Source organism: uncultured Amphritea sp. (assembly GCF_937127095.1).
Lineage (GTDB): Bacteria > Pseudomonadota > Gammaproteobacteria > Pseudomonadales > Balneatricaceae > Amphritea.
Map to the genome: position 1 here is coordinate 1 of NZ_CAKZLP010000035.1, position 57,671 is coordinate 57,671.

General features: G+C 48.8%; 50 protein-coding genes (1 of these 50 running past the window's edge). 23 read left to right on the top strand and 27 right to left on the bottom strand.

The features are described from left to right. Positions 1-1,007 (bottom strand): hypothetical protein (locus tag Q0499_RS08325; protein WP_299198170.1); only part of this gene is annotated, 1,007 nt, incomplete at its 3' end. Between the two features lie 571 nt (positions 1,008-1,578). Here Q0499_RS08325 and Q0499_RS08330 point away from each other — a divergent pair. The 23 genes from Q0499_RS08330 to Q0499_RS08440 all read left to right on the top strand — a co-directional run bounded on the left by Q0499_RS08330 (position 1,579) and on the right by Q0499_RS08440 (position 36,810). Further along, on the top strand, positions 1,579-1,911 hold the full coding sequence (locus tag Q0499_RS08330) for a Gp49 family protein (protein WP_299198172.1): 333 nt from the start codon (positions 1,579-1,581) through the stop codon (positions 1,909-1,911). Continuing rightward, positions 1,908-2,132: a hypothetical protein gene (locus Q0499_RS08335; protein ID WP_299198174.1), complete on the top strand. Its 225-nt coding sequence runs from the start codon at positions 1,908-1,910 to the stop codon at positions 2,130-2,132. Before Q0499_RS08330 ends, Q0499_RS08335 begins: the two co-directional genes overlap by 4 nt. 56 nt (positions 2,133-2,188) lie before the next feature. Next, entirely contained in the window at positions 2,189-3,112 is a 924-nt protein-coding gene (locus Q0499_RS08340; protein ID WP_299198176.1) for a hypothetical protein, read from the top strand. Between the two features lie 121 nt (positions 3,113-3,233). Beyond that, entirely contained in the window at positions 3,234-4,022 is a 789-nt protein-coding gene (locus Q0499_RS08345; RefSeq protein ID WP_299198178.1) for a hypothetical protein, read from the top strand. Next, on the top strand, positions 4,022-6,691 hold the full coding sequence (locus Q0499_RS08350) for an LAGLIDADG family homing endonuclease (protein WP_299198181.1): 2,670 nt from the start codon (positions 4,022-4,024) through the stop codon (positions 6,689-6,691). Before Q0499_RS08345 ends, Q0499_RS08350 begins: the two co-directional genes overlap by 1 nt. A gap of 35 nt (positions 6,692-6,726) precedes the next feature. Beyond that, positions 6,727-7,455 carry a hypothetical protein gene (locus Q0499_RS08355; protein ID WP_299198183.1) on the top strand — a complete coding sequence of 243 codons (729 nt, stop codon included), beginning with the start codon at positions 6,727-6,729 and terminating at the stop codon, positions 7,453-7,455. A 53-nt stretch (positions 7,456-7,508) separates the two neighbouring features. Then, on the top strand, positions 7,509-9,257 hold the full coding sequence (locus tag Q0499_RS08360) for a hypothetical protein (RefSeq protein ID WP_299198185.1): 1,749 nt from the start codon (positions 7,509-7,511) through the stop codon (positions 9,255-9,257). Then, a complete protein-coding gene (locus Q0499_RS08365) occupies positions 9,257-10,036 on the top strand; it encodes a DUF4376 domain-containing protein (protein ID WP_299198187.1) in 780 nt (259 codons plus the stop codon). The genes Q0499_RS08360 and Q0499_RS08365 overlap by 1 nt, the downstream gene beginning before the upstream one ends. Positions 10,037-10,101: 65 nt before the next feature. Continuing rightward, complete coding sequence (locus Q0499_RS08370) at positions 10,102-10,383, top strand: hypothetical protein (protein WP_299198189.1); 282 nt, start codon at positions 10,102-10,104, stop codon at positions 10,381-10,383. Positions 10,384-10,406: 23 nt separating this feature from the next. Then, positions 10,407-10,832: a hypothetical protein gene (locus Q0499_RS08375; protein ID WP_299198191.1), complete on the top strand. Its 426-nt coding sequence runs from the start codon at positions 10,407-10,409 to the stop codon at positions 10,830-10,832. A 10-nt stretch (positions 10,833-10,842) separates the two neighbouring features. After that, positions 10,843-11,427, top strand: coding sequence for an N-acetylmuramoyl-L-alanine amidase (locus tag Q0499_RS08380; RefSeq protein ID WP_299198193.1), 585 nt, complete (start codon positions 10,843-10,845; stop codon positions 11,425-11,427). Between the two features lie 12 nt (positions 11,428-11,439). Continuing rightward, the gene (locus Q0499_RS08385; RefSeq protein WP_299198196.1) at positions 11,440-11,895 is read left to right on the top strand and encodes a hypothetical protein; all 456 of its coding nucleotides are present in this window, start codon (positions 11,440-11,442) and stop codon (positions 11,893-11,895) included. Between the two features lie 39 nt (positions 11,896-11,934). Continuing rightward, the gene (locus Q0499_RS08390; protein ID WP_299198198.1) at positions 11,935-12,246 is read left to right on the top strand and encodes a hypothetical protein; all 312 of its coding nucleotides are present in this window, start codon (positions 11,935-11,937) and stop codon (positions 12,244-12,246) included. Positions 12,247-12,515: 269 nt separating this feature from the next. Then, a complete protein-coding gene (locus tag Q0499_RS08395; protein WP_299198200.1) occupies positions 12,516-14,804 on the top strand; it encodes a hypothetical protein in 2,289 nt (762 codons plus the stop codon). Between the two features lie 62 nt (positions 14,805-14,866). After that, positions 14,867-15,214, top strand: coding sequence for a hypothetical protein (locus tag Q0499_RS08400; RefSeq protein WP_299198202.1), 348 nt, complete (start codon positions 14,867-14,869; stop codon positions 15,212-15,214). Further along, positions 15,214-16,506: a hypothetical protein gene (locus tag Q0499_RS08405; RefSeq protein WP_299198204.1), complete on the top strand. Its 1,293-nt coding sequence runs from the start codon at positions 15,214-15,216 to the stop codon at positions 16,504-16,506. Before Q0499_RS08400 ends, Q0499_RS08405 begins: the two co-directional genes overlap by 1 nt. Before the next feature lie 27 nt (positions 16,507-16,533). Further along, positions 16,534-17,973 carry a N4-gp56 family major capsid protein gene (locus tag Q0499_RS08410; RefSeq protein ID WP_299198206.1) on the top strand — a complete coding sequence of 480 codons (1,440 nt, stop codon included), beginning with the start codon at positions 16,534-16,536 and terminating at the stop codon, positions 17,971-17,973. A gap of 116 nt (positions 17,974-18,089) precedes the next feature. Next, positions 18,090-18,929: a hypothetical protein gene (locus Q0499_RS08415; RefSeq protein ID WP_299198207.1), complete on the top strand. Its 840-nt coding sequence runs from the start codon at positions 18,090-18,092 to the stop codon at positions 18,927-18,929. A 16-nt stretch (positions 18,930-18,945) separates the two neighbouring features. Continuing rightward, complete coding sequence (locus tag Q0499_RS08420) at positions 18,946-20,028, top strand: hypothetical protein (RefSeq protein WP_299198210.1); 1,083 nt, start codon at positions 18,946-18,948, stop codon at positions 20,026-20,028. Between the two features lie 9 nt (positions 20,029-20,037). Then, positions 20,038-22,365 carry a hypothetical protein gene (locus Q0499_RS08425; protein ID WP_299198212.1) on the top strand — a complete coding sequence of 776 codons (2,328 nt, stop codon included), beginning with the start codon at positions 20,038-20,040 and terminating at the stop codon, positions 22,363-22,365. Positions 22,366-22,465: 100 nt separating this feature from the next. Further along, complete coding sequence (locus tag Q0499_RS08430; protein WP_299198214.1) at positions 22,466-22,912, top strand: hypothetical protein; 447 nt, start codon at positions 22,466-22,468, stop codon at positions 22,910-22,912. Between the two features lie 102 nt (positions 22,913-23,014). Then, positions 23,015-24,505: a hypothetical protein gene (locus tag Q0499_RS08435; RefSeq protein ID WP_299198216.1), complete on the top strand. Its 1,491-nt coding sequence runs from the start codon at positions 23,015-23,017 to the stop codon at positions 24,503-24,505. Between the two features lie 17 nt (positions 24,506-24,522). Continuing rightward, positions 24,523-36,810, top strand: coding sequence for a hypothetical protein (locus Q0499_RS08440; RefSeq protein WP_299198218.1), 12,288 nt, complete (start codon positions 24,523-24,525; stop codon positions 36,808-36,810). Here Q0499_RS08440 and Q0499_RS08445 read toward each other — a convergent pair. The 26 genes from Q0499_RS08445 to Q0499_RS08570 form a co-directional block, all read right to left on the bottom strand. Then, on the bottom strand, positions 36,794-37,231 hold the full coding sequence (locus Q0499_RS08445) for a hypothetical protein (RefSeq protein ID WP_299198219.1): 438 nt from the start codon (positions 37,229-37,231) through the stop codon (positions 36,794-36,796). The two genes, Q0499_RS08440 and Q0499_RS08445, sit on opposite strands and share 17 nt — an antisense overlap. A gap of 144 nt (positions 37,232-37,375) precedes the next feature. After that, positions 37,376-38,095: a hypothetical protein gene (locus tag Q0499_RS08450; protein ID WP_299198221.1), complete on the bottom strand. Its 720-nt coding sequence runs from the start codon at positions 38,093-38,095 to the stop codon at positions 37,376-37,378. 82 nt (positions 38,096-38,177) lie between these two features. Next, positions 38,178-38,525, bottom strand: coding sequence for a hypothetical protein (locus Q0499_RS08455; protein ID WP_299198223.1), 348 nt, complete (start codon positions 38,523-38,525; stop codon positions 38,178-38,180). A gap of 292 nt (positions 38,526-38,817) precedes the next feature. Next, positions 38,818-39,204 (bottom strand): hypothetical protein, encoded by a 387-nt coding sequence (locus Q0499_RS08460; protein WP_299198226.1) that lies wholly within the window; start codon positions 39,202-39,204, stop codon positions 38,818-38,820. Further along, the gene (locus Q0499_RS08465) at positions 39,204-39,575 is read right to left on the bottom strand and encodes a hypothetical protein (RefSeq protein ID WP_299198228.1); all 372 of its coding nucleotides are present in this window, start codon (positions 39,573-39,575) and stop codon (positions 39,204-39,206) included. The genes Q0499_RS08460 and Q0499_RS08465 overlap by 1 nt, the downstream gene beginning before the upstream one ends. A 75-nt stretch (positions 39,576-39,650) precedes the next feature. Next, entirely contained in the window at positions 39,651-40,202 is a 552-nt protein-coding gene (locus tag Q0499_RS08470; RefSeq protein ID WP_299198230.1) for a DUF2829 domain-containing protein, read from the bottom strand. A 318-nt stretch (positions 40,203-40,520) separates the two neighbouring features. Next, positions 40,521-41,354 carry a hypothetical protein gene (locus Q0499_RS08475; protein WP_299198232.1) on the bottom strand — a complete coding sequence of 278 codons (834 nt, stop codon included), beginning with the start codon at positions 41,352-41,354 and terminating at the stop codon, positions 40,521-40,523. A gap of 21 nt (positions 41,355-41,375) precedes the next feature. After that, the gene (locus Q0499_RS08480; protein ID WP_299198234.1) at positions 41,376-41,816 is read right to left on the bottom strand and encodes a hypothetical protein; all 441 of its coding nucleotides are present in this window, start codon (positions 41,814-41,816) and stop codon (positions 41,376-41,378) included. Positions 41,817-41,869: 53 nt separating this feature from the next. Beyond that, positions 41,870-42,595: a hypothetical protein gene (locus tag Q0499_RS08485; protein ID WP_299198236.1), complete on the bottom strand. Its 726-nt coding sequence runs from the start codon at positions 42,593-42,595 to the stop codon at positions 41,870-41,872. A 57-nt stretch (positions 42,596-42,652) separates the two neighbouring features. Continuing rightward, positions 42,653-43,378, bottom strand: coding sequence for an AAA family ATPase (locus tag Q0499_RS08490; RefSeq protein ID WP_299198238.1), 726 nt, complete (start codon positions 43,376-43,378; stop codon positions 42,653-42,655). A gap of 12 nt (positions 43,379-43,390) precedes the next feature. Next, a complete protein-coding gene (locus tag Q0499_RS08495) occupies positions 43,391-45,547 on the bottom strand; it encodes a primase C-terminal domain-containing protein (protein WP_299198241.1) in 2,157 nt (718 codons plus the stop codon). Positions 45,548-45,573: 26 nt separating this feature from the next. Further along, positions 45,574-46,605, bottom strand: coding sequence for a hypothetical protein (locus tag Q0499_RS08500; RefSeq protein WP_299198243.1), 1,032 nt, complete (start codon positions 46,603-46,605; stop codon positions 45,574-45,576). Positions 46,606-46,614: 9 nt separating this feature from the next. Next, positions 46,615-46,935, bottom strand: coding sequence for a hypothetical protein (locus tag Q0499_RS08505; protein WP_299198245.1), 321 nt, complete (start codon positions 46,933-46,935; stop codon positions 46,615-46,617). Beyond that, complete coding sequence (locus tag Q0499_RS08510) at positions 46,928-49,585, bottom strand: DNA polymerase (protein ID WP_299198247.1); 2,658 nt, start codon at positions 49,583-49,585, stop codon at positions 46,928-46,930. The genes Q0499_RS08505 and Q0499_RS08510 overlap by 8 nt, the downstream gene beginning before the upstream one ends. Beyond that, on the bottom strand, positions 49,585-50,151 hold the full coding sequence (locus Q0499_RS08515; protein ID WP_299198249.1) for a hypothetical protein: 567 nt from the start codon (positions 50,149-50,151) through the stop codon (positions 49,585-49,587). Before Q0499_RS08515 ends, Q0499_RS08510 begins: the two co-directional genes overlap by 1 nt. Beyond that, a complete protein-coding gene (locus tag Q0499_RS08520; RefSeq protein WP_299198251.1) occupies positions 50,148-51,506 on the bottom strand; it encodes an AAA family ATPase in 1,359 nt (452 codons plus the stop codon). The genes Q0499_RS08515 and Q0499_RS08520 overlap by 4 nt, the downstream gene beginning before the upstream one ends. Next, positions 51,506-52,699, bottom strand: coding sequence for a VWA-like domain-containing protein (locus Q0499_RS08525; RefSeq protein ID WP_299198254.1), 1,194 nt, complete (start codon positions 52,697-52,699; stop codon positions 51,506-51,508). Before Q0499_RS08525 ends, Q0499_RS08520 begins: the two co-directional genes overlap by 1 nt. 7 nt (positions 52,700-52,706) lie before the next feature. After that, positions 52,707-53,750, bottom strand: coding sequence for a hypothetical protein (locus Q0499_RS08530; protein ID WP_299198256.1), 1,044 nt, complete (start codon positions 53,748-53,750; stop codon positions 52,707-52,709). Positions 53,751-53,770: 20 nt separating this feature from the next. Further along, positions 53,771-54,157, bottom strand: coding sequence for a hypothetical protein (locus Q0499_RS08535; RefSeq protein ID WP_299198258.1), 387 nt, complete (start codon positions 54,155-54,157; stop codon positions 53,771-53,773). An 11-nt stretch (positions 54,158-54,168) separates the two neighbouring features. After that, positions 54,169-55,062, bottom strand: coding sequence for a hypothetical protein (locus Q0499_RS08540; protein WP_299198260.1), 894 nt, complete (start codon positions 55,060-55,062; stop codon positions 54,169-54,171). A 253-nt stretch (positions 55,063-55,315) separates the two neighbouring features. Continuing rightward, positions 55,316-55,666, bottom strand: a complete 351-nt coding sequence (locus Q0499_RS08545) for a hypothetical protein (protein ID WP_299198262.1) — start codon at positions 55,664-55,666, stop codon at positions 55,316-55,318. After that, the gene (locus tag Q0499_RS08550; RefSeq protein ID WP_299198264.1) at positions 55,629-55,871 is read right to left on the bottom strand and encodes a hypothetical protein; all 243 of its coding nucleotides are present in this window, start codon (positions 55,869-55,871) and stop codon (positions 55,629-55,631) included. The genes Q0499_RS08545 and Q0499_RS08550 overlap by 38 nt, the downstream gene beginning before the upstream one ends. Positions 55,872-56,251: 380 nt before the next feature. Next, positions 56,252-56,545: a hypothetical protein gene (locus Q0499_RS08555; RefSeq protein WP_299198266.1), complete on the bottom strand. Its 294-nt coding sequence runs from the start codon at positions 56,543-56,545 to the stop codon at positions 56,252-56,254. 364 nt (positions 56,546-56,909) lie between these two features. Next, positions 56,910-57,161, bottom strand: a complete 252-nt coding sequence (locus Q0499_RS08560) for a hypothetical protein (RefSeq protein WP_299198269.1) — start codon at positions 57,159-57,161, stop codon at positions 56,910-56,912. Next, positions 57,154-57,342 carry a hypothetical protein gene (locus tag Q0499_RS08565; RefSeq protein WP_299198271.1) on the bottom strand — a complete coding sequence of 63 codons (189 nt, stop codon included), beginning with the start codon at positions 57,340-57,342 and terminating at the stop codon, positions 57,154-57,156. The genes Q0499_RS08560 and Q0499_RS08565 overlap by 8 nt, the downstream gene beginning before the upstream one ends. Before the next feature lie 13 nt (positions 57,343-57,355). After that, a protein-coding gene (locus tag Q0499_RS08570) for an NUMOD1 domain-containing DNA-binding protein (RefSeq protein ID WP_299198273.1) crosses the window boundary here: on the bottom strand, positions 57,356-57,671 show its 3' portion. Its footprint extends 203 nt past the window's final position; 316 of the gene's 519 nt are visible here — the last part of the coding sequence; its start codon lies beyond the right edge, outside the window; its stop codon occupies positions 57,356-57,358.

Consider the following 57,671-nt stretch of genomic DNA (forward strand, 5'->3'; position numbering starts at 1 on the left):
CCACCTGAAGCATGGTCGCCCCATCCAAAGGCAGTGTCCCAGTTCGCTTTGTTGGCTAGCTCAGTATCAATGTTTTGGACGGTAGTAGGTATACTAGTAAGATCGCCCCAGGCGATTCCTGAAACCCGAGCCCACCCAGAACCGTTAGAGCGGATGTAACCACCAGCAGCACCAAAGCCCAAAACATCAGAAAGAGTATGGTTATGGCTAGCAGCAGCAAAATCCCCGGGATCGGACTGGGCAGCTGTTCCAAGATTGAGAGCGGATATGGCAGAGTTGATTTGGGTGTTTGTCTCTGTTTGGGTGTACGCATTGGTAATTCCATATCCGGCCAGGGTTGAGGCGATATCTGCTTTGCCGGCCAAAGCGTTCGTCATTGTCGTTGCGAAGTCAGGGTCATCACCTAACGCCGCGGCGATCTCATCAAGAGTGTCTAAAAGACCGGGAGCCCCATTGATGAGTGTAGCAATTGCACTGTCGGTTTCTGCCTTTGTATAAACATCGGCAGCATTCGCTTTTCCAGCGAGAGCCGTATCAACTTGGCTTTGCGTATAAATGGTTGAAGCATCTGCTTTGAGAGCCAAAGCGGAATCAACTTGGGTGATCGTATAAGTCGTGGCTTGGTCTGCTTTGGCTCCAAGCGCAGCATCGATCGTTGCTTGATCATAGACATTGGCGCTCAATGCATAAGGCGTAAGAGCTGCCGGTTGAACCGCGGTATCTGCTTTGGTTCCCTGGGCTGCAGTGGCAAAAGCTGAAGCATCTTGAAGAGCGGTATCCGCCAAGGCGCCTTGAACGGCCGTAGCGAAATACTCAACATCTTGGACTGCAGCAGTTCCGTAAACCTGAAGGGCCGTTGCGAGCTCGGTATCCGTGATCATTTGAGAAGCAGCGATTGCTGTCAACATCTCAGACCATTTTACACTGTACGCAATACCTGTGCCGGCAGCACCTTGCGTCGCCCCTGCTACAAGTTTGAAGAGGTCATCAGCCTGGGGAAGTCCCATTTATATTCTCCACTAAGGTCGAGCTTGAAGCGCCGCAATATCCACACTGAGCACACCAGCCTGTATATCTGCAAGTGTTTGCTCGAGTTCATTCTTTAAAACAATGACTACGTCGCGTGCAGCGAGAGTCTGTCTCAAGATGTGATTTGAGGCGTTCGAATAGGGGAGACCTGTTTTGTTTGGGTTCAACGTCGGGGGTGTGAGATGATTCTCCGAAAACCCCTCAGTCAGATACTCAGATGCAAAATAACCAGGACCTGACATTGTTCACTCCTTAATCGCTAATCCAGCCATTATCCGCAAACTGCCGATAAAGCAAGCAAAGGCCCTATCGCGCGCGCGTGTTTAAATAGAGGTTTACAAGAATTATTTTTCTACTATAGGGAAGGGGGAGGGGGGTCCCCACGGCGCGTAGCGCCTGGGGACCCCCCTCCCCCTTCCCCTAATATAATACACTATATCCATATGGGTTTACTTATGGGGAGATATAAACGCGCGCGCGCGAGGCACTTGCATTTCTCGATTACCGGCTATAAGCCCGTTAATTCCTAAAACCCAAGAAGGAACCATTATGGACGATCCCCTCAAGAGCGAGGCGCTTGAAGCCTCAAATGCCGAAGCCAAGGCAGTCGCTAAAACTGACAACCGTGTCGACCTTTCCGAGATCCATGAGAAGATCTCATCCGTTGAATATTGGAACCCAACCTCGAGCCCGGGCGTTACCGTTGCCAACGTGGTTCTCGACAATGGGTTTTCCGTCATCGGCAAATCTGGCGCCGCGGATCCAAAGAACTTCAATGTTCATCTGGGACGCAAGTTTGCTGTCCAGGATGCTGTTCGCAAAATCTGGGAGCTCGAAGGCTACCTTCTCAAAGAACGCATGTACCAGGGAGAAGAAGCATGAAGCCATCAATAGGCCGTATTGTGCATTTTGATTCTCCCGACCAAGCTCAGCGTGGGCACACCCAAGATCCTGTACCTGCAATAATCACTCGGGTTATCGATGATTTCACCGTGGATCTCCTAATTTATCGTAATCTGGATACTCCTCTCGGATTGGCCGATGTGCTGTTTTCAGAAGAACCAACTGATGGTATGCGATGGTTCTGGCCTCCACGGGTGTGAGGGTCGGACTTAGCTAAGGACCCAAGAATATGAAACTCGCATTCTGGAGAAAAGACATGTCGAACTCGTTTGTGGCCATTGCCACACGTATGGACGACCTGATTGGAAAGATTTCCAACAAGGACGCCGAAACCAAAGACTACGCCGACCGCGCCGTTGCAGCTCATGCTGAACGACTGGCTCTCGAAGCTGAATTGGGCGAAACCCAAAAGCAACTTGCTGAAGCGCCGATCGTCATCACTAACTTCTTGAAAGCTCTGACGGTCCTTCCGCCTTTGGTTCTTGAAGCAGACACTGTTGCCGATGCTGAGGCTCTGGCACTGGCTGAAGCAGAAGCCGCAGAGGCCGCTGCCGCAACAGCTGAACTGGAAGCGGCAGAAGCTGTTACTGAGGAAATTAATCCTGGTGCAGATTCTATCGTCATTACCGACAACCCGGCTCCAGTCGATGCAGCTGCAGACCCAGTCGGCGCAGCGGCTGCTCTTGAAGTTCCTGGTTTAACACCGGTTGACGCTCCCGCGACAGCTCCAGAGCCAGTTACTCCAACACCTGAACCAGTGATCGCTGAACAGCCAGTCTCTGTCACAGAGCCTGTTGCCGGCGATCTTGGTCTTCCAGGTGCTGGGAGCCTGGGTCTCCCGGGCGCAGATACCCTGGGCCAGCCAGCAGTAACTGAGCCAGCTCCGGAACAACCTACTGGGGAGCCTGAAACTCCTACGGTAGCTGAGCCGGCCCTGGGTGATCCGGAAATGGTTGACGAACAGCCTACTTTGCCCGATATGCCAACACCTGCGTCGGACGAAGCACCCTCAGTGACTGAGCCAGCAACTGAACCTGCTGCTCCGGAAACGTCGACTGAAGGCTTAGACGCCGAAGCGACAGAGACAGGACCTGATCCTGTTGTGGCTGAGCCCGACGCACCAGCTGAGCCTACGGGGGAATTGGACCCCCTAACGGGTTTGCCTAAACCACAGCTGTAATGGGTGCGGGTACCAAATAAGGGAGAAGGCGGCTTTCGGGCCGCCTTTTTCTTTTAAGGGGCTTGTAATTCACTATAACGATTAATACAGGACTAATAGCAACCTAAGGAGTATCGATCATATGGGCCGGCTAGACATCTTCAAAATGGCGGACATGCAACCGGACATTCCACCGGAAGTCGAAGCTGAGTTAATTCAAGAATCTTCAATGGATCCCCAGGAACCTATCGAAGAAGGTCGTTACTCTAAAGCGGACATCAAAGAAGCCTTGCCGGCACAGCTTCGAACCAAAGTTACTGATTCTCTAATGGCGAAGCTTAACTCTGTTTCTCAGGATCCAGATGTCGCTGATGAGATCCGGGACAACTTCTTGGGCTTCAACAACATCATGAAAGAGGGTAAGTTCAAGCTTGAGGATTATCTTAATGCCTGTGCCTATGCGACTTACAAGATGATGGGCCATACGAATCAGAGCGCCTGGGGTCTGACGTTTCCTGATAAGATGGCTCGAATGCGAGCTGAGAACCGAAACGATTCTTATATCTCGGGATTTGTTCACAGCTATTCCAAAGGCAAGCTTGTCAATACGATCATAGAGCAAGCTCTGATCCCGTCTTTTGTTCTTAATGTGGATCTGCACCAGAAAGCACTCAATGTCTGTGCAGACCTGATGATGAACGCCAAATCTGAAAAAGTTATGGTGGATGCGGCCAAAGCCGTTCTCGAGGCAACCCGGGCTCCGGAGAAGAGCCAAGTCCAGCTGGATGTGACTGTGAAGGACAATTCTGGTATCGATGAGCTTAAGAGCATCATGCAGGAAGTTGCTGATAATCAAATCAATCAAATTGAAGGTGGCGCCCGAACCCGAGATATCGCCCATCAAAAAATGTTTGAGAAAGAAGACTCCTAATGTCGACTATGCCGGAAATGGTAGCTGCTCCCGAGATTGCCGATATGCCGGGGATTATCGATTCAGAGCAAATTGAAGATCTGAAGAAGACCGTCGACGATTGGCTCGACGAAGTCGACTATACTGACTTGAACACAGGCAACTATGTACCGTCAGATTTCGCCCTGAAGTTTATGAATATGATCAAGCTGATCAACGGTGCGGAAGGAGAATCTCACTCCACGCCGGTGGTTCACTTAAAAATGCTTGATAAGGTGGTGTCCCCGGTACACCGCATCGCCAACCTTTGCCATCGTGGAATAGCGAAAACCACGCTCTTCTTCGAATACCTCAATTTCTATGTGGCGATTTTTCGAGAGCTTCCAGACTTTGGGGAGCTCGATTCCATGATCTATGTCTCGGATAGTATGGACAATGGCGTGAAGTCTGCGCGCAAGAACATCGAGTTTAGGTATCATAATTCGGAATTCCTTCAGGAGTATTTGCCAGAGGCGAAGTTCACCGATAACTACATCGAGTATGTCAACAAAGAGGGCAAGCGCTTTGGGATCAAAATGTTCGGTGCCAAGGCCCTTTCTTTAGACACTGAGCTATATCTAGCTGATGGGGGCGTGACTACTGTTGGCTCGGCTCAAATTGGAGATATCATTATTGGTGCGAATGGAAAGCCTACTCGCATCTACGACAAAAGCGAAATCTTTAATCGACCGATGTATAATCTTGAGCTGGCAGACGGACGTATTTTGAAAGTCTGTGAAGAGCATCTGAATCAGGTCTGGGTTAAAAAATTCCAATCAGAAAAGACCTTCTCGAAGTACACCCTGGAAGAGGGTACGTACACGACTGCTGAGCTCTTAAAGGAGCCGCTTTACATCACAGACCCCAAAGGCAGCCAGAGACCTCTTCTCTGGATTCAGAACATTGAACCAATGGGGTTCATGGAGAACAAAAACCAGTTACTTGACCCGTATACTGTAGGTCTCTTGATTGGGGATGGATCCCTTCAATCAGCTGTAGTGATGACAGGTGATGAGCTAGATTGGGATTTCTTCAAAACACAAATCCCGTATGCCTTAGGCAAAATCCAAAGGGATTCTCGTCGGCCTAATGTTATTAGCCGGACAGTGCGGGATATCGCACACCTTATCCGTGCCAGTGGCTTGGATTGCCATGGAGATCTTAAATTTGTACCGGACGATTATAAATTTGCTTCTGTGGATCAAAGACTCGCAGTCTTTCAAGGGTTGATGGATACTGACGGGACTTGCACCAAAGACGGTAAATCCTCATTTTGCTCAGCATCTAAAAAACTCGTAGAAGATGTCATGTGGTTGGTTCGCTCTTTGGGAGGAACTGCTCGCTGGGTTAACACAGGTAAAACCAATGCCTGGAAGTGTTCTGTGCGTCTTCAGGAAGGCTTGAGTCTTTTTCGCCTTCCGCGGAAAAAAGCTCTGGAGCGTCATCTGAGAAACGACAAAGTCAGTATTAAGTCGATCACTCGTATTGATGACGAACCCTCTCAGTGTATTTCTGTCGAGGCGGGCGATAATCAGTATGTTGCAGGCGAAGATCTGATCCGAACTCATAACACCGGTATCCGTGGTACGAAAATCTTCGGTAAACGACCTAAGCTTGCCGTGTTGGACGACCTGGTTTCGGACGATGATGCACGGTCAAAAGCAGCCATGGAAGCTATTAACGACACCGTCTACAAGGGCATCGACTATGCACTTGACCCAACCCGAAGAAAAATCATCTTCAACGGGACACCCTTTAACAAGAAAGACATCCTCTATCAGGCTGTTGAATCTGGTGCCTGGGACGTAAACGTCTGGCCTGTATGTGAAAAGTTCCCCTGCTCAAGAGAAGAGTTTGCTGGATCCTGGGAAGATCGCTTCACATACGATTATGTGGTAGAGCAATATAATGACTCGGTAAAAGCAGGAAAGCAGACAGCCTTTCTGCAGGAGCTTATGCTCCGAATCAGCTCAGAGGAGGAACGCCTTGTACAGGACTCAGAAATACGATGGTACGATCGTCAGGCCCTTCTCTCCCGTAGAGGCGCCTTCAACTTCTATATCACGACCGACTTTGCCACTACCGACAAGCAAGCATCGGACAACGCAGTCATTTCTGTTTGGGCCTACAACTCGAATCGCGACTGGTTCTGGGTCGATGGAGTATGTGCGCGCCAGAAAATGCCGGTTTCCATCAACGAACTATTCCGGCTCGTATCTCAATATCGACCACAGCTCGTGGGGGTAGAGATTTCCGGACAACAGTCAGCTTTCATTGACTGGCTCCAGGAGCAGCAGCTCGAGCGGAACGTTTGGTTTAATTTTGCCTCACAGAAAGGCCGGCCCGGGATCAAACCAGTGGCCAACAAGCTTCAGCGGTTCAACCTCACTGTTCCTTGGTTCACCCAAGGAAAAATGTTTTTTCCCGCTCAAATGAAAGAGGCTCCCATTATGCGGCAGTTTGTTTCTGAGCTCTCCCTCGCCACCCGAACAGGTCTCAAAGGGCAAGACGATTGTATTGATACAATTTCTATGCTCGCTGAAATTGGAGCCTGGGCACCTAGTGAAGAATCTCCCGAAATTCAGACCGATGCGATTTACGGTGATGATATGCAGGAAGAATCCTCTAGCATTGACTCATACGTCGTATAGCATCTATTGAGACAATTCTGGTTTACGAGGTTATTATGAGCAATATCCTGACAAGCGAACTTATTCGACGATTGGCTTATGGCGAGCTCTCTAACCTGAAAATGGCTTCTGCCGGCGATGGGACCATTCTGGCAGCGGACCTACCCAAGGTCCTATTGCAGATTAATAATGCTCTAACCGAGTTATATACTAAGTTCCTGCTCTCCCAAAAAGAGGTCGTCATTAATGCCCAAGAGACGATCACCCAGTATTACCTGCGCTACGAATTCGCACAGAGTAATCTGGCATCGGCCCAACCGGTCCTGTACATCGATGACTCAAGCATCGTGAACTGGGATGGCCGGATTGTAAAAGTGCTCCACGTATATGATGGCTTCGGCCGGGAGCTATATCTCAACAAATCCCAAGAACCATTGTCAGTGTTCACACCACAATTTGATTGCTTGCAGATCACTGCGAACCACCAATCTGAAGATTTCTATGTCATCTTCCAGGCCCTGCACCCGATCGTAAATTATGATACGGCGCCGGATCCAGATACTGACACATTGATTGAAGATCTCCCGCCGGCGCTTGAAAAACCCCTCGAGCTCCTCATTGCTTCTAAAGTTTACGGCCAAATGAATGGCGAAGCCAATGTCACCAAAAGTGCCATGCTCCACCAGCAATACGAAGCCAAGCTCTTGGAAGCAGAGTTTCGTGACACGCTCTCGACAAGCGAGAACACGTCAAACAGTAAACTGGAGCGAAATGGGTTTGTCTAATGAGGCCGTCAGCTAGTCCACTCCTCAACCCGACGGGGATGCTGGATAAACGAGTGCAACCCGCATGGGATCAACTCGAGCAGGTGCGTCAGCTTCTGCCCCAGATTGCCCATGTCTCTTACTATCTCGAATCAATCTTCAATCTGGATCGTAATCTCTCTCTTCTCGAAGATGAGAATGTCGACCATCATATCCTCAAAGATATCCAAATCTTCCAAGGCGCCAATGCCTATGAAACCGCTGTGGCTGAAGGGTATGTCGGAGACGTCACTTCCTGGCTGGCTTCTCTTGTGGGTCCCCGGGGACCAACAGGCCCTGCCGGCGTAGCAGACACGGCTACTCTGACCGCTCTTCAAAATGATATTGATACGGCCGAAGCATCCGCTGCCGCGGCAAGTGCTCTCGCTGCCAGTGTGTCTTCTCAGCTGGGTCTCATGGCTCCAGCAACACTTCTCCAGGCCCTGGAAGATCAAGTTGCTTTGGATATTACGCAATCTGAGACTGATACCCTTGCGGCCGTAAACCTATTAATCGACGATTTTATCGATTCGACTGAAGCCCAGACGATCGCTGAAACCGTATTTGATTCTGAGATTGTAGCCCGGGAAGCTTTGATCGCCGCTAATGGTGTATCGATCGCTTCAGCAGATGCCCTCATTGCAGGACTTCGGACAGACCACGATGCTCTAGGTACTGCATATGCTGCGTATGTTTTGCAGAATGATACCGACATTGCCCGGATTGCGGTGCTTGAAGCTTCTGATGCAACTCGAGCTGCAGATATTATCTCAATCCAGACTGTAAACTCGAGCCAGGCTTCAGATCTTACTTCCCTGACAGCGACGACTGATACCCACGAAGCTGAGATCACATCTCTACAAACTGTGCAGGGTAGCCAAGCTTCATCGATTAATGTGCTTCAAGTAGCCAATAACGACAACAACGCCGCTATTGTGGTTTTGCAGAATACCCAGACAAGTCAGGGCACTTCGATTGCGTCTCTTCAGACCAGCGTCACAGCAAATGCGACTGCAGCCTCAAACGCTCAAAGTACAGCTGATGGTGCTGTATCTTCTGCTGCTACAAATACAGCATCAATTGTCATTGAACAAAATACCCGGGCAGCTGCTGATACAGCAAACGCAAACTCAATTGCAATTGTTTCAGCGACTGCTGCCGGCAACACTGCCTCGATTACAACCAATGCCAATGCCATTGCAGATATTGAAGGTAATTTAGTAGCGACTTACGCTATCGTCGTTGATGGTGGCGGTAATGGTGCGTTTATCTCTCTTGAGGACGGTATATCAACACCGTCCAAAATTACACTGAGCGCTTCCCTCATTGAATTAAACGGTAACGTACTAATCGACGGTACCGTTACAACTACTCAAGTAGGCAACGACGCTATTACTGAGCGCCTAGTTACAAATGATACTTCAAATCGACCAATCAGTGCGGTTCAGGCGTACACTGAAATCGAGAGCGTTGCTTACAACAAAGCCATTGCTGCTTCAGACATTCGGATTGATCTTCATGTCCAACATACTCGAACAACCACTTCTGGGGAATATGCACCAAATATCAGAGTAAAACGTAATGGTGTAGTTCAAACTCTTGGATCTTTCCATTTCTATCGAGTAGGTCTCTTTTTGCACTCTGAATTTGTTTCGATTACCATTCCTGGAACTGCAGCCGGTAGCGCTACTTGGGCAATTGATATGAACGTATCAGATGGCGGTAATGTCAGCGGTGTAAGCGTAGTAGCTACCCAATTGGCGATTGAGGAGATTAAACGCTAATGCGAGTTGCTTTGTTTGATAGTAACCATAATCCAGTGAAAATCATGGATGGGCCAATGCGTCATTTTGATGCCAATGTGCCGGCAGGTGGCTATTGGCGCGAAGTTCCTCATTACGTGAAGTATCTCCAGGATGTGCCTGATTCGAGTACGTTACCAGTTTGGCCAACACGCTGGATCAATGCCTTAGACGACAGCTCAAATCTACTAGATGCAGAAATTTATACAGATAACGCTGGATCCGTGACACTTTCAGCTCCGGCGGGTCTGACAATCAAAACCGCTGATATGGTCGAACATGTCGAATCAGGCGGGAACATTACAATTGTGTTTCCCCAGGAGGGAAGCCAATATATCTGCATTGAAGAGAATGGAAAAAACCCTTTCTCGAGACAGATCGATGTAATTTTCCAATCCACGTATGCGGACCAACTCAAAAAAACTGTCGACAGTGAAAGAGATCTGCGTCTTGTAGCGGACATAACTGTCGGGGCGATTACGTTGGATGGGGACCTGACGGCTCAAAAGAATATTGCTGAAGCCGCAACGCTTGGTGCATTTGAGGTTTTAGGCGGTAATGCTAGTTGGAGTATCAATTGGATTACTGCAACAAACACTGTAGTTTCTTTGACTGCTGCAGAGCTCAGAGCATTTGCTCAGGCAATTAGTGTTCGTCGAGAAACTGAATATGCTGCAGCACGAACCGCAAAAGACAACATTGCTGTCGCGGCAAACCGGATAGCTGCCGATGCCGCTCTTGCAACTTATCTTGGTTCCTGATCTTGACTTAATGGGTCCATCTGGGCCAATTGCGTATTCTAAGTTTCAAACCGAGGATTATTGAAATGTCTGATCTGGCTACTGCAAGCGATGCTGAAATTCTTGCTGCAATCCAAGAACGCTCAAACTCAAAGATTGAAGCAGCTCTCCCGCATATCGAGAAGCTGATTGAAATCTTGAACCCGGAAAGAAGTGTTTTGCAACACACTGCCGCTGAAGGCGCTGGTCGAGGCGTGTATCAGTCTTGTGCTACGTTCAAGAAAATCTCTGAACAGCTCAAAGCTCTACAGGAAAAGCAAACAGGTGATGCCGCGACTCCAACACCTCAGCCGACTCCCCAAGCTTAAACTAAACCAGGAAAGATCTCCCAATGCCTGAACTAGATCCTTTGGTGGCGTACGTTCACCGAATTCAAACCCTCGAACATAATATCCAACGCACTTTTGAACGTGCGATGGTTCAACACCCAGAGCCTGGCAAAGACAATTTGACTCTTGACCAGGCTTTGATGCTTCTCGTTGATGCCTATGGTACCAAAGGCGAAGAAGGCCAGAAACGCGGCCTTCTCGTTGGCAACTTCAGAACTATGTTCGATGCCTACCGCGTCCAGACATTCTCTACGATCGATAAGCGTAATGCTTTGGTTCAAAGAGCCCAAGCCATGGCTAAGAGTAAAGATCCTGACGAGAAAGAATGGGAACAACAGGTTCTCGCCGAAGCTCGCCTTAAACGAGATAACGAGAATAAATCGACACAAGCCCCAGATTTAGTTATGGAGCCAATTAAACCGGAATAAGGGTACCAACATGTGGCAGTGGATTGTAAGTCTTTTGCGCTTGAATAAAGTACCGGCAATCCCGGAGCCTACAGTTTCTGAAGAAGATCTAGTGGAAGGTACCGTTATGACTGATAATCTCAATTGGCAGAATGATCGACAAATCGACGAGATCATCATCCACAGCAGCGCAACCCGACCATCTCTTTATGTAAATACGAAGATCATACGTAAATGGCATACAGATCCTAAACCCCAAGGACGAGGATGGTCTGATATCGGTTATGCTTATGTAATTGTGCGCTCTGGTAAAACCGAGCTTGGACGTGATCTTGATGATGATGGCTTTGTCGAAGATGATATTGGAGCACACGCCTTCGGATGGAACACCAACTCAATTGGGATCTGTCTTGTTGGTGGGGTGGCCGAAGACGGTAAAACCCCTGAAGCTAATTTCACCGAATCACAAATGGCTGCCTTGGGGGCACTAGTTGTCTCCTTGAAACAGCGTTACCCTAATGCGCGGGTCATGGGACACCGCGACACCGGGGCGAATAAAGCTTGTCCCAGTTTTGACGTGGCAGATTGGCTCGCCAAATACGAGTTAGCCGCATAAGGAGATCTTCCAATGGACTTTCTACGGAAATACGCTGCACTAATCTTTTCGCTCGTGGCTCTCGGCATTTCGGGCTGCACCTCTCTTGGGCTTCAGCCGCTGCCGAATCCATACGCTGATTTGGAAACAAACGCCGAAAAAGCATATGCGACTGTTCTCACGTTTGGCGCCGCGCAAGACACCGTCATCAGTGTCTGTGACACCGTTCAGCCTGATGAACCTGAAGCACCTGTTTGCGTTCAGCTTATTACGTCTGAGCAAGTTCTCAGACCTGCCGTCACAGCTGCCGCCCGTATCGGCGCAGAATATGCTGACGTTGACGCTCGCATTAAGGCCCTGGGTCCTGATGCCCCATCAGAGTGGTTGGTTATTGCCGCAAGCTCTGCAGGTGATCTGGCCGAAGCATTCGGCCCGATTCGAGATGATGTAGAAGACTTCATCGAAACCGCCGGCGAGCTCGTCAACTAAGCCCGTCTCTGCCTAAACCCCCTATTAAGGAACAGTATCATGGACATCTTGTCTGTACTCTCGAAAGCAGAAGTCGCCCTGAATCTTCTGCAATCCGTCAAACCCATGCTGGGTGACAACGGTAAATACGTCGACATCGCAACTGATGTGATTGGTAAAGCACTCTCTGGGGCCAAGTTCGGCGCCGAAGGTTATGCCGAACTGGTCAACGAGTTGAATGGCGTCATTGAAGACCTCGAAGCTATGAAAGCCCGCGGCGGCCTGACTGGCAACGACTTCCGCGATGAGATCACCAAGATCCAAACTCGTGGCGATATCCTTGATTCGATCAAAGATCGTCTGCAGAGTTAATAATCGACAATAGTCGATAAATCAGTTAAGAGGCAGGTTCTTGCGAGGGCCTGCCTTTTTGTATGGGAGTTCAGTATGGCGCATAGAACACCAGCTGAACTTCCCGACGAGCACCAACTATACGTCCCTGCTGGACATCAGACCTACAAACCCATTACAGATTCCCTGTTTCAGGAGCTCTTCCCAAGTTCAGAGTTTCCTAATCAGGAATTTGCTATTATCGAAGAATTCGATACTAGTACCGACTAATACGAGTTTCGAGGATCCAAATGGCTGAAGACGTGATGAACTTGGCAGACGACGATGCCCGTTTAGTTGGTAAGGATCCTTTGAGCATTGATGAGGTTAAGCGCGTTTCCGCGAAAGAGCTTCAAGATAGCAAGAAAAATGGGCAGGGCACCCTCATTAAGTTGACTCCGTGGCAGAACGAACCGCACGTACGCCTCCTGAAAAAAGATCTCGAAAATGCTAAACCATTCCGGGACAAGCACGTTTCAGAAGTTGAAAAGTGGGACTTGGCTCGAGACGGTGGTCAACATATCCCTAAGCGCCGCGGCCGATCGACTATTCGTCCTAAGATCGTTCGCCGTCAGGCTGAATGGCGCTACTCAGCTCTAAGTGAGCCTTTCCTGAGTTCAGAGAATATCTTTGATGTTCATCCGCGCACTTTTGAAGATGCGCCGGCAGCCTCTCAGAATGCGATTCTTATCAACTGGCAGATGAGAACCAAACTGGATCTACCACGATTCATTGCTGAAGCTGTGCGTGTTTTCGTTGACGAAGGCACTCTTATCATGCGCCCGGGCTGGAGACGTCTTACCGAGATGGTCAACGTTGAACGTCCAGTTTACGACTATGTCCAGGTCTTCGAAGGCTCCCAGGAAGAAGCTTTTCTTCAACAGGCCCTCGAGATTCGCGATACGGATCCTTCTCGTTATGAGCAACTCCCCCAAGAGCTCCAAGACAGCATCAGCTACAGCGAAGAAAACGGAATCACGGCATGGGCAGTTCCCACTGGTCGGACTGAAACCGTCCAGGAAGAGAAGATTATCTATAACGAACCTACTCTGGATGTGGTTGATTATCGCAACGTATATATTGATCCTTCCTGCGGTAATGATCCGGAGAAAGCTAACTTCCTCATCTACTCGTTTGAAACCTCCAAAGCGGAGTTGATGAAGGACAAACGCTATAAGAATCTTGGTTCCGTGAACTATGCCAACGCCGAACACGTGGCGGATACAGAGCACGGCACGGAAACCCCTCAGGACTTCAATTTTGATGATGAGTTGCGTAAACGCATTATCGCCTATGAGTATTGGGGTTTTTACGACGTCCACGGTACCGGTGAACTGGTTCCTATCGTTGCTACCTGGATCAACGATCAAATGATCCGTCTGGAAGAGAATCCTTATCCGGACAAAAAGATCCCATTTATTTTTGAATCCTATTCGCCCCGCAAACGTTCAGTTTATGGTGAGCCTGACGCTGAGATGCTTTCAGACAACCAAGCTATCGCAGGAGCCCTTACCCGCGGGATGATCGATTTAATGGGTCGATCAGCGAATAGCCAGCAGGGCATCGCCAAAGGCATGCTGGATATTACTAACCGGCGCCGTTTCCAAAATGGGGAAGACTATGAGTTCAATCCTTCAGCTCATCCTAGCCAGGGCCTTATGGAGCACAAGTACCCGGAGATTCCTCGCTCAGCTCTCGAACTCCTAAATCTACAGAATAACGATGCCGAGGCCCTCTCTGGCATTAAAGCCTTTTCGGGCGGTCTATCTGGCGAAAACTTTGGTAAAGTAGCGGCCGGCATCGAAGGTCTGGTTGATGCGACAGCCAAGCGTGAGATGGATATCCTTCGTCGTTTGGCCGAGGCTTTCAAGAAAGTCGGTATTAAGTTCGTTTCTATGAATCAGGTATTCCTGTCTGATAAAGAGATCGTACGAGTTACCAATTCCAAGTTCGTTCCTATTCGCCGCGATGAGATCCAGGGTCAGTTCGACATGATTGTCGACATTTCGACTCCTGAGATTGACCAGCGAAAAGCACAACAGCTTGGCTTCATGCTTCAGACTATGGGTCCTAATTTGGATCTTGAGATGCAAAAACTGATTCTCGGTAAAATTGCCAAGCTCCAGAAAATGCCTGAGCTTGAGCAGCAGATCAAAGAATATGAACCTCAGCCCGACCCAGTCGAGCAGAAGAAGAAAGAGCTCGAAGTTGCTGAACTCGAACATGAGATTGCACTTACACGAGCCAAGACAGCCAAAACGAATGCCGAAACTGAGAAGATTATGGCAGAAGCTGATTCGATCGATCTCGAGACAGAGAACGACGCTGCCGGTATTACACACTCTCGGGATATGGAAAGGCAGGCTGGTCAAGCCCGCGGGAACCAGGATCTACAGATCACCAAAGCTCTTACGTCGCCAAAAAAAGAAGGCGAAACTGAGCCTGATATTGAAGCTGCTTTTGGATTTGGTGAACTTTCCAAGAGAATGGATGATGCGAAAAATCGTCAACCAGCTCAACCTGTACCGTTGACAGTGTAATCAGATTAAATCATTAATCCCGACTATTAGCCAACTAACCCAAGAAAGTAGGAACTCCCACTATGTCCGAATCTGAAATCCAAGAGATCGAAGTTAATATTGAAGATCTCCAGCAACACGTCGATCGGCGTGATGTTTTGAAACGTCTCAGTAATAATGCCGATTTCCAGCGTATTGTTGAAGAAGAGTATTTCAAAGACGAAGCGTCTCGGATGCTTCTACTCCGGGATGACCCCAATCTCCCCGCGGACAAGAAAGCATTCCTGGAAGCCGACCTCTACGGCCCCGGCGCGTTTAAGCGCTATCTCTCTACGATCATGGTGATGGGCAACATTGCTGAACAGCAGATCGAAGAACTGAAAGAAACCATGGATGAGATCCATGAAGACATGCAGGCGGAGGATAGCTAATGGCCGATCCAGCCGTCAAAGACCCCGAAGATGAAGTTGTAACCGACCCAGCTGGTGAAACCCCGCCAGCCGAGACGCCACCTGCCGGCGAAGCCGGCAAGGAAGGCGGCGACGGCGGTGAACAAGAAGTCCAACCCACAGAAGATAATCAAGCCCCTGCGCCTGAAGATCTCTTATCGATGTCTGACGAAGACTTCGAAAAGATGGAACAGCCCCCTACTCCGTCCGAAACCCCTGAAGGAACTGAACCTCCGGAAGGTAGGGAGAAGGGGGCTGCCCCGGTTGAGGATCCAAAGAAGGAAGTAACGCAGCCTTCGGAAACTCCCGGGGATGAACCTAAGCCTGAAGCCAAAGCAGAAGGCGGCGAGCCAGACAAGGATAAGGACAAAGCACCTGCTCCTGCTGGTTCTGATGAGCCAATAACGGCCGATAAAAAGGCTGAAATATACGACGCTGTCTTCTCTGGTTTTAAAGCCAATGGCAAAGACATTCAAGTTGAGACCCCTGAGGAAGCTGTACGGCTGATGCAGATGGGCGCCGGTTTTGTTAAATACCAGCAAAAAGTCCGTCCAGCACTCGCTATTCAGCAAACTCTGGATCACAACAAAATCGATAATAATCAGCTAAACTTTCTTATTGATTGCGCAAACGGGAAAGTTGATGCTATTAAGAAACTTGTTCGCGATGCGAAGTTGGAACCGTACGACATAGAAAATACGGATGCAGCTCGTAGCGCAGACAAAGAATATCGTCCCACGAACCACCTGGTGAGTGACAAGGACGTCGCATTAACCGAGAACATCGGTACAGTCCAAGGGACCCCGAACGGTGATGCGATCTTGAGAACAATCCAAAAGGATTGGGACGATGACAGTAGGAACAGGCTTGTCGAGGATCCTGAGATCCTTCCTATCCTCGTTCGCCAAAAGGACTCTGGGGTCTATGACCAGATTACTTCTGAGGTGAACCGACGACAAACTCTGGGAACACTGGCCAACAACGTATCCTGGCTGGACGCCTACTACCAAGTAGGATCCGATTTGGAGAAAAGTGGCGCTTTTAGCACTGGGTCCGAGTCTACGAGCTCACCCTCAACGGAAACAGCAACCACGCCAGCAGAATCGAAGGTTATCGAAACAGCAGCTGCAAAGAAGAAAGCCGCCGCAGGTGGTGACCCTTCAGGAGTAGCACCGGTGAAACAAGCACCAGCTGTCCAGCCCAAAGTCGATGCGTCCGTTATGGACATGTCAGATGAGGACTTCGCCAAACTGGAAGAAAAACTGCTCGGCTAGAGTTGCGCATAAAGAGGAAGTTTTACAATGGCTGACGCTGCTCACCTGTATAACAACCCGCCGTCCACTGATTCAACGATCGGTGGAGGCCAGATGCATGAGTTTTACTGGCAAAAGAAAGCTCTCATCGATGCTCGCCGCGAGATGTATTTTATGCCTCTCGCAGACGTCACAGCAATGCCGAAGCACTTCGGTAAGCGGATCAAAGTGTATCACTACATTCCGCTGCTCGACGATCGCAACGTGAACGACCAAGGTATCGACGCTGCTGGCGCCGCTATCCTCTCAACTGAGTATTTCGTGAATTTCGATTACGTGACTTATTCTTTTGCAGTGGAAGGAAACGCTGACACGTTCCTCGCCGCGGTCAACGCCATCGAAGCCGCTGTTGCGTCTAAGTCAGGTGCAGGCCCTTGGGTCATCACTCTGACTAAAGATGAACTGGTTGCCGGTACAGACGTTGAAGCTGCTGCGGTTCAAACCGCTGTTGCAAATGCATCTGCTCCGAACACACTGACTGTGCTTCAAGGTTCTGGTAACCTTTATGGTTCCTCGAAAGACGTTGGTACCATCACTTCGAAACTGCCTGTTCTCTCTGAGACCGGCGGCCGTGTGAACCGTGTTGGTTTTACACGTATCGTTCGTGAAGGTTCCATCTCGAAGCTCGGCTTCTTCACCGAATATTCTCAGGACGCAATGGATTTCGATTCCGACAGCGAACTGATGATGCACATGAACCGTGAATTGATTAACGGTGCTGTGCAGATTTCGGAAGCGGCTCTGCAGCTTGACCTGCTCAACGGCGCTGGCGTCGTTGTCTATGCCGGTGACGCTGTATCAGACGCAACTGTGGACGGCGAATCTGCCGATCCAGCTGAAGTCAGCTACCAGGACCTGTTCAACTTGTCTTTGACCCTAGATGACAACCGTACTCCTCGTGAGACGGATATCATCACTGGTTCTCGGATGATTGATACACGTACCGTCCGTGGTGGCCGCGCGATGTATATTGGTAACGAACTCCAGCAAACGCTGGAAGAAATGACCGATAGCTTCTCGAACCCGGCCTTTGTCCATGCTCACCAGTATGGCGCAGCCGCGACTCTCATGAATGGCGAAATCGGTACTGTTGCTCAGTTCCGCATTATCGTTGTCCCTGAGATGCAGCACTGGGAAGGCGCTGGTGCGTCTGTTACCACAAACCCAGGCTACCGCGACAACGGCGGACACAATTACAACATCTATCCGATGCTTGTGATTGGTAAAGGCTCCTTCACAACCATCGGTTTCCAAACCGGCGGTAAGGGCGTCAAGTGGAAAATGATCCACAAGAAGCCTGGTAAAGAAGTTGCTGATCGGACGAACCCTTACGGTGAGATCGGCTTCCACTCCATCAAATGGTGGTATGGAACAATGATCCTCCGTCCGGAGCGTCTCGCACTGGTTAAGACCCTAGCGGTCATCTAACCGAATGGTGCGACCCTTTTTGGGAGATCAGGGAAGCATCAGTTGGCCGGGTATCTTGGGTTGCCCGGCCAACACCCTGATCAATAACTGACCCAAGAAGCCCAAGGAAGATTATTATGAGTGATACAAACGACGACGGCCTGACTGAGGTCCCAAACGACGAAATCGCAACGCCCGCCCAAGATCCAGTAGAACTTGCTGGTGATCAGGGCGAAAAACCTGTTGTAGAGCCTAGCACGCTGCCTGAAGATCACGATCCCCTTTTGGATGGACCGTCTGAGCTTGATTCTTTGAAAGAGCGGGCGAAAGCTCTGGGTATCAAGCATTCGAACAACATCAATGTGGACACTCTGAAAGCGAAAATCGACGAGCACATTGAAGCTCTCGAATCAGCTAAACAGCCAGAGCAACCTGAAAGCGATATTGCTCTCCAAGGAGAGCCTGCCGCTACACCGGTGGCCCGACGTCCATCCCCATCTCAGCGCAATAAGCTGCCGCCTCTTTCTGTGATGCTGGCAATGACCACTGATGATCTTATGCGCCAACCTGAGCGTAAGCGGAAAATGATTATCCGCGCTCGTCAGATGCACACTGAGATGGCCCTGGTTCGCTGCCAGATCTACAACAACAATCCTGACAAGAACGATCTCCACGGTGAGATCTTCTCCGTTCAGAACAAATATCTTGGTGTTGTCCGGAAATACGTCCCCTACGGGGAAGTCACCGAAAATGGCTATCACGTGCCGCGGATCTTGGTGAATATGCTTCGCCAGAAGAAGTACGTTCAGACCAAGTCTCGGAAAAATCCAGATGGTACCGAGCGTGTTGAGCACCGCCAGGCGCCAGAATTCACAATCAATGAACTGCGACCTCTTACAGCGGATGAGCTGCAGCAACTTGCAAACATGCAGGGTGCTCGCGGTGAGGCCAATGTGGGAATGGTCGGAGTTGGCTAATCTCTAGGAGAGCGTGATGCCGAACGAACCAGCTACTGAAGCAATTACAGCCTTTAATGCGCTGATCGCCGGCATCACCTTTCCGACGCTCACAGACGATATCACTGATACGTCTTTTGATCTGCCGGCACAGTCCGGCATTCTCTATACAGCCCCTGCAGCACTAACAGTCGACAATCTGACTGACACAACTGTGGGAGGCGCCGGTGTCTTTGATAAGATCATGACATCGATGAGAGCTCACTTGATTGAAGAGTTCGACAATGGCCGGATTACTGGTCGTGAATACGCTGAAGTTTATCAAGCTGTCTCAGCTGCTGCATTGGGTAACGCTGTGCAGTACACCCTTCAAGCGAGCACAACCCAGTATCAGAATGCTCTCTTGCAGATGCAGGGTCGAGCTGCGGAGCACCAAGCTCTGATTGCCCGGGCTAATGCCGTAACCGCTAAATACGCTGTGATTAGCTCACTTGCCGAGTCTGAGAACATGAAAGCCCAGTATGCTCTGACCAAGATGCAGATTGCTGTGCAGGATATCTCTTACTCAAACATCGAGCAGCAAGTCACTCTGACTACAAACCAAGCTGCCAGCGTCAATGCTGAGAAGCTTATTCTGGATTACCAGCTGGCCAACATCCTCCCTGAGGAGAAGAGGCAGCTTACCTACACAATCGATAATATCCTCACAGAACAGTTTAATAAGCTGAACTATGAGGTAGATGTCTTGATGGTGAGCCAGAACAATCTCCTCACCCAGGACGTCAATATCAAGACGTACCAGCACACAGACATCCTGCCGGCACAGAAGAACGTGCTCTCAGAGCAGTATGAAGTTCAGCGTGCTCAAACGCTCGACACACGGTCAGACAACGCCACAGCTGTGGCCGGTGCCATTGGTAAGCAGAAAGATCTCTATACCGAGCAGATCTCTTCTTACGTCAAAGACGCACGATACAAGGCTGCCAAGTTCTGGGTCGATGGTTGGATCACTCAGAAGTCTCTCGATGAGGGTCTCTTGGCTCCAACGCAGTTTACTAACAATGAAATCGATGAGGTCCTTGGTAGCCTTAAGACTGACTTGAGCCTCGGAACCGTATAAGGAGGCGACATGAGCCTCTTTGGAACCAAGAAGAAAATCTATGTCTCGTCGACCGTCTATAAAGTGGTCGATGACGGCAATGATCGTGCAGACTTCATTAGAGAGACTATCGCCGGCGTAGCGTTGTCCAGTAATCCTAATGCGTCTTATGCGGAAGCAATCCAGGCTGGGATCCAGAATGGCCCTCGAGGAATTCAGAAGAGCTTTTTCAGATGGGCAACCAATAACCTAGATGCTGGTATGCCCCGGGCTGCCATCAATTACACTGAGACGATCGACGATGTCGCAGTTGCCGCGGAGATCTTGAGCTCAGAGTTCGGCGGGGATGCAGCCAACACAATCAATATTATCCACACATTAATCGATAATGCTGATGAATCCTATTATGCTGAGCGGTACATCTATGACACTGTGCCAGCTAGAGCTACCGAAGATTGGGCTGCAGACGCTGATCCAGTTACAGATGACATCTATATTCAGTGGCCGGATATGACGTCTACGACGATCAACATCCCAGGCTACAATTCGTCTATCGATGTTCTTATTGCGTACTACACAGTTACTAATGGTGGTGTAACATCACCCACCAAGGTCTTCATTTATGTGCTGGGATCTGGCAATGCTGCTCTGGACAACAGAAAAATCCAGGTGAGCTCTGGATCCAGTGTTCGGGAGTTCTATCCCTTTCTCCCGATTCGTATCGATAACACATCTGTGTTTGATCCTGGCTCTCCCGCCCTCGCTCATGAAGACGATATCCGTGAAGCCTGGAAAAAGGCTATGGGCTCTGAGATGCAAGATGCTATCGACGAGGTCAATGACAACGACGATATCGGCGATATTGATTACGCTTACCTGGTTTTTGGTGTTTGTCTGAACACAAGCGATAAAGCAGAAAAGGCGTACATCTATGAATTTTTCAAGCTTCTTGCTGAGCGTCAGACTCTTCCAAGTGGAACGTTCGATTCTTGGGCTACTGCCAATGACACGTTGGGGTACCACGAGCGATTCGTCGAAGGTACGGAGCAAGTCAACGCTGCAGCTTTCAACGCAGTGGGCAATGCTGGACGGTTAGATGGGGTCAATCCTGCCACTACTGGCACAGGTCCCCGTGTAGAAGAAGTTCATCTGACCCTCCCTACGAGCGCCTTTGGTGTGCTCGATATGAAGATTACCTGGGCTGATATTGATGAGACAACCAAGAACGGACTGATTACCCCCGACGCCAAAGTAGGCGATGTCACGGTCGGTGATGGATACCAGATCGATAATCAGATTGATTTCTCATTTTCTGGGGGCATCGAGACCCGGGTCAATTCAGCCACTGGCTTGATGATTCGTAAGCAAATCTCGAGGACCCAGTATTCTGAGATCCGTGTCGATGGGCTTCTCCACAAAAACTTAATCTATTCAGGCAAGTCAGTGGATATCTCCGCGGCAGAAGCCATGGCTGATAGCGACGACAGTGGCTTTATCATTCCCTTACATGAGCCAACCCTCAAACGACTAGGGGGCATCAAAGCTACGGACGTAGCTCGTGAATCCTATTTGATGGTCTTTAATTCATATCAGGTCGTAAAGAAGAAATGGTATCAGACCGGAATCTTCTCATTCATTCTGGCTGTAATCGTTGTAGTTGTCGTAGCCGTAGTGACCGTGGTCACAGCCGGTGCAGGTACTCCCGCGGCCGCTGCTGCAGGTGCTGGTGTTCTTGGTTCCGCGGCAGCTGTAGGCGCCGCCCTTGGTTTTTCAGGTCTTTTGGCCGTGGCTGTGGGCGCAGCAGCAAATGCTATTGCAGCAATGATTATTCTCCAGCTGGTGGACGTTGCCGGCGGAGAGCTTTTCGGAGAAAAGATCGGTAAGATCCTTACGGCCGTAACAGCTGCGATTCTTATTCTTGGTTCCGGACCTAATGGGTTCAGCTTTGACAATGTCGCTCAGGGCATCAACTGGGGCAATATGGCAGCGCTAGACAAGCTCTCCTTGATGACCAATGCAGCCACAGATCTGGTGGGTGTGATCCAACAAGAGCAGCTCCAGGAAACTCTTGAGAGAGCAGGCGAGGTCCTCGAGGAATATGAGTCAGAAATGAAACGCCTGGAGGAGCTCATGGCTGGGCTCGATAGTAGCGGAATCATTAATCCGACCATGCTAACTGACTTTACTTCTCCAATAAATGAATGGAATCAAATGGGCCAAAACTGGACCCGGGCCACATTCTTTGGTGAAACTCCTCAGGATTTCCTCGATCGGACCCTACTATCTGGTGGGGATCTCATTGATTTGAGCCATTCTATGGTAACTGACTTTGTCGACGCTGCATTGACTTTACCCTGATTTAAGGGGTAATCCTGCGTAAAGATTCGTACTGCCGCGGAAAGGATCTCTAATGTCTGGTTTCAGTATGGAAAATCTTGGGGTCCCAGCAGTTGCTCCAGTGAGCTCAGGTTCCCTGGCTTCATTTGGTTCAACCCCTTTAAGTAGTCCAGGTTTAGGCGGCGCACTTCGTGCCTTTGGAGTCGGAGAGGGTACAGGTCCTCAAGTGCCAGGCGTAGATGTTGGTGAAGCCCTTGGTGCAGCAGGCATCGGTGGAGCAGCTCCTCAGTCAAAGCTTTCTCAGTATCTGGGTGATTTTGGTTCTGGTGTCTCAATCCTGGGAGATCTGGCATCTATCTATCTCGGCTTCCAAGCGAATAAGATGGCCAAGAAAGAATTGGCCACTCAGACAGGGTTTGCTAATGCAAACCTGGAAAACACAGTTAAGTCGTATAATACTCGACTTGCAGACATTCGACGTGCCCGCGGCTATACCCAAGGCGACAGCGCATCAACTACTGAAGCAGGCATCTCAGCGAACTCCCTGGACTTTAAACGGATCGGGTAAGCGATGGCTTTATACTACCAACCAGTTGGACTTCCATCCGTAGGAAACGGATCAGCTTCAGTGTCCCGTGCAGCCCTCTCCATTGGAGCAGGGCTTGACAACTTGGGTCAGAAAATCACAGGATTGGGCGATCGCCGGCAAGCAAGGCTTGATGCTGAGACCGAGCGTAAGAACGCCCGTGGACTGGAGATTTTAAAACTTGCGGCTGCCAATACCACAGACGAAACTGAACTTAATCAGATTGCTGGTTCGCTTGGTTTGCTTCCTGGTGGTGATGTTGGCAGCGCTGTCGTTGTTCCTGGTTCTGCAGACGTAATCAATAACGCTCGTTCGCGTATTCTTTCTAATCGTTCTGACCGTGCTGTCGCCGACAAAAATGATGTCTTGCTCCGTGGCGCCAACAATGAACTCGATCAGGAAGAACTAGGTAATCGTTTCCAATTGGAATACGGCAATGACCTTGCTCGTATGACGAATTTGCGCTTGCAGGGTAGAAACGAAGAAGCTCAGGGACTTGCTGATTCTATTGTCGCAAACGCCTCAGGCACATTCGGTGCTGACTTTGTGAACGAACGCTTACGCGCAGGCTTTGAAGACCGGGACACCGGTGAGAGTTCTCGCTTCACTGAAGACAATAACGTCCAAACCTTGGAAGCTGGCAAAGATGCTAATCGCGCTCGTGACTTCAATTTTGGCCGTACAGTCAAAGCTGCTGAGCGTTCAGATGCTGACCTTGCTTCACGAGATCGCATTGATGCGGCCGTAGCACGTGCTCAGGTACAAGGTACTTCTCAGGGTAATCAGCTGGATCTGATCAACGATGATCAGAACCTGACAGACGAAGAACGAGTCTCTGCACTGCAGGCTATTCAGGCAGGTCCTGATCTGGATCTCACAAACCGTATCCGTGACGATGTATCAGCTACTGCGCCGGCAGGTCAGATCGATCCTCTGTCTAATTTGGGACGGTCTCTGTCGAATGCATTCCTCGGCACAGAGCTCGAGACAAACCAGACTCGCCAGGTACCGGTACAAGCTGTCATTGATGGTATTGACAGTAAGGTGAATGATATCATTCGGTCTGAACCAGATCTTGATATCTTTGCGACATCTCAAGAACTCGCTGAATCGTTTAAAGGCTTCAGCGACGACATCGGTATCGAAGTCGCTCGTCGGTTCCCTGATTATGATATCTCTAAGGGTGAGCAGCAGCTCATCAAAGGGACTGCAGATCGTTTAGGTCTGACGCCTGAGCAAACACTGGCTATTGTTGGTGCTTCTATCGATAATACCACATTAATCGGTCAAAGCCCAGAATTACATAATTCCCGGTTTATTGAAAAAGCTGAAGCTTTTGCTGCTAACAAGGGTCAGGTCGAAGAGCAGTATCGACGGATTCAACGCGATCGTACTCAAGCTGCTACTTGGCAGTCTCAGATCAATTCTAAGCGCCAGGAACTTGCTCGATTGCAGCAAAGCAACAATCCGGATAGTGATCGGGTCAACAAGCTCAACGCTGAGATCTCAACTCTTACGACCCGGATCCTACGCACAGAAGCTGAATTCAACACACGGTCTGGTGCAGGCCGATAGTCTAACAAGGCGAGGCCATGTCACAATTCACAGAGCAACTAGCCGATATCGGTCGATCTACTATTACGGAAGAGCCTAAAACTATCCGTGATCGAGATCCTGTAACTGCTGCAGCTGTGGATGTTGGACAGGGTCTTGTTGGAATTGGCGAGGGTCTTTTTGATCGACTTCGTCCCGGGGGTCCCGAGGTAGGACCCAATGAGCAATTGGAGATTGATAAGCAAACGCTGCCACCTGGGCAGTTTGCTCTTAAATATGGTCTTGAAGCCGAGCGGGCTCGTTTCTTTGAATCGCCTGACCAAACAGCCAATGAATCCCAGCGAGCAGTTAATCGCCAAGATACTCGTACATTAAGAGAAAAAACTACTGACTCTCTGGCAGGAGCTGGTTCCGCTGCTGTTCGTATTTCAGCTGATACTTTGGCCTTTGGTGCTCGCGCTTTTCCGGGTGGCGAAGCCGCCCGAGAAGGAGCGCGGGCGCTTGGGGACGCTGCAGGTTTGGATATAGAACCAGGGCGTCTTGATGATGTAATCTCTGATGGTGGTGCCGCTGTTGCTGATTTCATTGCAAAGGGTAAAGGCGAACGCATCAATGAACTCCGTGCCGGCCAAGCCCAAACAGCAGAAGCCCGTCTTAAAGATAGCGCCCTCCAGTTTGAGAATTCAGACAAGTCGCTGCGTGAGCAGTTCCGTCGCATCGGCCGAGACGCAATTATTTCAGCCGACTCTTATAAGGATAACCCATCCGCCGCGGCAGACGTAGCAGCTGAAGGTCTTGGTTCCATGATCCCGTCGCTTGCAGCGGCTGGTGGCGCACGTGGTCTGGCTACAGCTCTTCTTGAAAGAGTAGGTATTAAGGGCGTCGGTAAAGAAGTCATTGAAACCGCTGTCACTGCAGCAACTGTCGGTGCTCTTGAAGGTTCAGGTGCCTACGGTGAGACACGCCGTGCTGTTCTGGAGTTAGATGAAGAAACCCTTCTCAAGGATTCAGACGACTATCGAGCTCTTCGTGAAGGCGGTATGTCTCACGAGAAAGCCCGAGAAGAAGTATCTCGTATTGCTGCGATGGAAGCTCAGCTCAGCACCACGCTTGTGGCAGCTGGTATTTCAACACCATTTGCCGGCTTTGAGGGCGGGGCATTCACTCGAGGGGTTCGGAGCCTTAAAGCTATAGGCGAAGACGTGGCCGGCCAAACTGTTGAAGAAGCAGCACAGAACGCCACAGCGCAAGCTTTCCAAAACATCGCTCTTCGGGACAATGCAGACTCAAGTGTACAGCTTTCAGACGACGTCGGTCAGGCAGCCACTGAAGGCGCCATCGGTGGTCTGGGTGCTACGGCCGTCATTAGCGCACCTTCTTTCCCGAAGGCTTGGGCTGAGGTTGTAGCGGACGTTTCTCTTAAAACGGGCGTTACCATTGGTAAAAATCTAAATGAGCTGAAACGTAATCGTCTCATCGCCAAAGAGCGTGTCACATTGGAAGAAACCTATGGTCCAATGGTTGAAGAAGGTAAGCAGGTTGCAGATCTTATTAAAGCATTAGACGACCCTAAAGCAGAGATTGCTCCTGAGGCCCGAGCCCAGATCGAACGGGTACGGGACATTCTGGGTGATGAAATCCAGTTCCTGGAAGGGCTGACCCCAGAAGAGAAGCAAAAGACCAAACCATTTAAGAAAGAGATCGTCGACGGCGATCGGGTGAAGACGCTTCAGAACCTTCAAGAAGCTATCTCTCGGAATACCTATGATCCTGAGAGCGAAGCAGGTATTGCCCTGGCTGAGTATTATCAGGAACAAGCAGATCTCTTGTCTGGATATCATGGAGCTTTTGAGTTCCTGGGTCTGGATGCCCAGCAACAAGCTCAAGAAGAAACACAAACATCTCCGATCGATGATATTCAATTCGAAGAAAGTGGTCGTATTAATACGGGTGCTGGTGACGCAGTAGGGCTTACTCGCGAGCAGCAAGCTCAATATAATTCGTTTATACTCAATAATGATCCAGAAGGCGGTAGAGCGTATCTGGAAAGTATTCTTGGGACATCCACACCAACTACACAACGTACTCCTGAAGAAGACGCAGCGGTTGAAGCACGTGCTAAAGCCCGGGCTGATGAGTTCACATCTCATATGGATGAGCAACCAGTTCTCGCTGAGACAATCCGGAAGACGTCTGAAACTCTCAATGCTGCATCTGTTAAATCAGTAGCCGCCGGCGGAGAGGTTCGTCCTATTGGTTCCGTCAAAGAAGTTGTGATGAACCCAGTGGGCGTAGATCCTGCTCGTATCACTGAAGAGACTAAAGCCGGTATGTCAGAGGATTCTCTGAAAGCGGTGGCCGTTGTTGAAGCTATTCAGGCACCTGAGCACTCTGATCGTTTGGGTCCCGTACAAGGCAATCGTAAGAACGATCGTGCCGGCGCACGTCGTGAGACGCTCTTTCAGAGTAAGACAGCCAAGTTCGGTGAGATTGCATCATTCAACGATATGGTTTCTCAGCTTATCCGCGGTGCTATTCGGAACGGCCGTGAAGGATCCACAGTTGTACGTGACACGTCTGGTGCGCAAGTCGACGCTAAAGACGTTCTGACAGATCTCCGGAAACTGATCCAACACCAGCAAAACAAGTATGCCGCGGCAACTGAAAGTTATGAATTTTCTGTAGCCAACCCGACCGTTAAAAAAACAGATCGCACTTTTGACTCTTTAAGCCAAAAGACTGGTGAATTTCGTCCGGGAAAGGGATCAATTTATGTATACGCCCCTTCTCAAAATTCTCTCCGAACTTATGCTGCCATTGCCGAAGATCTCAATACTGGGATCCGCGCTTATAATGTGTTGCTCGAGCAGTTCCCAGAAACCTATCAAGGCGAGCGTCTCCAAGAAGTGGAAGTGCCGGCAGTCCCTGAACAAAACGAGGCGACCCAAGATGCCCCGACACCACAGAGATCTGAGCAAGGTCAAACTGAACAAACCCAATCCACGCCGGTGGTACAAGATACCGGTGTGGATAATACTCCTCGGAGCCCTGGTGACGGTCTGCAGCCTGACGGCCGGATCAGCTTTAAAGAGCTATTCCAAGGAAATAACGAAACCAACCTCTCAGGCGCTATCCGATATCTATTGGGATCCAGCGCCCTAAATCCAAACCAGCAAACGATTCTGTCTATGATTGCTGGTTCCTCTTTTGCGAGAGCGAACCCTCGTACGATTGTACGACAAGCCACTGCTGAAGAGCGCAAAGCTTCAAAGACCACCCATGGTTGGTGGGATCCCCAGAAGAATGAGATCGTCGTCTTTAACGAGAGAGCTGAAGCGCTTCTCCATGAGATGATTCATGCGACCACTCTAGAAGCTTTGTTTCAAAACTTGGCTAGTACATCTCTCAAGCGCGGTACAGACCAGCCTCTTACTGCTACGGAAAAAGCTGCATTAGAACTTAATGATGCTGCTTTAGCATTTATGGAGCGGACAGATCTTTCACCGGAAGGCCAGCGTGTTCAAGATATCATGCGAGCTTTGGTCAATCCAGCTCTTCCGATTGCACAACAAGACCGCAATATGGCTCGGGCAATCTCTGAGTACATGGCATACGGTCTCACTGTAAAAGAGCTCGAACCTGATCTGGATGCTGTAGTCTATGAAGATCCTGGTTTTGCTAAACAGGTTGTTGGCTTTGTGAAAGGTCTGATCGGTGCTTTCATCGGTGAAAGTAATCCACAGCGTAACTCACGAAAAGCGCTCACAGCGTTAGATAGATTATATCTGAACACTCGTACGCTGGCGCTTGACAGCCAAACCACATCTTTGCAAGCTCGAGAAGTTCAGCAAAGACAGGCAGAAAATGTCACGCAAGGATCTGAAGCAGAAGCTACTCCGACGACACCAGAAAGAGAAGCGGCGACAGAGACGACGACAGAAGCACCAGCTGATCAAGGACCTGCAGACACAGCCTCACCAGTAGAGACTATTGCCACTCCTCGTTTTGACATTGAACGCTATGACGCTGGTGAATTTCAGAACTTTATCGTATTTCCTACTCGAGATAGCTCTGCAGCGCTTGTTGAAAATGAAGACACACTTAATCAATTTCTCGAAGAAGTTGTTGAATTCATTGAGGGTACTTCCATTAATGACGTGGAAGAGATCTTTGTTAACGACAACGGCTCAGTCAGTTTCCGTGTAAATCTCGGAGAAGATGTTGCTACTCTTAATACCGGACAGCCGGCGCAGGCGGAGGAACGGTCTCCAGAGGAGACCGGCTCCGACGCGACGCTCCCGGCGGCAGAAGCTACTGAGACAGAAAGTGCTATTGCAGCAGCTGTAGCAGCTATTGCTGATGGAGTAGGTAAAGCAATTGAAGAGCGTCTCCCATCACCGGTGCCTGCCCCCGCACAGACAGAACAAGTATCAGAAGCAACCCCAACACCCGAAACTGCGACGGCTGACGCCGTCGAGACGACGGGCGTTGAGAACGCATCTGATGCTTCTTCAGCTGAGCAGGTCCAGCCACCTGAAGGGCTAGAACCGATCGAAACAACTCGAGTAGTGGACCAGGATGTTGGTCTCTCTGAGGGGTGGACGCCAGAATATACATTGGGAGCCACTCTCCTTGGGAACGGTGAAGGCCCAGCCTTCATGACGACTTTGCTCCAAGCCCTGGAACCAAAGCTCCAACCCGGAGATACTCTTGATCGATTGATCACAGCTGCAGAAGAGGATCTTCACTATCTTATTACCCCTGAGATGAAGGCTGCGAATAAGAAAGTTCGTGAAGACGCCTTTAAAGTTCTTAAAGGTATGCAGGATCGTGTAACGGTTCAGCTTAAAAAAGCTAAAGCTAGAAACGGCAAACCTCTTCTTCAAGAATTGCAGTCTTTCCAAAACGGTGAGAGTGATTTTAACCCTGCACGCTCTGCAGAAGGTAGAATTCTTGCATGGTTGGATGCAGAGAGCATTCGTCAAGGCGAACCAAAGTTTGATCAGCATCTTATGATGTTAGCTCTTATGGCGACAGCTGATTACGTCATGAATAATGAAAACTCCAAGGGTGTAACTGATCTTAAACAAATGGGTGATCTTTTAGGTATTAGCGATCTCAGCAAAATTACAACTGAAATGAAAGAAGCTATTAATTCAGGGCGCCCAGGTGTTTATGTAAAACCCGCTTTAGCTCGCCATATCCAAGAGTTCATGGGTGCTAAATTAAATGATCAAGTATCGCCTACAGAAACTGAAGGTGTTTTTGAAGCTTTGGCTCATGAGATCTTAGAATACTTATCATTAGAGGGAAAGAACTCTATTGGTAATGACTATTGGTTCAAAGATTCAATGGTTAAGTTGGCCGGTGGTAATGAAGTTCGAGCTTATTCTTTTGGAAAACCAAAAGGTTGGCAAGATAAGACAGGCAAAAACCTCCTCCGTGATGTCCTGACTTCTAAGTCTAGCGATATGCATCGATATTCCATCGGTAAGAAATGGGCACCGGGTGATGTCGCTCGTGTTGTGAAAAAGGACCCTACGCTCGATCTTCACGATGAGCAGATCCAGGCCCTGGAAGAGCAGCAGAGCACTCCGTTCTATCTCTCTAAGGGATTCTTTGCCATGTTTGATCAAATGGTTGCTGAGGGCGCTTCTCTCGGTACCATGGCGCGTATCCTGGGCTTTAAACCTATGGCCAATGGGCTCTTTTATAATAAAGAACATGAGCTTTCGATCGAAGGTAAAAACACCAGTGTCGCTTACAGCATTAATAACACTTTGCGTCAGATCCAAGAGATTCAGGACTATGCTGCTAAGCACGGAATGGATCCTCACGAAGTGCCAGTGTACTATCGGATCTCTGTAGGTACAAACACGCGTTTCAATTTTGAAGGGTTCAATCCGCAACAGAATAAATTAGCTCGAGAGATGTTCTCCCCCACTCGGCACGTTGTAGATCTGACAGATACTAAACAGGTAGATGTTCTCTATGCTGCTATTGGCCAGTCTTTAGGAGTTAAAGTAGAAAACTTCGGTATTAAGGAAGCTGCAAACCAAGCCCGGGATTTGCTCAAAGGTAAATATAAACCAGTCGTAGATGCACTTGCTGCTGGCATTACTGACAACAAAAGCCGCCAGTTTATGGTGGAACAGTTCGATGCGTTAGGTGGTCTTAAGGAAGACGCGTTTACCCTTACTGGTTTGTGGACTGCCAAGCAGTTGCTGGAAGCAGAGGCTTCTGGCGCTACAGAAATTGAAACAGATATGTATATGGAGCTGGACGGTAAGACCAATGGTCCTATCTCTGCGGCCATCCAGCACTTCCTCGGTGTTTACAGTCCTGAGATCCTCGCTACCTGGAGACGGGGCGGGTACTTCCTATCTAATGCTTATAACGAAAATGACGGCGTTGCCTATCATGAATGGAAGCAGGCAATTCAAACCAATGATCAAGTGACACCTATCGCTGGTAATTCCGATAGTGATTTCTACGGCCGTGTTGGCGAACTTATGGGTACGTCTCTTTTGAATGTTCAAGACGCAATCAAAGAGCAGAAATTCTTTGAGGGTAAGCCTAAAGATGCTGATGAAGCTTTCCGCTGGAAAGAGGACGGTAAGCGCGCTTTCCTTATGGCGCTAGGCGTCCTTAATAAAATGGAAGGCTTCGAGATTGAGAAAGGGGTAAATGATGTTCCTCTTATCCGTATTGCTCGAGGTGCAACCAAAAGCCTGGTTACTAAATATTCCTACGGCGCCAAAGGTAAATCGAACTCTCAGGATATCGTTGCTGATATTTTGGATCATACTTATGGACTAATTTCTAAGGTCGGACAGGGTGATCAAAAAGCTCTAGCTGAGCTCAGAGAGATTGCTCCTATTATTGATAATCTGCTGACCCATAGTTTTAACTATAATGAGTACGGTAATCTACAAAACGTCGAGCGATCGTCCCCTCAAGGGCCTAGTCTCTCTGCCCTAGCGAAGAACGCCAATCCATCTAAACAGCTGCTTCGTGATTTCAAATTTAGCCCTGACCAGTTTCAGCGGATGTCTCGAGCCTATCAAGCACTTGTTATCCCTGCCTTTGAGGCGGCTATGGAAGAGGCTGTAGATCCCTCTGTGTCACGTGTTAATGAAGACCTTGTTAAAGGTCTTAGACTCCAAACAGAGATCTATCAAAGTTATGTAAATAAAGCCGTAAAAGAACGAACCAAAGAGCTTATTGAAAGCGGAGTCATCCTCAAAGGGCATGAGCTCCCTAAAGCTGAAAGAAATAAAATTCTCAAAGAACATAGGGATTTGGCGCCTATTATTGATAACGGTGTCACAGTCTTTAATGTGACTGCTTCAGATGGTGAAACTTCTACTGATGTAAAACGTCGTCGTTTTGGGCAACAGAAAAAACGAGAAGTAAATAAGGATTTTGAAGTTGAACCAGAATTCTATCCACGTTCCCGTACTCTTTCAGGTCAGCGTATTGATTCTCGTCGTGATACGATCGGGGATTCCGGTGTGCGTGTTTTATCATTTACAGCTCAAACTAACTCAGACGTTCTTCTTCAAACAAAGAGTTGGGTAGACCCAAACTATCCAAAGAACTCTTTGGCAGTTCACGATGGCAGTAACCATGCTACAACCAATTTAGTCCAAGCTTCAAAAGTCATGAATGAATCTGTGGCAAAAGCCTGGCATACCAACACGTTACGTCCGATCTTAGAAGCTTACGACAAAGCTCTGGCTTTTATGGCTGAAAACGAAGAGGGCTATGCTGACCTCCGGGGTTATCGAGATGCTCTTGAGATTGATGTCTTGAGGAGAGACGCCCGTATCGAAGCAGAGAAGGGCGTGTTCACATCGTTCCAAGGGGTCCCTGGTGCGGATGCTCCGTTCGTCCAAGAAGGTCAAAGGTTCAAATCCGAAAAGGAACTCATTGCTTATCTGAATTATGAGACCAATCGGATCTGGATTGAAAGTCTTAGCCGGCTTGAAGAACAGAAGCGTGAAGGGCTCGAATCACTGGTAACTGAAGCTGGTCGTGATCTCGGTGTAACCGAGGGCACATATACTGGTGGGCAGGTCCGTGACATTCTTCGTGAAGCAATCGACGCAAACCTCGCTCTACAGGATATCGTAACAGCTGCGTTTAAATCTCCTGTCTTGGGTCAATTGATTGAAGAAGGTTTTAAAGTCGTATTAAACGATAAAGGCGGAGACATCCCAGCAATTGCTGGTATCTATGACGGCCGTACGAAAACCATCTATTTGAACGTTGCCAATGCTGAAGTGACTGCCCACGAAATGGTTCACGCCACTACGGTTCACCAAATCTATGACTACTATGTCCGCGGGAATACGACACCGCAGCTGGATCAAGCCTTTGAATCGATCGAACAGGATATGAATACATTCCTGGATCAAAACTTTAGTTCGGATCCAATTTTGGCAAAGGTTGCCAGTGTCATTAAAGGCTATCAGCTCGAGGGTGATATTGCTTCAGCTGTTGCTGAGTTCATTGCCTATGGCACGACAAATCAAAGTACGATGGATAATATCCTCTCTGGTTTTGATCAGAGTGTTCGTGGCAAGGTCTTAAAAGCTTTCCGGTCTGCGCTTAACACGATCCGTAAACTCATCGGTATCCCTGCTAAAGAGTATAATGCTGTTAAATTCTGGACTAAGTCTGTAATGCGGGAAATCCCTCAGACGACTGAGTTTACTCATCATCCGTTGGCTCACTCTGCGTTTACTGAAGCGACGGCGACCGGTGCTGAAGCCCAGCGTAAGCTGGGCATTCAGCGCAAGGTCGGCGAGCAGGTTACTCAATTCTTAAAGGCTCGTCTCCGCGGAGATGACACTGTTGCCACTCGGGCCAAGCAGACTAAAGCTGCAGCTGAATACACCAAAGCCAAGACTGAAGGTCTGGACGCTTTGTCTACTGCAGCGGCCGCTGGTTTCACCATCGAAGGGACCCAGGACAATCTGCTATTCCAAACTCTTTACGCGGTATTAGCTGTTGATACCAAGTTAGACACTGTCGCCCTTCAAGAGCTGAACCAGATCTACGGTAAGATCATGGAGCAACTGAAACCTGAGATGTTTGAGCGCTTTGGTCCTGGTGGCCAAGCAAATGAACTCCAGGGACAGCGTATGTTTGCTGCCCTCCTTGGTATTCCTTTCTATGACCTTGCCGGCTCAACTGAGTTTGCCCCTGTCGGTGAAGACAAAGGTGGGCAGAAACTTGCCATGTTCTTGTCACTGGCCCAGACGTCTCCAGAGCTGAGAGAGGTTCTTTCTGAGATCGATCTCGGTCAGCTGGGTCTGAACACTGACTTTGACACAGGCTCTGGCTTAGATGGTCTTCTTGGTTCTACCACTCAAAAAGTTATTAACCGACTTAATGGTCGTATTATCGAAAGCAACGGTGACAAGTCATTGCCGTCTAATGCTGCATTGGATGCACTTACTGAGATGCTTCTCGAGTATGACGCTCAAGCTGCAACTGAATTTGAGAACGATCGAGCTGATAGCCTCAAAGGTATTAATGTGATTGTAGGCGGCGCCGTCTCCGACGCTGCGCGTCGGGTCGGCGACGGCTTCCGAGAAAGCGCTGAGAAATCCAGCAATGATCTCTCCAAGGCTGTACAGGGTGTGGTTGCTGGCTTGGCAGATATCCTGGTAGAAGAGCGCGCCCAAGCACAGGACGAGCGTCTCATCAGTTTCTTGAATAAGCCTGAGATCCCTGAGGCTATTCGAGCTCTCTACGCAGAAATGCGTTCGATCGGCTCAGATAACGCCCAGGTCTTGCAGCTGGTTAAGAAAGCGAAGAACGCAGTGTCTCGTCTGCGTCAGGAATACATCGAACAGGTACCGAAGATTATCCGATCTCGTTTTGGCGATGCGTTCCAGAATCTCGACGAGAAAGGTCAGCGCAAAGTCATGAAGGCCCTCTTTAAAGGAATGGGACAGACCGACTTCGGTATCATCGCTAAAGTCATGGGTGTGAACTCAGGCTTGGAGCTCTATGGTTCCGACCGGGATGCCCGTGGGCGCAGAGATCGTGCCATCAAAGATGTCAAAGAGCAGATCCAACGCAGCATGGCCGGCATGGATGTCTCAGACAATGTTGCCCGGGCTTATTTCAGTAAGGCTGAACAGCTTGCTGAGTACATGATCAACAAGAACACCGGTGTGAATCTTCTCAAATCTGCTGTGGGGATCCTGAACCTCCACAACGAGGATGGTCTTTCGATCAACCAGGCTGAGTACAAAGCTCTTCAGGAAGCCCTGAAGAAGCGTCGTAATGGCCAAGGACGCATCTCGACAGAGACACGTAGACTTATTGATCAGATCGATCTCCTAGCCTCTCTGGAAGCTTTGAACAAGCTTAATGACGAGACACATTCTCAGATTGCTGAACTTATGAAAACGGACCGTCAGGGTTTAGAAGATGCTGCAAAAGTACAAAGGCACCTTCATCAAGAAGAGCGAGCCAAGGTAGATATCAATAGCTCTGCCGCGGTAAATGGAACTAAGGGTCATATGATTACCCAGGGAAGACGTAAATACTCGGTAATCCTGGCTAATAATGCTGATGAACAGAAACTGCGTGAACAGGGGTATAAGCGAATTCGAGATTATGATTCGGCTGTCCAGCAGTTGGATCCGACACGTCGTGGTCAAAGCTATTACTTCTCAGCTCATAATAAGCTGGCGACTTATAACCAGGGTGTGGTCCAGACAGTCCAGAACACTTACTCTGGTGTCGACGCCGTCACTGGTTTGACTGTAGGTCCTGAGACCACTGGTGAGCTGATCTCTGGTAAGGAAGCTTCGCTCCTCAATAAGAGAATGAAGGCACGCTCCGGGCTTGACCACAAAGATGGATTGATCCCTGTCTTTGATATGAATGGCTCTCTCTTGGGCTTCGAGCAGGCTGTGGCATCTGACATGTTGCCGATGCTGGAACCAACACAGGACTATGCAGACAGCCTTGGACGTTGGGCCGGCCGGATCCAGGAGGAGAAGGCTGCGCAAGGTCTTAATAAAGAGTTAATCGACGCCATGAAAGCCATCTACGATCGGGACGCTGCCAACGGCCGTGCTGATGAGTATGCTGACTTTGGTCGTGAGCAAAAAGATGATGGGTCTTGGGACTTAACGGGTGATCTGCAGGGCGATCCTATCTGGCGGGAAGCTTATTTCCTTATGCCGAAAGAGGCTCGTGAGTACGCTGAAGAAGTCTTTGGCGGACCAATCAAAGTACGTCGTGACCTAATCAACAACACTTTTGGTTTCAGATCTGCGTCTGTCGCTGATATTTGGACCGGTAAGTCTCGTCTTAATGATGAACTTAGAGAGGGTATTAAAGAAGTCATTATGGCTACCCCGTTCCTCGGGAAGGATGCATTCAAATATCTGGTCGGTGCCGAAGAGCTTCTTCAGCAGGTAGTTTCTGAAGTTAAACACGTAATAGTTGTTAAGAGCGGTGTAATCCTGGTTGCAAACACACTGGCCAACGTGGTTCAGCTGGCAACTCGGGAAGTGCCTATCTCGTATATGACTCAACGAACACGCTCTAAGTTTTCTGAGATTGAAACATATCTCAAGAACGAAGATCTGAAAGTGAAGCTTCGTTACGACATTCTCAAATCGCAATCAAAATCTGAGAAAAAAGCTATTCAAGCACGCATTGAAGCGATCGATGAAGCCAATCGTAAGATGTCGATCTGGCCACTCCTAGAAGCGAACCAATTCACCACGATTTCCGAAGGTCTGACAGACTCTGACCGGGCACTCATGGACGGGCGGTTTATGGATTGGGTGGAAAAGAAAGCGGGTGAGCTCCCCGGTGGTCTGGCTACTGTGGCTCGGTATGGCATCGTGGCGAAAGACACTGCGCTTTATCAGGGTCTGGCCAAGGGCGTACAATACGGTGACTTTATTTCTAAAGCCATCTACTACGACTTCCTCACTGAAGAGCGAGGTGTAAGTCCTGAGGATGCGATGCTGAAGATCGATCAGGAATTCATCAACTATGACCTCAATGACAGCCGGGCACGTTCATACCTGGAAAGCATTGGGCTTACCTGGTTCATGAACTTCAAGCTGCGCTCGATCAAAATTGCTTTGGATATCATCCGGAATAACCCGGCTTCAGCTCTCTTGTCCCTATCTACGGCCAACGTGCTGAACTTGGATGCAGGCTCACCGGTCTTGGATAACGTAGCATCTGTCTTGGGAGACGGACGTCTTGGTTACTCTATTGGACCGGGAATGATTGAGGCCGGATGGAACCTCAATCCTTGGGTTAACCTGACGTCTTAAGAGACGGTTGATCAGCTAAGGCTTTTTTGATTGTTGTAATTGTTGCGAGTTGGATGTTTGAGTTGAATTTCAAACGTTCAATCTCTTGAGCAGCATCTTCAAGCAAGCTTGGGTTTACCAACGGTTGGCGGAGTCGATTGACGATATCATATTCTTCTTGGGTCCCATCGTCAGATGTTTGGCTCCATTCCAAAACCTGGCGTAGTGGCCCAGCGATCCAAGAATTGTGGTGAAGCTTTACTTTTTCTCTAATGTAAGCAGTAGGGCTGTCATAGCGTTCGGCATTGCCATTACCACCAAGGTGTGTGATTCCAATACGAACGTCTTCAGACATACCATCAAAATTAGCGCGACGAAGTTCAGATGCTTCAATGGCATCTTCAATAAGACGAACGATGTGCTCAGGAAGTCGGTGTCTCATGTCAAATTTACTCTCTTTTTTGGATCCCAGCCGCGGACTTTGCCGGTGGTCTCGTCTATTGGTTCAAATGGTTCCCCGTTGATTCGGGCTGCCAGCCGGCGCCAACGTTCCATTTCATTAAACTCTTCCATGCTGAGAAGACCTTCAGCTTTGAAATGGGAGATCCAATTGAGAGCGCTTACGGCCGCGTGGTGTTGCACTTTCGCGTGCTCCCACCGTGTCAGTTCCAGGGTTTGGGTAATCATCTTCTACTCCGTAGGGTCTTATCTCTTCAAGTTTGAACGCAGTCTTCTGATAACCGACATCTCTATCGAATAGAGCCATTTGACTATCGTATAACACGCTGAGTATGCGCTTCCGCGCAAACCAGAGAATGGCTTGTGCTTGGTGAGGATAAACATCGCTTTCAGCAGCAAGGCGGCTGATCTCATGTGATATCTGAGCATAAACTCTTCGAGTGACCTTAGCATCTCTCATGCCTCCGGTTGTGCCGGCCCAGGCATGGTACATGTGACCATCCACAGTCACTGGCCCAGCTGTCTTTGGTTCCAGGATGTTCTGATAGAATGCCCGAGTCTTCAACCCCTTGGCATGATCCAAGAAGGGAGTTCCTGTCAGGTACAGGTTAGCGCGAGCTCGACACGCATTATACGTGGAGACAATCGCACTGTCGTATGAAAGACCCCGCCGCCCAGCCTCGAGCATGGAGACGAGGCTTCTCAAATTTCCATAATAATCTGAGTTGGGTGACAGGGCCACAAACGCTGCTATAACGCGGCTCAAGTCCGCGGAATAATGTGCTGCGATTGTTTTCATTAAATCGTGATAGCGCTGGTACGCTTTGAGGCCGTCAGAAATATCCATTTCGTTTGCCTGAGAGTAAAGTCGTTTCAAATTCGAATACACTTTTTCTCTCCCAGAAATTTACGCGCGGGCGGATGAGCTTTTATTCTTCGTAATTATACCGCCACGGCTTAGTATCGTCTTCTCGCTTGATGATCATAATCATATCATCATCGGCGTCTTCAGTGCTTGAAAAGAAATCGTTCTTGTAAGCGTATTCCAGCAAATCCTTGGCGTAATATTGCTGGCGCACCTGAGGCGGCCATTCGTCAAAAACAAGCTGCAAGCTCTTTTTGTCTTCTGCCAGGGTTACTTTGATCATGACACCTTCAAGCTGTCGCTCCCCAACACCGTATCCGTCAAACCAACCGGCTTCGGCCGATTCTACATGGTCGAGATCTACGTCAGAAGGATCTGCGATGTTTTCAAAAGTGATAATTCGATACTGCATAACAATTTCCTTAAATAAATAAATGAACCAGGAACCATGCTTTACGGATTTGAACCCTTAATCACATGGCCCCTGGTTCGAGGTGAGGGGTGTTCTATGCCCGAAGGCATTTCGTAGATCACTAGGCCCTACTCCCTTGCGGAAGCTATTAAAGATGGGTCAGAAACTTGGTTTACACTCATCCCCTTAGGGCAGTGGATCCCGAGCTTTTGACTCAGGCGGATCCCCTACACGCCTGCGCCGGCGTCGAATGGCACTACGACGCGAACTATGGCTTCACAGATCCTGCCCCTCACGGGGTTTTCTTTTGTCTGTTGGCTTCAAGCAGATCTTGGTATCTATTAAATACCTCAGAAAAGCCTCCACCCCCATTATAAAACGATAGCGTAAAAATAATTGCTGGTAGTCCGCTATCGTCTGCTATTCCAAACATAACACAATTGCCATCTTCGCTTTCAGTGTGATGCTCTAAAATAAAAAGCTGATCAGTGTCGGCGCGGTAATGTGCGTTTTTGCTGATTACAAAACATTCAAACGGGCTTTTTGGATCTTTATCATGAAACTCACATTCAATTTCAATGTCATGCATTGCTTTCATGTAAGCGACTTTAGCCCGTAAACCATTTAGTCCTTGGGCCATTTCTACGGCAATACCGCAGTGGTGCTCCATACGACTCATTAGTGTTTCAGTGGTTCGTCATCACCGAGAATACGGGCTTGCATCTGCTCATCAAACATCCGCTCAAGAAAGCTTTGTTTAAGTTCAGCAGACTCAAAGCCGATCGTCAGAATGTGATCCAACGGAAGACCTTCTGGAACGCGATAAAGGCGTTTATCGAATTGGGTCTCGATCTTCAATTTGCGTTCATTGAAGGCTTCAACTGGTTCCACCAGATGCGAAGATACCCGAATATTCTGATGAGCATGAATCTTGGAATTGAACCAAGAAAGAATAAGATCACCGTCTTTGGTGATTTTCTTGATGACGAAAGTCGGAGAGCCACATTTATAGCAGACAGTCTCTCCGATTTTGAGCTTGGTATCGGCCATAAAAGGCTCCTTGAAAAGAAATGGTGGACGTGACGGGAATTGAACCCGCCGCTTCAAACCGGTCCGCCGGACACCCTATTCGACGATGCACCAGTCATCAGCCAAAATATCTGACTGAGACGCGAGCCACGGAACAACATCGTCCTGAGCTGTGAGCATCATGATATGAGCACGCTTAATGATGACGCCGCCATGGGAGAAATGTTCTTTCAATCCCAGGTGACGCTCCATTGCAGCGTTGGAAGTGGTTTGTTCTTCCATATAGAGGAACATACCTTTGCCGTTCCAGCCGGCACGAGAAACCTTCATTCCCCGCTTTAAAGCCTCGACGGCATGGCCGAAGGCCATAGCCGTCGTAGGCTGATAGGCATCTTCGAAAACCGCTTTAGGGGACCACGAGATATAATTATCGTGGTTTTCGTGATTGGAGTCACCCCCGTTCACATATTCGACCAGATAGCCCGGAGGCGATCGGTCAGGCATATTAGTTGGCGTAGTGGTGCCCATGTACTGGGCAAACTCTTCCTGAGTCATAGGCTTAGCTTTGACCAGCTTGGTTCCGAAGAAATGTTTCATATCGTCCTCTCGGGTGAAATTTGAATGCAGCGTTGATCTCCCTAGGCTCAATGCTGCCAAAGCCAGCCACTTTTTGAGAAAACCTTCCGAAGTCGTAATCCTCGAGGGGATGGTAATGCCCACCTCACTACATATACCCAGTTAATATCTCTGGCCCGGTAGCACGGCGTTCGAGATTCTTGAAACTTAAGTGCCGGCCAGGGCCTAACCGACTCGGGGATCTCTCCCTCACCCTTTTGTAAGACTACCGTCTAGGAGATGGCTCGACCGTTTGCTGGCCCTTTGAGTGGCACCAGTACAGTCACTGTAGTTCTCCGCAGGTTGCGTTTTTGATTAGGGTTCACCAAACATCCCACCTTACTAGGGATCTCAGTTGTCGAAGATACTCTTTGGCTTTGGCGCCGATGCCTCAGCTGGAGTTTCAGACTCCGCTTCTGGAGGCGTAGCAGCGGCCTCTGCGGCAGAAGAGTTATCTTCGACAGGTTTCGGCGTATCGAATAGAGAGCTCTTTTTGGGAGTTGGAGTAGGCTCTTCTGGATCAATTGGGCCTGTTTGATTTTCAGAAGTTTCTTTTACAGCTTCTACGAGTTCTGCTGTCTCTTCTGTCGTCAACTCTTCTTCCGTAGGCTCTGTCGGAGTAGGCTCTGCACTCGTCGTCTCTGGCGCCGATTCCGGCTCATCTGCTGGGGCAGATTCATCGGGTGCGGTGTCGCTGTCTTTGACGTCGAGGACGTTTCCATCAGATTGGACGTGTCCTGGTTCAGGACCGGTTCCGTCTTCTTCTGGTTCTCCAGTTGTTTCTGGAGCCTCATCAGTTTCTTGGACCGTCTCGGCATCTTCAGAACCCTCAGCAATAGCTTCTTCGCCGTTACGGCGATTAGCATCTTCCTGGGCGGCCGTATAGGATGCCACAGCGACCTTAGGCTGCGAAGGCGAGTTCACGGTGATTGGGATAGGCTCTTTGATGATTGTGGCGCTGTGACCATTCTCACCGCGGCCTGCGATGATTTTCACAGGGAGCTCTTCGTCCGGCAATGTTGGATACATGCCGCGGATATAGTTCCGGATAGCTTCCTGGATCTCGGGTTCTTGTAATGTGATTTCCACGTAAGTCTTCCTCTTCTCGGGATCATGTGTTGCAGGGAGCAAGTCACGGTTTTGGTCAGTGACCTTGCGCGGCGAATAGGTATCAATGTCTGGCATTGGGTTTCCTTGGATTGCGGATTAATGTTGGGTTATAACAACTTCCATCCTCGGATTGGCCTTGTCAATGTTTTCTGCATTACAAGACAATGATCTGATATTATCTAAATCATCATCAGTGAGTTTCCCCAGCTCGACCAATGCGTCAGAGAAGTATTTGTCGATAATCGCCACAGCGTTCATGAGATCGCGTGTCTGGCGATTTGGAGGGTACAGAGTGTAGTGCAGGTGAACGACGCCCCACAGGGCTGTCAGGTCCGGCAGAGCCAATATTTGAGGCTTCACGGCTTCTTTGAATTTCTTCTTCGTGGAATCGGCCGTCTGATAGTGCCAGTTCCGGTAGTTATTCATCGTCAACCAGTGTTTCTTGGTTGGCTTTGTCACTTTACCAGATTTCAGAGTTCGGGTGGTTCCTCCCGTATACAGGGGGAGAACCAAACGGTAATAATGGGGAACAGGCATCGGGGCCTCCTTTACATCTCAAGAGGCCCCTAGCCCCACTGTTCGCGCTCGATTTAGTTCGCGAACAGCGATTTCCCACCACCCCCTGCGGCACCGCCGGCAGCTTTCGCTGGTCCGGATCCAGCCACTGGTTTCGACCGATCTCGGATCTCTCCGGTGTTCTTTTCGGCCCAGAGGGTGATGAACATGTCTTCTTCGGCGATATCACCGCCGCGCTTCAGCTCAGGCACCGTCTTGCGGGTGTCTTTGTGGAAGAACTTGTCGAATTCGTTAAAGTCACGGGTTTCTGCGATATTAACGTAATCACCGGCAGAGTTCTTTTCCTGCTTGTTTTCGCGAACCATCAGGACGCCGGCTAAAAGTGGCTTCGTCAGAATGGACGTCACGACAGGGAGAGCTTTTTCGACTTCGCCTTTGGCCTCGTAATCATAGACCTTGATGACTTTTTCTTCGACAGTCTGTTCAGAGAACGGATGTCCAGTCGTCACAAGACAAAGGTCGTTGATCGTCTCATAGCCTGGCAGCATGAACTTCTTGCCGTCTTTCGTGTACGTCGGCTTGCCTTCGCGGTTGGTGAACCAAACACGTTCACGGACTTCTTTGCCGTCGACTTCAAGGACGATATTCATGCACTGAGCTTTTGAGCTCGATGCCGGCGTGATGTAGGCCATTTTGACAGTTGCGTCATAGACGCCAGAATTGACCAAATAACCTCCGCCACCAAGGCGGTCTTCCTGTTTAGCAACACCTTCGAGTTCTTTTTCCAAGTCCTGGAACATTTTATTTTACCTTTCGGGTTTCAACGTGACCTATGGCCACCAAAAAACAAAACTCAATTAAACGCCAAAATGTGCGTTCATATGTTCAATGAGCTTCGCAACGTCGTTGTCCATATAGATCTGGTTCCGCTGGAACAGACCGATAGGACCCCGGATTCGTTCACCAACCGTCTCTTTGGTGAGACGTGTTTGGAAAACGTGTTTGTAACCAACCATCTCGTCATCTTGAGTGATGTTCAAGAGTGCTGGATCCATACCTTCGAGTTTCTCGAGAGGGATTCGCTTGGTGGAGACCACTGTCGAGAAATAGGCTTCAATCCCCTGATTAGCGAGCTGGCCTTTGATAGGGACGTATGTCTTATCATTCAGCGCAGCGTCCTGCTCAGTGCGAGTATGTGCCAAAAATATCACATGCTTGCCGGCCTTGAGTGCTTTGGCGACAGACTGCTGCATCAGGTTCTTAAAGAACTGAGCATACTGCTGCCATGCATCACGGCCGTCTTTGGCTCCTACGATGTAGAGGCTTTCGAACATGTCCATCATGAAGGTGAGTGAATCAATGATGACGCCGTCGAATTGTGGAGCATCAACTACCTCGTCGATCGTAGAAGAAATCTCATACGGATCGGTCACGATAGCTGCGCGGAAGTTATGTGGAAACGGCAAGTCTTTACCAGACTCAGTATTCAAATAACCCCAGCGTTCCTGGTTCGGCAGATTCATCAGCGATGTGGATTTACCAGAAGCGGATTCGCCGCTGATAAGAATTAGCTGGCCTGGCATTTATCTTTCCTTTTATGGTTCGGTTTGTGTGGATTTCCGGGCAACCGTCTTTAAGACTGTCATCCGGAGCTCATTTTCAGAGAGCGGCGATTGTAGCTGATCATTAAAGTGAATGACCCGGGCCTCAATTGAAGGATAATCCAATCCCCCATCGAGAAGAGCCAGGGCATACTTGATCATCTGGTTGTTTCGGTTTCCTGGTTCCATGCGTTCAGCGAACCAACGTTCCAAAGCTCCAAGATCTTTGAGCTCAGTCATCTGATTGATGTGCTGCTCATTTTTCGAAGTCTTTGGAATGAAGCGTACCGGATCCAGCAAAACCCCACCCATATTGTAGTGGTGCTGCGCTCCAGGATTAGTCATCCATTTACGCTCTCGCTGGTTGGATCCTTCATCAGAATCAAATGGCAGCCATTCCATGATATTATTCACGAATTGGCGATAATCCTCTTTATTGAGGAATAGCTCATATTTCAGAGGCATCACGATCCGGAACCGGTCTTTGCCTTCTTCGCCGTGTCGCTTGGTCGTGTGCGTCATGAACATATAGTCCCGGAGCATCTCGTGAGCAAATGTGAGTGATGTCTCGCCATCGACATCGAGGACAACCATATTGAAACCTTCAATGACCTTGTCGCCGCGGCGATGACCTTCATGGAAACGGTGGTTACACCAATGATAATCTGCCGTTCCGGTAAGTCGCCACATCTGATCAAAAGGCTGAACTTCTATGGCATAGCCTGTGGCCATATCTTCGCTCACCGTAAAGAGCATCTGATCCGTATTGGTCTCATTGAGGCTTTCGCCGGTGAAGAACTCAATACCCTCGGCAAACGTCTTCTTGATGATGATGTTGTTTTTATATCCCCACGCTGTAGCGAGATCCATGATTTCCCGGCGTTGAGTGCTGCTGGTCTTATAATACGGAAGATTCTCCGTCAGATCAGCATGAGTCAACTCTCCGTTGAATGAAGCAATATATCGGGCCAGCTTCACGTATGGTGCCTCACGAGAGAGAAGCTTCTTGAAATCCTGGCCAGAGCTCTCAACCAGATGAATAGCCTGATAGAGATTATCTTCAGTCATTACCGGAGATTGATCCAGAAAGGCATATACGCCGGCAAGCTTCAGCGCCTTGAAGTATCGGTGACCTAGCTCAGTTTTTTGCAGATCTTGATACTCTTCCAGGGCATCAGCCTGCTCTTCACATAGGAACCGGTATTCCAGGAGCAGGATGCCGACATTGTCTGGTACCTCAATCTGGTATTCATGGTTCATCTCGCTGGCCAGCTGAGCAAACCCTCGAGATAGCACTGCAACATCGCTTTCCATTGCAGGGTCTGTCAGGGCTGCATAAACATCTGCAGCTGAGCGCTTCTTCATGGAGCGTTCCTGTTCGCCCCAGGCGAAGAGCATACGGCGTGCGTAGCCAGTTTGGAGAAACTCAAAGAAAGTGTCTTCTGTGGCCCCACCATCGAGCAGTTTAGATGGGGTGCCAAAGAGCAGCATATTAGCAGGTGTCGGTGCATCGAGGTCGATACCCCGAGAATTGTCGACAGTGTTTTTCGTCAGCTTTGCTTTGGTCTTGCCCTTATCATAGAGCTCAAGGAATGTGTTCATAATCTCTGCGCTCTGCAGAAGATTGGAACCAACCTCATCGATTTGGAGATTGATCCCGCCACATCCGGAGAGCATCAGCTTTTGACGAAGCTGCTTCACTGCCGGCACGGTGCCGCTATCAAATGTAAAAGGATACGGACCCGCCTGATCATACTCCCTCTGAAGAGAGGTTTCTTCTGTAGACGGATCCGTCCCCTTATAAGCAGCCCGCTTATTCGCGAGGCGTATTAGGTTTTTTTCTGCAAGACCCTGCATCGTTGTTTCGATGAAACGCTTCTTGAAGCCATGCATCAGCGTGTCTTCAATAATACCGACAGAATGACCCTTACCAAAGCCTGATGTGGCGAGAGCCAGGGCATACAGGTTTACCGGGATCTTACCGCGGTCTTTGGTGATAATCTCTGCCCTCATCGCAGCAGCCATCTTTGCAAGAAAGTAGGCGCACTCAACTCGAAAGAAGTTTCGATTATCGTTCTGGGTCTTCTTGGAAATAATATTGACCATACGTTCCAAGACAGGATGATCGGTCAGCGTATTGAAGTCACGCATCTCATAGGCCCTCAATGGTTGGTGGTTTAGTCGGTCTGATATTCCAGTCGTTGCGTACACAACGGTGCTGCATCGCAGTAGGAACATCTCCGGACTTCGCCAGGGAATGTTTTAATGACACCCACTCCGCCGGCTTTAGCTTTGTGCTGCATAGCCGCAGGGTAAGAATCAAAATTTTTGGTGGCCCGGCCGTTCTTTTGAGCGGTCTCGGGGTTCTTGTAATACTTGTGGACGTCAGGCTGCTTCCACAGCTCTTCTTCCTTACAGCGAGGCATGTCGCTTTCGTGCTTCATAGGCACAGTGGCGAGGATCTCGTCGATCTTCTTGATGATGAAACGTTCAGTTTCTTCGAGGCTCATCAATTGAACTGGCAGCTCGCTGACGGGGAATGGCGGATAGTTATCAATCCTAGAAGCCTCACCGCGCTTCCAATCTTTGAAGATGAAGTTGATAATTCCAACTTCGGAAGTGATCACTTCTGGATCCAACCAGCGATAAATACTCAGCTGGATAGCAAAGTCTGATTTCTCAGATTGATCCATTTTCATCCATTTGTAAGTCGAAGTGGTTTTGTTATCTTCAACCCGCCCAGCAAACACCTGGTCAAATTGCCCTGAGATCCAGACTTTGGTTCCGTTGGTCGCAGTGATCATCCGGAAACGGCGTTGCTCCAGATAGAGAGGTATTGCACTGGTGTTCTGCTTGAGAAATTCTTTTTCTGGGTTAATCACAAGATTGTCGATTATATGCTGTGCTGTACCGATTTTCCTGAGAATTTGATCTCGAGCATCTGAAAAGATTGCACTCTCGATTCCAGAGTGAATTGACTGACCCATCCGCGCAGCAACCAGGTCCTGGAGATCTATCGCATTGTCTTCTGGCGGTACACGGTGTCCAAGGACAAGAGCCTTAGTAGGCTTCAAAAGTGTCGTAGCTGAGACGATCGGATTGTCATCTTGAGGTGCATCAACCGGGTCGTGATCATATGTGTCATGGGCAAGCCATGCAGCCATCACGAGGCCCAGATTTGCTTGGTTCGTTAGCGGACGGTCAGTCATTAGGAGATCCTATTCGTTGGCGACAATCTTTGTCGGTTGGGTTCGGCCCATGTACTCTTTCGGCGACATAAGGCCCAGATAATAGATACCAAAAAAGAAGAAATTTGCCACCCATGAAGGGTCTAATTCATATTTTTCTTGGGCCTTCATCAGGGCTGCCTGGCGAAGCGTATCCATGGCGTCTGCGTCCATTCGCTTGCGGGCTGTTTCGGTCAAAACGTTGATTTTAACCGACATTGGATATGGCGCCACACCGGCATCTTCGTTGCCAGGGTGCACTGCTGCAATCTCAATTGCAGCCATCCAGAAATGTTTCTTGTCATCAGCCATTGGGGTATTCCTCTGCTATTTCTTGGCCTATTCGTTTGATGTCCATTGCGGACGCGGAGTTTGGTATGCTGTGCTCTTCAGCCCATGTCGGATAGAAGATTGAAGCTTCACCAGAAAGATGGACATCAGGGTGACTGATATCCGGGTGGTTTTGCCATTTCACTTCTTCAGAAAGTGTCCGATTAAACCACTCTACAATATATGGGTTGGCTTTAACCAAATAATATTGAGCATCGTGGATCTGACAACAGATTCGAATTTCAGCTCGAAAATAAGTTGATCGAACTTTCTTCATAAAGGCTGTGGCAGCACGATTGTTCAACAAGCCCCAGGACTGGCCAAGGGCATTGCCGGCAGTACGTGCTTCAGAAAGCGCTTGATAAGGCGTGTGACGCTTTGTATTGAGCGTCTGGCCCAGAAGAGGCGTTCTCACTCTTAAGCCAAAAGCGACAGTGATATAGCCGTTGTCTCTGGCCCCCTGGATCTTAAGATCGACCCAGTCATCTGAGTGCTTATAGAGCTGATGGTATTTCTGTTCGATATCCAAAGCCTGAGCTTTGTCGATGCCACACTGTGTAACCAGAGCATGGTGGGTACCACCATATGTTAGCGCGAACGTCGGCGCTTTTGAATCTTGTCTCTCCTGCGGATACTTAACAGCAATAGAATTGATGGAAGAAACAGAAGTAGGGTCAATGTCGGGCATGTTATCGCCAAAATAAGAATAAGCACGTAGACAATGACCATCATAACCATCGGTATAAACTTTCAGTTTGTTGGGATCTTTGGTCGTTAGTGCCGAGATTTTATCCTCGAGACTATCGAAGTCGAGACCCATGAAAAGATATCCAGGAGGCGCTTTCACACATCGTTTGATGTACTTAGCGAGTCTGGATCCAGAAGGGATATTCTGAAGGTTTGGATCCGAGGAGCTCAGTCTGCCTGAGACAGTACCACCCAAGTTAAAAGAACCATGAAGATAGTGCCATCCATCTGGGCCTTTCCGGGCATTTTTAAATGCCGGGATAAAGGTCGATAGGAGGATGCTCACGTCTTTATACTCGATAAGAGCATCGAGAAGTTCGAGCGTGGGTACATCATTCGTGTGGTTCTTCAGGTTTTTTAAGATAGCTCCTTTGGTAGATGGAGCGCCGCTGTCCGTTTTTCCAAGGACTGGGAATCCAAAAAAGGCTGGATCAAATAACAAGCCAGCCAACTGAGAATCGCTGCCAGGATTAAACTCGGCACTGGCGTCAGAAAGGGTAACCCTTTTCTTTTTGAGCCGAGCGTTCCACTTGGATATTTCCATTTGTCGAAGGTGGTGACGGTAATCTTGGACAACTTGGTTCCCCTGAATTGTAGCTTCTGCCTGGGCCTTGAGCTTCATCAGCTCAGCTTCGGATCCATGAACAGAAGGCATGTGAACAGGCAGCCCAGTGAGCTGCATATCGATAATGTCGATGAGAGATGGCCGGAAGATTTCTTTGTACACCGACATTTGATCATCAGCGATCATGATCGGCATGTTCTTTTCGTAGACGTACCAGGTACTTAGAGCATCCACCAAGTTGTATTCGAGGAGCTCTTGGACCGGGATTTTCGTGATGTCTTTAATTTCCTCAACAGCATAGTTGCCTGCAAATTCAACAGCTTGATCCTTAAGGCTAAGCTTATTTCCCGAAGTCGAATTCGTAGCCAGGTAACTGATGATTTTGGTATCATGGATCATATCCTCACAAGCCAGGGCATCGAAAATCTCTTCGTAATCGTGCGTGGTAGTGTCTTTAGATAGCTGGTGGATAAGTACGCTCAGGTCGTAACTGGCGTTGTGGAAGATCAGCCGGCGTTCTTTGCCTTTTTTGTGCGTTTCATAAAACCGAATGAAAAAATTAAGAAGAAGTCGACGTACATCTTGGTTTGGAAAATTTGGTGCCCAGTCAACCTGGAAAGCAATACCTTCATGTTTGTTCCAAGCGAATGCGATGCTGGCGATACCGGCATCATCAATATGCAAACTAAACCCTTCGATGTCACACGTCAGCCGCGACTTATTCACAAGAATGTATGTTAGCGCGTTTCGAATTTCATCGAGTGTTTGGGGGTAGTAGCATTTTTTGATGATGCCAGTTCCAGGATCCTTGTATTTACCCTGTCTATCCTCAGCCACAGATTTCATTGCTGTGGTAATAGATGCTTCGGTCTTCACTGGATCATAGAACGCCATTTTGTGGTTTGGGATAAACCCAACCCGCAAATGTTTAAGATGCTCGAAGTGGTCCTCATGAGGAGGTGTTAGAGAGCCCACTTCGAGCGCCGCTTTCGCGGAACCGGTAAAAGTCTTGTAGTAATCGGGATTAGCGATCAATACGTGTTTAATCTTGGTATGCTTGAGCTTCTCGAAAAGCTCGTTGAACCACTCACGGCGCTCAGCAACTGAGAGTGGTTTCTTTTTCTTCTTGGGGCCTGACAGGAGATAGGGCAGCTGAACAGCTGCAGTACGATCGAGAATGTGCTTTGCTGGCTCTCCTTGAGCGATCAAGCCTTTATCGAGATAGGTTTTCTTCATCTCTGCATAATCAAGTTCGTATGAGAGAATGAGGATTTCTACATCGTTGGGCTCAAAGTCATTTGAAAAGCCAATCCATCGCATCAGTACGCTGTCCGTCTAAAAAGGAACCGATTAATGGGATCATCGACACGGTTGTAGTGCGCGAAAAATGGAGCTTTCGCTTTATCTTCTGGGTGAAACTTTGAGTCTTCGTAGAAGGCTGCATCGTTTTTCTGACAGAAGAGATCCAATCGGCTCAGTGAATCTGAAAGTTGCATAAGGCCCCGCGGTGCGTTGGCACAGTATCGACTGGGATTGCCTTCAGCAAAGCGCTCAAGGGCTCCCAGGAAATGGGCGATATACGTTGTGTGTTGCTGAACCTCAACACGGTTCAAGCGAAGAAATTCTGCTTCTTCCTCGAGACTGGGATCGATGATTTCGATACCCTCTTTACCGTAGGCGCCGGCGACAACAAAAAGCTCAGACTTGTAATAGAAACCGTGCTCGGATCCTCCAAGTATCTGGTTCTTCTCAACAAGACGTTTAGTCTCTTGGCCAATGAGTTCTTGTTCTCGAGCCTCAAGCGAAGCTTGAATTTCAGTGAACACCAGCTTGGAGATGAGATCATCTTTCCAAGCTTGGATCAGTTCATCGTCTGTATGGCTCATGGAATATACAAACCCCTCTGATTTTGGTGAATGCCGCGGTCATAGACATAGATTCGTTTCCGCGCACGAGACGCACCAACATACAGCATACGCCGTAGCTGATTTACATCTCGAGACGTGAAAATATCATCCATGATCAGGATGACCGAATCATAAGTCGAGCCTTGGGCTTTATAGACCGTCGAGGCTTCACGGTTACGGAGATCGATCCACTCTTCCTGGAGTTTGTAGAACAGCTTCCAGTTCCGGAAATTCTTCGACTTATAGTGACGTCGAAGGGAATCCCATGCATCACGATCAGCTGGATATTTCACAGTGTACCGAGAAGTGAACGCAGAAGAGACTTCCAGCATATAGGCATCCAGGGAGTTATGATCATCGATCTGAACTTCCTCAGGGCCATAGATGCCGTGAATTTTGACCTGCTCTTCGACATTGAAAGATGCCTGGGCAGAGAGTGGGAAGTGGGAGTTACAAACCATTCGCTCACCCACAGTTGGATAATCAGGTAAACCACGAATACCGCGGATAAACTGGTTATAGCCAATCACTGCTTTGTTGGTGTAGCAAAGGATCCGGCAAGCCAGCTCAGGATCGTCTGCTTTCATGGTTCCATTGGGACCGTAAATGCCCTCGATGAGCAGCTTTAATTGATCGCCGTTGATGAAATCAATCTCACCAGGTGCTTGCTTCCATTTTGTAAGCTGGTCTTTTGGTCGCTCGAGAAGAATATCTTCTTTGAGGCCCTCACACAGTTTCTGCAGCGCCGGCGAACCAGCATTACGGACAGGCGTTGTAATCTCGTAATGGCGATTTCCAATATCAGCGAGAGCCACGGCAGGAGAAAGCTTCTCCATAACCGGCGGCAACTGGTTCTTGTCACCAACATAGATGATCTTACACGTTTCGTCGGTCGCTTCCTGAAGGATCATATAAAGATCTTTATCGATCATAGACGCTTCATCAATGAAGAGCATCACGTTCGAATGGATCTTATAGTTGTTGGTTCGCTTCAGGTAAGTCTGACCGGTCGAATAATCCGTCATAGGAACCACACCCAGGAATGAGTGGATTGTCTTAGCTTGCCGGCCAGTTTGCTCACCCAAAACTGCAGCAGCTTTGTTGGTAGTAGCTGTCAGCATCAATTCCATGGGTGTTCGCTGAAGCGACATGGATTGATTGTACGCATTGATTGTTGACGGCAGGAGGCTGACCAGTTCACGGGTCAGATAGGTTTTACCAACGCCAGGGGAACCAGTCAGGAAGAATTCCTTGTCTGGACCAATGATGTAAGTGGCAAGGGTATCTGCCGCTTTTTGTTGGTCAGCATTGAGTTGGGGAGTCGGTGTAGACATCAGTCTTCCTCGATATTGATGAGAGTGCCGTATGGCACTTCAGAATTTGGATTACCTGAGACCACCCAAATAAGAGGAGGACCTGGCGGTTCTTGTGGGATCCCCACATACAAGTCAGTGAAGACAACGATGGCATTGGGCATGTGCTCTTTAGCATGAGCCCAAACTTCATTCAGATTGGTTCCACCACGGCCGGTGACAACAATCTTCTCGAACTCATCGTCTTCTCCGAACTCGTAGAAATCCTGAAGCTTAGTATCAAAAGTGATTAGCACAAGCTTCTCCGGATTATAGGTATCTTTGATGTATTTCACTTCCGAGTTGAAGCGTTTGATTTCTGCATCTGAGATGGAACCAGAAACATCCAGGTAATAGTGGATCAGCTCCAAACCAGACCGCCCGACACGACCCGGTAGCATTGGATCGCTATATCGGCGGTTCGGTCGGCTATAAGAATATTCTACGGAGGAGAGGGCTTCAAAGAAATTGACTAGGATTTCTTGCCAAGGAAGCTTCGGCTTGAGGAAATCCTCAATCATCTGCTTCACTTCACCTGGCATATCACCGTGGTTTTTGGACATCTTAGAGGCGGTCGACGCATTGTGGACATTGCCAAATGCTTTTTTGGCGATCTGGTCAGGGGTCATATCTCCCTGCATCGATTCAGGACCATCTCCGGCCTCGAAGAAGTCACCATCCTGAGGATTGACGACCTCTACCTTGTTGTCCATCAGCCAGTCGTAGACTTGATCAGTGGTCCAGCCATCGAACTGGGAATCCATCAGATAAGGGAACCCATCCATATAATAGCCGCCAGACTTGAGCATATTGTTGATCACATAGTCTGCAGCGACATTCCAGATATAAGGATTTCGTTTTTCTCGACGTCCCATGTGCTGGAAAGCGATATGCCAAGCTTCGTGCGCAAGCACAGTGACTTTGCTGTCGCGATCCAGGGATTTAAAGAATTCGGGGTTCCAGACCATGAACACGCCATTTGTGGCGGCTGTTGGAATTGAACGATCCCATTTGAAAGAGATCGAGGCTACAAGAGGACCCAGGAAACCATTCCATTTCTTTTGGAAGAGCCGAACTTTTACAGCATCCAGCATACGATTGAGTTCAATCATATCATCTTCAGTTACTGGTTCGTCGGAGACATAGTCCTCAGGATTGAATGTAGGTTGGGTCATGAATCACCTATAAGCGGTTGGCTTTGGAGATGATCTTCATAGAGAATTTGCGGAATTCTTCGCTTTCGCGGTCCATATTAGGCAGACGTCGAAGAATGTGCCGGCAGAAGAGCATTTGGAATTCGCCGCCAAACTTTTGAATGTAAGGCAGCACGTTTTCAACGTCTTTCTTTTCGACTTCCGCACCGATCCAGGATATTACAGCGAACTTAGCTGTAGGCTCTGGAGGCGGAGTCAACGCTTCGTTGATTTTTGGATCAATAATGTGATCCCACTTGGGAAGATCATTATAGACCTCGCAGAATGAGATAAACTCCATTCCGGCGCCGGAACCAATGGTGCCGCAGATTCGCGGCTGGTGAGCCGAACGATCGACAGTGATATTATTCATGGTTCGATTGAGGAATTCCCAAGTCCGTGGACAAGCAAACGTATGGTCTTCGTGGTCGGGGTTGAAGTTCATCAGCATGTTATTGTCGAAATTAACAAAGGCGGAGATCCGATGATCGATATTGTGTTCAAGAGCCCACTCAGTCCACTCATCAACAGTGATCTGAAGCTGGTAATGAACAAGCCGCGACTGCAAAGCGGTCGACATCTTGTGGACCACCGCCTTATCCGTAATCAGGTTACCGCAAGCGATCATTCCGCAATTTGGATGCAGGTTGAATGAGCCAACCTGACGATCAAGAATGATTTTATACGCCGCGGCTTGAACGGCTTTATTGGCGGAGCTCAGCTCATCGAGGAGCAAAAGCCAGCCGTTCTTACCTTTCGGCAATGGCTCCCCTTCCAGAGGGAAGATGTTGAACGGCGTGAATACAGCCTTATCACCTTCCCGCATGGGATAGCCTTGCAAATCTTCTGGGGTACACTGGCTCAAACGAATATCGATCAGTTCGAGATTATGCTTTGCAGCAAATTTTTTCGCGGAATCAGACTTACCGATACCTGGCGACGAGCGGACATAGGGCACCAGTCCTTTGCTGATACAAACCTCATACTCCTCCTGGAGCTGAGTGTGTCCGATAAAGTTTTCCATTGCAGTCATTGGGAGATCTTTCTTGGTCCTTATCCGTAGACTTTTTCCTCAATTTGTTCATCGGAGAAACCAAGGTTTTTCCAATAAGCGATGCGGATATCATCTAAAGACATTTTCATGTGAGTGCCGAGTAATTGATTGGCAATTCGGCGAGTGCCTTGCAGAGCAGGCTGCGCTCCGTGACCGGTTGATGCGCCGGCACGGGTCAAGCTCCATCGCTCTTCTACAACAAGCAAGAACCAGTAATGATTGCGAGCGAGGCTGATACGATGGATCTTTGTTCGAGAAGACATCTCTTCAAAAGTCACATCGTATAGCTGCTCGATCGCATCAATGTGTTTCTGCTTACGTTGAGCGGGGTTTTTAGCGACGGTCTGGCCACAGCAAGGGCAAATATCTAAAGCTTTCGCTCTCATGGCCAGTACCCTTACTTCTTCGCTTTAGGACGTGTCATCTTGTGGATGAACTTGATGACCTGAGGCGCGTCACACGCGTCTTCTTTTTCGGTATCGAGTTCTCGAATCGACATCATTTGAGGGCCTTTGTTAGACACATAGGTCAGAAGAACATCGCCGACGAGATACTTACCCTTCTCGAGTTTGATGTGAGAAGAGGCGCCGCCAGTGAATTTCACACGAACAGTGTAGGGCATGACCTTCCGGACTTCCTTGAAGACTTTGAAGCCGTCATCAGTCTTGAGGACGACACCTTCTGCGTCTTCGCCGATCCAGGTGCCGATAGCGCCAGTTGCAACGTCTTTATAGAGTTGTGCCATTTTGGAATTTCCTTGTGTGAGTTTGAATTGTTTCTGGTAGGGAATGCGCAGATGCGCTCGATCTTTTGGCGGAACCATTCGATCATAGAGAAAACACCCGACCCCAGCATTGCGATATTTGGCGTTCGCTACCAGTCGAGCGTACACGCCGAACACTTTAGCGTACCAGGATTCTGGATCTTCTTCATAAAGACCGTCGTTCTGAACAATCATATAATCGCAGGTCATGAACGCAGAAATCCAGGCATTAGATTGGTATTGATGCCAGAGGATGTTTTGGATGTTTTTGAAGTAATAATTCGCAAAATTGCGACCTTCCATCCAAGCAGACTGAGCCCACCCATGGCCGTGATAGAATGGGTGATCACTGCGATTAGACAGATAACCTTCAACCCCACGCATGAAGAAATACTCATGGCAGTCTTCGCCGAGGGCTTGGTTGTATTCTATGATGTTTCGAATGTTTTTCGGCCATTCAGACGGGCTTAACATTTCGATCATGAGAAGTTCAGCAAAACGCTCGAGCTTAAGAAATTGGTGTGCCATTTGAGAGTTCCTTAATCTTTGTGAACGCCATCAATAAAGATAGCAAAGGGTCCGGTAATAATATGGACCGCAACGAAAGAGAGAGCGATTGCATACCGAGGATCTGAATCAGGATCTTCTTTACGAAACCTATCCATTATCTCTTCTAACGTATGTCGATTAGACAGCGCGTTAGGCCAACCTCGAGCCCAATCTACGACCATTATGAAGATGCCGAGAGAGGCCCAGAACTGGACTACTTCAAGAAGCCACATCACTTTTTGCGAGTGCGCTTTTTGGTGGTCACTTCTTCTGTTGGTTCTGGTAGAGCAGTGCTGATTTTCGTCGATGCGTCTTCTTCACCAGCATCTGGGTGGTCTTCAATGACCACGCGCCCTGTAGGGCTATAGACGAACGTCTCTTGCCCGCCGAGATCCCAGTCGACCACGTTTACGCCTGCCTTGGAGGTGCCGTGTCGACGGAGTCCGACAAAGCCGGACCCCATCTTCGCAAATACCTCACCTCGTCGCAGGTAAGCTTCATGTTGGGATTGGATGCCACCCTTATTCAGGATGACAACTGAATTCTCAATGTGCTGAAACGTCAGCTCCGCTGTCTTGGACATTGTCTTGGGTCTCTTCAGTTACGGCATCGCCGTCAATAAGACGGTAGCCTGGTTGGTTTTTTGCGTAGTATCCCGCGGCGCCTTTGATTGGCAGCTCACTCATACCCGCAAAAACAAAGCCCTCGAGTTCGCCGTTCAGCTGTTCGCCGAAATGCTTAATTTCTTTGGCTTCTTCGTTGATGTAATAGAACCGTGGTTCGGACATTGGGAGATCTCCGTTTCTGAATGAGTGGAGATACTATCTTTGTCCTGGCCATTAGGCAAGGCTCCGGCTTCGCCGGGCCTTGCCTAAGGCCGTAAATTCTTGTGAATGAACATCATAAATCTGATGATCACCCCCACAAAACAGACGACAATCAGTACTGCTGCTATTTCATGTATCATTGAACTTTGATCCTCTTGGGATTGTGTTTTCGTTTTTGTTTGACGTTCCTGGCTTTCTTATTATTCGAGGTCAGATGCCAGTTACCGCAGATGTTACAGTTATAGGTACTCAACCCCGTTGCGTTATGGCGAATAGCCATCTCGGCAGTTTCCTCAGTAAGAAACGTACGTTTCCTTTTGCACTTACGTCGAACCATTGCGTCATGTGCTTTTAATCGTGACAACCCAGCGACCCTCCTCATTTTTATGGAGTCGACCTTCGGCGTGGGCCACTCCCCTCTCCATTGTCTTTTTCTGGCAATAGAAGTTAGGAGAATACCATATGGCAGGGCTGATGTTGATGTACTGCTCAAAAGAAAGTCCGTTGATGTGCGCCAGAGCACGCACTGCAGCTTCATTCAGAGGGTAATTAATAGCTGCAGCTGTATAACCGCAGTTCCGGAAATCTTCTTCAGTCGCCTGCGGACGAGTTTTCATTTTCAGACACACGTTCACGGTGAATTCCTTCCTCTCCGTAGATGCGAATGATATCTCCGTCAGATTTATTCTCACGGTGTTTGATCCATATGGCGCAGAGCGCACATAAAGAATGCCCCCTGTCCTGGTTCCACCATTGCTGGTATTTCTTTTCCATTGGCTCCCCGCAACAAGTGCACGTCATGAATGTCGGGTTTTTTGCCATCACTTTTCCCTTTCCAGAGTGAGTCGCATTTTGACGACTTTGTGTTTGTCCTGGAATGCCAGGTGATTAAAATCTCTGGCTTCCTGTCGGGTTTTGAATGAGCAAAGCTGTCCCATGAAGGATACGAAAACAGGGCCATCACGGCCCTGTCCCAGTAATCCCCACAAGAGAAAGCTTCTATTTGGTTGGGTTGGATCCAGCATTAGCAAGAAGCTCCGCATAAGTGTCGAGACAGCGACGTACCTGAGGTGCGTTTAGCTCAGAGCATTTCGCATGGCATATGAAAAAGTCTGCATCCTCAGTAGCAACACAGAGTTTCGCGGTAAGATCCGCGATTTTCATTTGATCCTTTTCAGATTGTTCACCGGCCCACCAGAAGAAGGCATATGCTAAAATCAGAAGGATCAACCATCCAATACCTTCACCCATCGGTTTGCCCCACACGTCTACCAGCAGCAAAAGCTGCTTCGAGCAGATCTACGCCTTCAGTAAACCGTTCAGCGTCTTTTCCGCATACCCGATAATAAAAATGGGTCAGAAGGGGCAGTTTGGTGTTTGGATCTTCAGCGGTATAGCACCACTTCTCGAATTCACTAAGTTTTTCATTCATGTTTAACTCCTAGCTATTTGTAGCGCCAACGACTGCCGCCAGCAGTGCGTCTCTTTTTAATAGCGCGTTGGATGTTGGAAGCACTGCAGGCAGTGCCACATACTTCTCGTGCAGCTGCACGGATTGAGTGGAATTCCTTGATGTCATTGCCATCAAGATCCATTTGAATAACCGGATGCATCGCTTGATTTTGGTTTGGCGCATTGCGCTTTACCTCTTCAACGTACTTTATCCGGTTATCCCGATAGGTCATGACCTGAATGTTTGAAAACGAATAGGTTTTGTTATTGTCAATTCTATCCACCCCCGGGATGTCATCCTTCAACCGT

What these genes read in the sequence shown, in the direction of transcription:
- Q0499_RS08340 (WP_299198176.1), top strand. Translation starts at nt 2,189, where the DNA reads ATGTCGAACTCGTTTGTGGCCATTGCCACACGTATGGACGACCTGATT.
- Q0499_RS08405 (WP_299198204.1), top strand. Translation starts at nt 15,214, where the DNA reads ATGGCCGATCCAGCCGTCAAAGACCCCGAAGATGAAGTTGTAACCGAC.
- Q0499_RS08375 (WP_299198191.1), top strand. Translation starts at nt 10,407, where the DNA reads ATGCCTGAACTAGATCCTTTGGTGGCGTACGTTCACCGAATTCAAACC.
- Q0499_RS08420 (WP_299198210.1), top strand. Translation starts at nt 18,946, where the DNA reads ATGCCGAACGAACCAGCTACTGAAGCAATTACAGCCTTTAATGCGCTG.
- Q0499_RS08445 (WP_299198219.1), bottom strand. Translation starts at nt 37,231, where the DNA reads ATGAGACACCGACTTCCTGAGCACATCGTTCGTCTTATTGAAGATGCC.
- Q0499_RS08465 (WP_299198228.1), bottom strand. Translation starts at nt 39,575, where the DNA reads ATGGCCGATACCAAGCTCAAAATCGGAGAGACTGTCTGCTATAAATGT.
- Q0499_RS08345 (WP_299198178.1), top strand. Translation starts at nt 3,234, where the DNA reads ATGGGCCGGCTAGACATCTTCAAAATGGCGGACATGCAACCGGACATT.
- Q0499_RS08520 (WP_299198251.1), bottom strand. Translation starts at nt 51,506, where the DNA reads ATGTCTACACCGACTCCCCAACTCAATGCTGACCAACAAAAAGCGGCA.
- Q0499_RS08400 (WP_299198202.1), top strand. Translation starts at nt 14,867, where the DNA reads ATGTCCGAATCTGAAATCCAAGAGATCGAAGTTAATATTGAAGATCTC.
- Q0499_RS08495 (WP_299198241.1), bottom strand. Translation starts at nt 45,547, where the DNA reads ATGCGTGACTTCAATACGCTGACCGATCATCCTGTCTTGGAACGTATG.
- Q0499_RS08350 (WP_299198181.1), top strand. Translation starts at nt 4,022, where the DNA reads ATGTCGACTATGCCGGAAATGGTAGCTGCTCCCGAGATTGCCGATATG.
- Q0499_RS08330 (WP_299198172.1), top strand. Translation starts at nt 1,579, where the DNA reads ATGGACGATCCCCTCAAGAGCGAGGCGCTTGAAGCCTCAAATGCCGAA.
- Q0499_RS08525 (WP_299198254.1), bottom strand. Translation starts at nt 52,699, where the DNA reads ATGACCCAACCTACATTCAATCCTGAGGACTATGTCTCCGACGAACCA.
- Q0499_RS08385 (WP_299198196.1), top strand. Translation starts at nt 11,440, where the DNA reads ATGGACTTTCTACGGAAATACGCTGCACTAATCTTTTCGCTCGTGGCT.
- Q0499_RS08565 (WP_299198271.1), bottom strand. Translation starts at nt 57,342, where the DNA reads ATGAATGAAAAACTTAGTGAATTCGAGAAGTGGTGCTATACCGCTGAA.
- Q0499_RS08535 (WP_299198258.1), bottom strand. Translation starts at nt 54,157, where the DNA reads ATGAGAGCGAAAGCTTTAGATATTTGCCCTTGCTGTGGCCAGACCGTC.
- Q0499_RS08490 (WP_299198238.1), bottom strand. Translation starts at nt 43,378, where the DNA reads ATGCCAGGCCAGCTAATTCTTATCAGCGGCGAATCCGCTTCTGGTAAA.
- Q0499_RS08410 (WP_299198206.1), top strand. Translation starts at nt 16,534, where the DNA reads ATGGCTGACGCTGCTCACCTGTATAACAACCCGCCGTCCACTGATTCA.
- Q0499_RS08380 (WP_299198193.1), top strand. Translation starts at nt 10,843, where the DNA reads ATGTGGCAGTGGATTGTAAGTCTTTTGCGCTTGAATAAAGTACCGGCA.
- Q0499_RS08415 (WP_299198207.1), top strand. Translation starts at nt 18,090, where the DNA reads ATGAGTGATACAAACGACGACGGCCTGACTGAGGTCCCAAACGACGAA.
- Q0499_RS08335 (WP_299198174.1), top strand. Translation starts at nt 1,908, where the DNA reads ATGAAGCCATCAATAGGCCGTATTGTGCATTTTGATTCTCCCGACCAA.
- Q0499_RS08560 (WP_299198269.1), bottom strand. Translation starts at nt 57,161, where the DNA reads ATGGGTGAAGGTATTGGATGGTTGATCCTTCTGATTTTAGCATATGCC.
- Q0499_RS08550 (WP_299198264.1), bottom strand. Translation starts at nt 55,871, where the DNA reads ATGTCCGAACCACGGTTCTATTACATCAACGAAGAAGCCAAAGAAATT.
- Q0499_RS08475 (WP_299198232.1), bottom strand. Translation starts at nt 41,354, where the DNA reads ATGCCAGACATTGATACCTATTCGCCGCGCAAGGTCACTGACCAAAAC.
- Q0499_RS08460 (WP_299198226.1), bottom strand. Translation starts at nt 39,204, where the DNA reads ATGAGTCGTATGGAGCACCACTGCGGTATTGCCGTAGAAATGGCCCAA.
- Q0499_RS08450 (WP_299198221.1), bottom strand. Translation starts at nt 38,095, where the DNA reads ATGGATATTTCTGACGGCCTCAAAGCGTACCAGCGCTATCACGATTTA.
- Q0499_RS08355 (WP_299198183.1), top strand. Translation starts at nt 6,727, where the DNA reads ATGAGCAATATCCTGACAAGCGAACTTATTCGACGATTGGCTTATGGC.
- Q0499_RS08370 (WP_299198189.1), top strand. Translation starts at nt 10,102, where the DNA reads ATGTCTGATCTGGCTACTGCAAGCGATGCTGAAATTCTTGCTGCAATC.
- Q0499_RS08455 (WP_299198223.1), bottom strand. Translation starts at nt 38,525, where the DNA reads ATGCAGTATCGAATTATCACTTTTGAAAACATCGCAGATCCTTCTGAC.
- Q0499_RS08365 (WP_299198187.1), top strand. Translation starts at nt 9,257, where the DNA reads ATGCGAGTTGCTTTGTTTGATAGTAACCATAATCCAGTGAAAATCATG.
- Q0499_RS08395 (WP_299198200.1), top strand. Translation starts at nt 12,516, where the DNA reads ATGGCTGAAGACGTGATGAACTTGGCAGACGACGATGCCCGTTTAGTT.
- Q0499_RS08505 (WP_299198245.1), bottom strand. Translation starts at nt 46,935, where the DNA reads ATGGCTGATGACAAGAAACATTTCTGGATGGCTGCAATTGAGATTGCA.
- Q0499_RS08530 (WP_299198256.1), bottom strand. Translation starts at nt 53,750, where the DNA reads ATGACTGCAATGGAAAACTTTATCGGACACACTCAGCTCCAGGAGGAG.
- Q0499_RS08440 (WP_299198218.1), top strand. Translation starts at nt 24,523, where the DNA reads ATGTCACAATTCACAGAGCAACTAGCCGATATCGGTCGATCTACTATT.
- Q0499_RS08390 (WP_299198198.1), top strand. Translation starts at nt 11,935, where the DNA reads ATGGACATCTTGTCTGTACTCTCGAAAGCAGAAGTCGCCCTGAATCTT.
- Q0499_RS08515 (WP_299198249.1), bottom strand. Translation starts at nt 50,151, where the DNA reads ATGAGCCATACAGACGATGAACTGATCCAAGCTTGGAAAGATGATCTC.
- Q0499_RS08485 (WP_299198236.1), bottom strand. Translation starts at nt 42,595, where the DNA reads ATGTTCCAGGACTTGGAAAAAGAACTCGAAGGTGTTGCTAAACAGGAA.
- Q0499_RS08545 (WP_299198262.1), bottom strand. Translation starts at nt 55,666, where the DNA reads ATGTCCAAGACAGCGGAGCTGACGTTTCAGCACATTGAGAATTCAGTT.
- Q0499_RS08540 (WP_299198260.1), bottom strand. Translation starts at nt 55,062, where the DNA reads ATGGCACACCAATTTCTTAAGCTCGAGCGTTTTGCTGAACTTCTCATG.
- Q0499_RS08500 (WP_299198243.1), bottom strand. Translation starts at nt 46,605, where the DNA reads ATGACTGACCGTCCGCTAACGAACCAAGCAAATCTGGGCCTCGTGATG.
- Q0499_RS08425 (WP_299198212.1), top strand. Translation starts at nt 20,038, where the DNA reads ATGAGCCTCTTTGGAACCAAGAAGAAAATCTATGTCTCGTCGACCGTC.
- Q0499_RS08480 (WP_299198234.1), bottom strand. Translation starts at nt 41,816, where the DNA reads ATGCCTGTTCCCCATTATTACCGTTTGGTTCTCCCCCTGTATACGGGA.
- Q0499_RS08510 (WP_299198247.1), bottom strand. Translation starts at nt 49,585, where the DNA reads ATGCGATGGATTGGCTTTTCAAATGACTTTGAGCCCAACGATGTAGAA.